This is a genomic window from Flavobacterium granuli (assembly GCF_031456055.1).
Taxonomy (GTDB): domain Bacteria; phylum Bacteroidota; class Bacteroidia; order Flavobacteriales; family Flavobacteriaceae; genus Flavobacterium; species Flavobacterium granuli_A.
Genome location: NZ_JAVDTX010000005.1, coordinates 403,700 through 461,370, shown reverse-complemented (window position 1 = coordinate 461,370; position 57,671 = coordinate 403,700). Strand labels below are relative to the sequence as shown.

52 protein-coding genes and 1 pseudogene (2 of these 53 running past the window's edge) are annotated in these 57,671 nt (G+C 33.4%); 26 read left to right on the top strand and 27 right to left on the bottom strand.

The window, feature by feature from the left end:
- From J2W95_RS12980 to J2W95_RS12960, 5 genes and pseudogenes are all read left to right on the top strand, one after another.
- A protein-coding gene (locus J2W95_RS12980) for a tail fiber domain-containing protein (protein WP_310007658.1) crosses the window boundary here: on the top strand, positions 1–1,705 show its end. It extends 3,209 nt beyond the left edge of the window; only the last 1,705 of its 4,914 coding nucleotides appear in the window; the start codon falls outside the window, past its left edge; the stop codon is at positions 1,703–1,705.
- 56 nt (positions 1,706–1,761) lie between these two features.
- Positions 1,762–2,997 carry a T9SS type B sorting domain-containing protein gene (locus J2W95_RS12975; protein ID WP_310007656.1) on the top strand — a complete coding sequence of 412 codons (1,236 nt, stop codon included), beginning with the start codon at positions 1,762–1,764 and terminating at the stop codon, positions 2,995–2,997.
- A 182-nt stretch (positions 2,998–3,179) separates the two neighbouring features.
- Positions 3,180–3,283 (top strand): annotated as a pseudogene (locus J2W95_RS12970) (IS1595 family transposase); the annotation flags it as partial.
- A gap of 45 nt (positions 3,284–3,328) precedes the next feature.
- On the top strand, positions 3,329–3,679 hold the full coding sequence (locus J2W95_RS12965; protein ID WP_310007654.1) for a hypothetical protein: 351 nt from the start codon (positions 3,329–3,331) through the stop codon (positions 3,677–3,679).
- 262 nt (positions 3,680–3,941) lie between these two features.
- Positions 3,942–5,144 carry an NAD(P)-dependent oxidoreductase gene (locus J2W95_RS12960; protein ID WP_310007652.1) on the top strand — a complete coding sequence of 401 codons (1,203 nt, stop codon included), beginning with the start codon at positions 3,942–3,944 and terminating at the stop codon, positions 5,142–5,144.
- A 76-nt stretch (positions 5,145–5,220) separates the two neighbouring features.
- Here J2W95_RS12960 and fumC read toward each other — a convergent pair whose 3' ends face one another.
- Together fumC and J2W95_RS12950 are read right to left on the bottom strand one after the other, a co-directional pair.
- Positions 5,221–6,606: a class II fumarate hydratase gene (fumC, locus tag J2W95_RS12955; protein ID WP_310007649.1), complete on the bottom strand. Its 1,386-nt coding sequence runs from the start codon at positions 6,604–6,606 to the stop codon at positions 5,221–5,223.
- Positions 6,607–6,807: 201 nt separating this feature from the next.
- The gene (locus J2W95_RS12950) at positions 6,808–9,519 is read right to left on the bottom strand and encodes a M16 family metallopeptidase (protein WP_310007647.1); all 2,712 of its coding nucleotides are present in this window, start codon (positions 9,517–9,519) and stop codon (positions 6,808–6,810) included.
- A gap of 199 nt (positions 9,520–9,718) precedes the next feature.
- Here J2W95_RS12950 and J2W95_RS12945 point away from each other — a divergent pair, with 199 nt between their 5' ends.
- The 4 genes from J2W95_RS12945 to J2W95_RS12930 all read left to right on the top strand — a co-directional run bounded on the left by J2W95_RS12945 (position 9,719) and on the right by J2W95_RS12930 (position 13,235).
- Positions 9,719–10,408 (top strand): aspartate/glutamate racemase family protein, encoded by a 690-nt coding sequence (locus tag J2W95_RS12945; protein ID WP_310007646.1) that lies wholly within the window; start codon positions 9,719–9,721, stop codon positions 10,406–10,408.
- Between the two features lie 307 nt (positions 10,409–10,715).
- Positions 10,716–11,498, top strand: a complete 783-nt coding sequence (locus J2W95_RS12940; RefSeq protein WP_310007644.1) for an MlaE family ABC transporter permease — start codon at positions 10,716–10,718, stop codon at positions 11,496–11,498.
- Complete coding sequence (locus tag J2W95_RS12935; protein ID WP_310007642.1) at positions 11,491–12,255, top strand: ABC transporter ATP-binding protein; 765 nt, start codon at positions 11,491–11,493, stop codon at positions 12,253–12,255. Before J2W95_RS12940 ends, J2W95_RS12935 begins: the two co-directional genes overlap by 8 nt.
- An 8-nt stretch (positions 12,256–12,263) precedes the next feature.
- Entirely contained in the window at positions 12,264–13,235 is a 972-nt protein-coding gene (locus J2W95_RS12930) for an MlaD family protein (RefSeq protein WP_310007640.1), read from the top strand.
- Position 13,236: 1 nt separating this feature from the next.
- On the opposite strand, the gene J2W95_RS12925 is transcribed toward J2W95_RS12930, so the two are convergent.
- Complete coding sequence (locus J2W95_RS12925) at positions 13,237–14,358, bottom strand: cysteine desulfurase family protein (RefSeq protein WP_310007638.1); 1,122 nt, start codon at positions 14,356–14,358, stop codon at positions 13,237–13,239.
- 2 nt (positions 14,359–14,360) lie between these two features.
- The gene (locus J2W95_RS12920) at positions 14,361–15,284 is read right to left on the bottom strand and encodes an EamA family transporter (protein ID WP_310007636.1); all 924 of its coding nucleotides are present in this window, start codon (positions 15,282–15,284) and stop codon (positions 14,361–14,363) included.
- Between the two features lie 239 nt (positions 15,285–15,523).
- Between J2W95_RS12920 and J2W95_RS12915 the strand changes: the two genes are divergently transcribed.
- Positions 15,524–16,474, top strand: a complete 951-nt coding sequence (locus J2W95_RS12915; RefSeq protein WP_310007634.1) for a hypothetical protein — start codon at positions 15,524–15,526, stop codon at positions 16,472–16,474.
- Between the two features lie 74 nt (positions 16,475–16,548).
- On the opposite strand, the gene J2W95_RS12910 is transcribed toward J2W95_RS12915, so the two are convergent.
- The 6 genes from J2W95_RS12910 to J2W95_RS12885 form a co-directional block, all read right to left on the bottom strand.
- Positions 16,549–17,100, bottom strand: coding sequence for a Smr/MutS family protein (locus J2W95_RS12910; RefSeq protein ID WP_310007632.1), 552 nt, complete (start codon positions 17,098–17,100; stop codon positions 16,549–16,551).
- Complete coding sequence (locus J2W95_RS12905; protein ID WP_310007630.1) at positions 17,093–17,275, bottom strand: hypothetical protein; 183 nt, start codon at positions 17,273–17,275, stop codon at positions 17,093–17,095. The genes J2W95_RS12910 and J2W95_RS12905 overlap by 8 nt, the downstream gene beginning before the upstream one ends.
- Before the next feature lie 791 nt (positions 17,276–18,066).
- The gene (creD, locus tag J2W95_RS12900) at positions 18,067–19,437 is read right to left on the bottom strand and encodes a cell envelope integrity protein CreD (protein ID WP_310007628.1); all 1,371 of its coding nucleotides are present in this window, start codon (positions 19,435–19,437) and stop codon (positions 18,067–18,069) included.
- A gap of 76 nt (positions 19,438–19,513) precedes the next feature.
- Positions 19,514–19,810 (bottom strand): winged helix-turn-helix domain-containing protein, encoded by a 297-nt coding sequence (locus J2W95_RS12895; protein ID WP_310007626.1) that lies wholly within the window; start codon positions 19,808–19,810, stop codon positions 19,514–19,516.
- A 3-nt stretch (positions 19,811–19,813) separates the two neighbouring features.
- Positions 19,814–20,485, bottom strand: coding sequence for a YiiX family permuted papain-like enzyme (locus J2W95_RS12890; RefSeq protein WP_310007624.1), 672 nt, complete (start codon positions 20,483–20,485; stop codon positions 19,814–19,816).
- 87 nt (positions 20,486–20,572) lie between these two features.
- Positions 20,573–21,202, bottom strand: a complete 630-nt coding sequence (locus J2W95_RS12885; RefSeq protein WP_310007622.1) for a hypothetical protein — start codon at positions 21,200–21,202, stop codon at positions 20,573–20,575.
- Between the two features lie 73 nt (positions 21,203–21,275).
- Between J2W95_RS12885 and J2W95_RS12880 the strand changes: the two genes are divergently transcribed.
- A complete protein-coding gene (locus tag J2W95_RS12880; protein WP_310007621.1) occupies positions 21,276–21,626 on the top strand; it encodes a DUF1801 domain-containing protein in 351 nt (116 codons plus the stop codon).
- A gap of 43 nt (positions 21,627–21,669) precedes the next feature.
- Here the strand turns inward: J2W95_RS12880 and J2W95_RS12875 are convergent, their stop codons facing one another.
- The 4 genes from J2W95_RS12875 to J2W95_RS12860 all read right to left on the bottom strand — a co-directional run bounded on the left by J2W95_RS12875 (position 21,670) and on the right by J2W95_RS12860 (position 24,964).
- A complete protein-coding gene (locus J2W95_RS12875; protein WP_310007619.1) occupies positions 21,670–22,530 on the bottom strand; it encodes a hypothetical protein in 861 nt (286 codons plus the stop codon).
- Between the two features lie 57 nt (positions 22,531–22,587).
- Positions 22,588–23,445, bottom strand: a complete 858-nt coding sequence (locus J2W95_RS12870) for a hypothetical protein (protein WP_310007617.1) — start codon at positions 23,443–23,445, stop codon at positions 22,588–22,590.
- Between the two features lie 22 nt (positions 23,446–23,467).
- Complete coding sequence (kdsA, locus tag J2W95_RS12865; protein ID WP_310007614.1) at positions 23,468–24,286, bottom strand: 3-deoxy-8-phosphooctulonate synthase; 819 nt, start codon at positions 24,284–24,286, stop codon at positions 23,468–23,470.
- Between the two features lie 225 nt (positions 24,287–24,511).
- Positions 24,512–24,964, bottom strand: a complete 453-nt coding sequence (locus tag J2W95_RS12860; protein WP_310007611.1) for a 2-dehydro-3-deoxyphosphooctonate aldolase — start codon at positions 24,962–24,964, stop codon at positions 24,512–24,514.
- Positions 24,965–25,092: 128 nt separating this feature from the next.
- On the opposite strand from J2W95_RS12860, the gene J2W95_RS12855 reads away from it, so the two are divergent.
- Together J2W95_RS12855 and J2W95_RS12850 are read left to right on the top strand one after the other, a co-directional pair.
- Positions 25,093–25,650 carry a YeeE/YedE family protein gene (locus J2W95_RS12855; RefSeq protein ID WP_310007609.1) on the top strand — a complete coding sequence of 186 codons (558 nt, stop codon included), beginning with the start codon at positions 25,093–25,095 and terminating at the stop codon, positions 25,648–25,650.
- 3 nt (positions 25,651–25,653) lie between these two features.
- Positions 25,654–26,067 (top strand): DUF6691 family protein, encoded by a 414-nt coding sequence (locus J2W95_RS12850; RefSeq protein ID WP_310007607.1) that lies wholly within the window; start codon positions 25,654–25,656, stop codon positions 26,065–26,067.
- A gap of 103 nt (positions 26,068–26,170) precedes the next feature.
- Here J2W95_RS12850 and J2W95_RS12845 read toward each other — a convergent pair whose 3' ends face one another.
- The 4 genes from J2W95_RS12845 to prmA form a co-directional block, all read right to left on the bottom strand.
- Positions 26,171–26,842, bottom strand: a complete 672-nt coding sequence (locus tag J2W95_RS12845) for a lysoplasmalogenase (protein ID WP_310007605.1) — start codon at positions 26,840–26,842, stop codon at positions 26,171–26,173.
- A gap of 9 nt (positions 26,843–26,851) precedes the next feature.
- Positions 26,852–28,123 carry a sterol desaturase family protein gene (locus J2W95_RS12840; RefSeq protein ID WP_310007603.1) on the bottom strand — a complete coding sequence of 424 codons (1,272 nt, stop codon included), beginning with the start codon at positions 28,121–28,123 and terminating at the stop codon, positions 26,852–26,854.
- A gap of 243 nt (positions 28,124–28,366) precedes the next feature.
- Entirely contained in the window at positions 28,367–28,642 is a 276-nt protein-coding gene (locus J2W95_RS12835) for an ATP-dependent Clp protease adaptor ClpS (RefSeq protein WP_310007601.1), read from the bottom strand.
- A 44-nt stretch (positions 28,643–28,686) separates the two neighbouring features.
- Positions 28,687–29,520 carry a 50S ribosomal protein L11 methyltransferase gene (gene prmA, locus J2W95_RS12830; protein ID WP_310007599.1) on the bottom strand — a complete coding sequence of 278 codons (834 nt, stop codon included), beginning with the start codon at positions 29,518–29,520 and terminating at the stop codon, positions 28,687–28,689.
- A gap of 457 nt (positions 29,521–29,977) precedes the next feature.
- Between prmA and J2W95_RS12825 the strand changes: the two genes are divergently transcribed.
- The gene (locus tag J2W95_RS12825) at positions 29,978–31,639 is read left to right on the top strand and encodes a tetratricopeptide repeat protein (protein WP_310007598.1); all 1,662 of its coding nucleotides are present in this window, start codon (positions 29,978–29,980) and stop codon (positions 31,637–31,639) included.
- Positions 31,640–32,062: 423 nt separating this feature from the next.
- Here the strand turns inward: J2W95_RS12825 and J2W95_RS12820 are convergent, their stop codons facing one another.
- From J2W95_RS12820 to J2W95_RS12800, 5 genes are all read right to left on the bottom strand, one after another.
- Positions 32,063–32,860, bottom strand: coding sequence for a hypothetical protein (locus J2W95_RS12820; RefSeq protein WP_310007596.1), 798 nt, complete (start codon positions 32,858–32,860; stop codon positions 32,063–32,065).
- 190 nt (positions 32,861–33,050) lie between these two features.
- Positions 33,051–33,803 (bottom strand): triose-phosphate isomerase, encoded by a 753-nt coding sequence (tpiA, locus tag J2W95_RS12815; protein ID WP_310007594.1) that lies wholly within the window; start codon positions 33,801–33,803, stop codon positions 33,051–33,053.
- A 72-nt stretch (positions 33,804–33,875) separates the two neighbouring features.
- Positions 33,876–34,388 (bottom strand): TlpA family protein disulfide reductase, encoded by a 513-nt coding sequence (locus tag J2W95_RS12810; RefSeq protein WP_310007592.1) that lies wholly within the window; start codon positions 34,386–34,388, stop codon positions 33,876–33,878.
- Positions 34,389–34,695: 307 nt separating this feature from the next.
- Positions 34,696–35,796 (bottom strand): BT_3928 family protein, encoded by a 1,101-nt coding sequence (locus tag J2W95_RS12805; protein ID WP_310007590.1) that lies wholly within the window; start codon positions 35,794–35,796, stop codon positions 34,696–34,698.
- Between the two features lie 59 nt (positions 35,797–35,855).
- Entirely contained in the window at positions 35,856–36,395 is a 540-nt protein-coding gene (locus J2W95_RS12800; RefSeq protein ID WP_116797824.1) for a DUF1599 domain-containing protein, read from the bottom strand.
- Positions 36,396–36,482: 87 nt separating this feature from the next.
- Between J2W95_RS12800 and folP the strand changes: the two genes are divergently transcribed.
- Positions 36,483–37,304 (top strand): dihydropteroate synthase, encoded by an 822-nt coding sequence (gene folP / locus J2W95_RS12795; RefSeq protein ID WP_310007586.1) that lies wholly within the window; start codon positions 36,483–36,485, stop codon positions 37,302–37,304.
- Positions 37,304–37,927, top strand: coding sequence for a hypothetical protein (locus J2W95_RS12790; RefSeq protein ID WP_310007584.1), 624 nt, complete (start codon positions 37,304–37,306; stop codon positions 37,925–37,927). Before folP ends, J2W95_RS12790 begins: the two co-directional genes overlap by 1 nt.
- A gap of 67 nt (positions 37,928–37,994) precedes the next feature.
- Here J2W95_RS12790 and J2W95_RS12785 read toward each other — a convergent pair whose 3' ends face one another.
- The 4 genes from J2W95_RS12785 to J2W95_RS12770 all read right to left on the bottom strand — a co-directional run bounded on the left by J2W95_RS12785 (position 37,995) and on the right by J2W95_RS12770 (position 40,985).
- Positions 37,995–38,468: a CHRD domain-containing protein gene (locus J2W95_RS12785; protein WP_310007582.1), complete on the bottom strand. Its 474-nt coding sequence runs from the start codon at positions 38,466–38,468 to the stop codon at positions 37,995–37,997.
- A gap of 264 nt (positions 38,469–38,732) precedes the next feature.
- Positions 38,733–39,206 carry a 23S rRNA (pseudouridine(1915)-N(3))-methyltransferase RlmH gene (gene rlmH / locus J2W95_RS12780; protein WP_310007580.1) on the bottom strand — a complete coding sequence of 158 codons (474 nt, stop codon included), beginning with the start codon at positions 39,204–39,206 and terminating at the stop codon, positions 38,733–38,735.
- 538 nt (positions 39,207–39,744) lie between these two features.
- The gene (locus J2W95_RS12775; RefSeq protein WP_310007579.1) at positions 39,745–40,203 is read right to left on the bottom strand and encodes an outer membrane beta-barrel protein; all 459 of its coding nucleotides are present in this window, start codon (positions 40,201–40,203) and stop codon (positions 39,745–39,747) included.
- Between the two features lie 98 nt (positions 40,204–40,301).
- Positions 40,302–40,985: a 2'-5' RNA ligase family protein gene (locus J2W95_RS12770; protein ID WP_310007578.1), complete on the bottom strand. Its 684-nt coding sequence runs from the start codon at positions 40,983–40,985 to the stop codon at positions 40,302–40,304.
- A 416-nt stretch (positions 40,986–41,401) separates the two neighbouring features.
- Between J2W95_RS12770 and dnaK the strand changes: the two genes are divergently transcribed.
- From dnaK to J2W95_RS12720, 10 genes are all read left to right on the top strand, one after another.
- Positions 41,402–43,285 (top strand): molecular chaperone DnaK, encoded by a 1,884-nt coding sequence (gene dnaK, locus J2W95_RS12765; RefSeq protein WP_310007577.1) that lies wholly within the window; start codon positions 41,402–41,404, stop codon positions 43,283–43,285.
- Positions 43,286–43,466: 181 nt separating this feature from the next.
- The gene (locus J2W95_RS12760; RefSeq protein WP_310007576.1) at positions 43,467–43,997 is read left to right on the top strand and encodes a DUF6252 domain-containing protein; all 531 of its coding nucleotides are present in this window, start codon (positions 43,467–43,469) and stop codon (positions 43,995–43,997) included.
- 106 nt (positions 43,998–44,103) lie between these two features.
- Entirely contained in the window at positions 44,104–45,174 is a 1,071-nt protein-coding gene (corA, locus tag J2W95_RS12755; protein ID WP_310007575.1) for a magnesium/cobalt transporter CorA, read from the top strand.
- A gap of 109 nt (positions 45,175–45,283) precedes the next feature.
- Positions 45,284–47,377 (top strand): phosphate acetyltransferase, encoded by a 2,094-nt coding sequence (gene pta, locus J2W95_RS12750; RefSeq protein WP_310007574.1) that lies wholly within the window; start codon positions 45,284–45,286, stop codon positions 47,375–47,377.
- A gap of 85 nt (positions 47,378–47,462) precedes the next feature.
- A complete protein-coding gene (locus J2W95_RS12745) occupies positions 47,463–48,662 on the top strand; it encodes an acetate/propionate family kinase (protein WP_310007572.1) in 1,200 nt (399 codons plus the stop codon).
- A gap of 105 nt (positions 48,663–48,767) precedes the next feature.
- On the top strand, positions 48,768–51,512 hold the full coding sequence (locus J2W95_RS12740; RefSeq protein WP_310007570.1) for a helix-turn-helix and ligand-binding sensor domain-containing protein: 2,745 nt from the start codon (positions 48,768–48,770) through the stop codon (positions 51,510–51,512).
- A 241-nt stretch (positions 51,513–51,753) separates the two neighbouring features.
- The gene (locus tag J2W95_RS12735; protein WP_310007568.1) at positions 51,754–54,741 is read left to right on the top strand and encodes a SusC/RagA family TonB-linked outer membrane protein; all 2,988 of its coding nucleotides are present in this window, start codon (positions 51,754–51,756) and stop codon (positions 54,739–54,741) included.
- Positions 54,742–54,759: 18 nt separating this feature from the next.
- Entirely contained in the window at positions 54,760–56,229 is a 1,470-nt protein-coding gene (locus tag J2W95_RS12730) for a RagB/SusD family nutrient uptake outer membrane protein (protein ID WP_310007566.1), read from the top strand.
- Positions 56,230–56,267: 38 nt separating this feature from the next.
- Positions 56,268–57,098 carry a LamG domain-containing protein gene (locus J2W95_RS12725; protein WP_310007564.1) on the top strand — a complete coding sequence of 277 codons (831 nt, stop codon included), beginning with the start codon at positions 56,268–56,270 and terminating at the stop codon, positions 57,096–57,098.
- 62 nt (positions 57,099–57,160) lie between these two features.
- A protein-coding gene (locus J2W95_RS12720; protein ID WP_310007562.1) for a glucoamylase family protein crosses the window boundary here: on the top strand, positions 57,161–57,671 show its 5' end (the start). 860 nt of this gene lie beyond the right edge of the window; 511 of the gene's 1,371 nt are visible here — the first part of the coding sequence; the start codon lies at positions 57,161–57,163; the stop codon falls past the right edge of the window.

Below are 57,671 nucleotides of genomic sequence, written 5' to 3'. Positions count from 1 at the left end.
CACTTCAAACCCAACAAAATTGCGGATAAATACAACCAGTGAGGTGTCTAAAAATGATGCTTTTAAGATAATTACAAATGATTCAGACCCTCTCATTATGGCCTTTCAAGCTTTTGGTGCAGGGACGGGTCCCCATTATTTTGATATAAGTGCTTTTACACAAAGCAATATTCCTGCAAATATTTCGATGCTTTCCGAAGGAGGGATACTTAGTGTGGGGAAAGATGATTTTACCGGTTTAAGTGAAAAAGTGGAAGTAAATGGAAACGTAAGAGCGACCGGTTTTAAAATTCCAAGCGGGACTTCCAGTCAGTTTCTTATGGCTGATGGTACCACATCTATAGGTTCATTTTCAAACCAATGGTCTCTTAATGGAAATATATTAACCACTGGGAATTTTATTGGATCTACTAACAATTTTGATATCATTTTTAAAACCAATGATAGGGAACGTTGGCGTATGGGATCTGATACTGGAAGATTTTATATTGGGGACGTTGCCGATCCGAATAGCGGGGGATCGTTGTATATAGTGCCAGAAGGAGGAACCACTAATAGTGTTCCTCTAACTATAAAAACAGCTGATTTGGAGAATCCTCTGACTATGGAATTTCAAACTAAGCTTAAAGACGGTTCTAAGTATTTTGATATAAGAACTTATATTGGAGATAATACTCTCTTTACTCCCGCAAATCTTTCCTTACTCTCAGAAGGAGGTATACTTAATCTCGGATTTATAAATTTTGATAATTTGACACAAAAGGTGGAGGTAAACGGCTATGTTAGGGCGACCGGTTTTAAAACCCCAGGAGGGACAGCAAGCCAATTCTTGATGGCTGATGGCAGTGTATCTTCCGGCGGTGGCGGTGCGAGTAGCGGCCTTGTCATAGAAGGTGGAGTTGATAATACATTGAAACCCATAAAAGATGCTTCTAACAATGTCAATACAGGTTTGTATGTGAGTTCTAAATCTGTTACTTCTTATGGAAGTGCAAATGCAAACAACACAGCTTTTGGGCAACATGCACTTGCACAGGCGGCACAAGGCAGATTTAATACCGCTGTAGGATACAATACGCTTTATAATATTACAAGCGGCGAAAATAATACCGCAATAGGGTATTCAGCTGGATCGGGTAGTAATGTTTCGAATTCTATTTATATAGGGGCATTTGCCACATCAAGTGTTCCTGGAGCATTAAATGAAATTGTTATAGGAGCTAGAGCTAATGGGAACGGGACCAATACGACAACTATTGGCGATTCAAATACGACCACTACTTATCTGAGAGGTACCGTTTATTCAAATGGAGCTTTTGCCAGTACATCAGATGAACGTCTTAAAACGAACATAACAAAAGTAGAAAATGGTCTTGCTGATGTGATGAAATTACATCCTGTTTTATATGATAAAAAGAAAACGCTCGCAAGTAACAGCTATGATTTACACGAAATAGGTTTTATCGCCCAGGATTTACAAAAAATATTTTCAAAAGGAGTCGTGTTTGAAGGTACAGACAAGGACAAAATACTTTCTGTTAATTATGCTGCTTTGATTCCAGTTTTAACTAAAGCAATCCAAGAACAGCAAAAAACAATTGAACAGGAAAAAGCCAAAAATGATAAACAACAAAAAGAAATTGATGAGCTTAAAGAAATGGTGAAACAGTTAATAGAGAAAAAAAGTTTAAGGGCTAGTAATTAGGATTTTTTTAAAGTAAAGATTGACTTTAAACCTTTGGTTTAACTAAAAATATAAAAATGAAAAATAAGTTTATAATTGGTATTTTTCTGTTTTTGACATCATTTATTGAGGCACAAAGCTATCTTGCTAGTGGCACTGAAATTGGAATTTTTGGACCAGTTTCTTTTGGAACAAGTGTTCCTTGGGTTACCGCCAGAACAGCCATACCAGGTTATTTCTCATGGACAATAGGAAGCGGGAATTATACAAATACCGATGACAATCACCACGTAAATGGTTATGTGAAAAAATACGGGCCTGAACCCTTTGTGTTTCCTGTGGGTTCCGGAACCGATTTACGTACCCTGTCAATTTCTGCTCCCTCAGACCCTTCTGATGTTTATGCTGTAGCTTGGATATCAGGGGATCCCACTTCCACTGCCGACCCAACTAATGACAACGCACTTCATCCGGTAACTGCGGTTACGGGGCAAGTTTTGGCAGTCAGTACAGTTGGACAATGGGATTGGCAGGCAATTCGCGGGACGGGAGAGGGGCTGACCATAACAGTTTCTATGCCGCTACTTTCGGGAGGTGACTTTAGTGATGAAAGGGTATTGCGGCTTGTAGGTTGGAACGGTACGGCTTGGGAAAATCTTGGGAATGGTGGTGCTGTTGCCATTACCGAAAATACCTCACTTAGCGGAAGAATGAAAGCAGGAATTCAGGCACTTGGCATTGGAGTTATTAAAGATACAAGTGGGCCTGGACTTATTGATAGCGATAACGATGGTTTGCTTGATAGTGCCGAAGGATTGACTTCTGATACAGATAATGATGGTATACCCAATTATTTGGATTCAGACGATGATGGTGATGAAATCCCTACCAAGGATGAAAACGCAGATCCGAATAGAAACGGAATCCCAGATGATGCCCTAGATAGCGATAAAAACGGCGTTCCTGATTATCTGCAACCTAACGATTCTAGTTCAAGTGATGATTTAATCGTCTACAATGCAGTGGCTCCTGATGGTGGTAATCCTTTGAACGCTGTTTTGACGATTGAAAATATTGAAAATTATCCAGATAATACAGTTATGGTTTTTGATCGTTGGGGAAATAAAGTCTACGAAACCTATGGCTACAATCAAAACGGGAATGTATTCAGTGGTGAGACTTCTGGAAATACAAGATATGGAAATGGAGTTAGGCTGAATCAAGACACTTATTTTTATACTATTCAATACAGAAAAAACACAACCGAATCCTATAGAAAACTTGCTGGTTATTTGTACCTAAAAAGGGGATAATGGTTTAGTTAGATAGTTTTTTTGCTAAAAAAAAAGTGACTAATTTATTCAGTTTTATGGCAAATTTCGATAGTAAATAAGATTACATACTTCATTTTAAGGACGGAAGAGATAAAATCAATGTTGTGCATAAGTGTGGAAGTAAAGATTATTTTTTGGATAAAAGCATTGTTTATACAGACTATCTCCAATTACATCTGAAAGAGTTTGTTTATGAGTTTATTAGATAATATTTGAAAAAAAATTATTCGACAGACTAGTAATAGCAGGCATTACCGGATTATGAATAATAAAGAAAAATCAAATTGAAATTAATTAAAAACTCAAAATTATGAAAATTGCAATCATTTATTTAATCATTATTTCTTTTCTGTTCCAAAGCTGTTATTCTTATAAAACAATAGATTTAAAAGACTCTTCTCTTGTAGTTGGAAAAAATTACAAAATACGTCAGGACACAAAATTTGTTAAATCAAAACTGGAATTAGTTAATGATAGTACAATAACTGTAAAGGAAGGCAAAATCCGAAAAGATGTTTCAATCTCCAAAATAAAAGAAATTAAAGAATCTAAATTTTCCACTTTAAAAACTGTAGGATTAGTGCTTGGAATAGGATTAGTTATAGTTGGTGTAATTGGAGTATCAGTGGTGGATAGTTATGATGAAAATTTTCAAATGTGAAACTCCGCTTGCGTTTTTGAAATAATTATTTTAATTTCTAATTTAAATAGTGTTAGTTCAGATACACTACAAAAAAAGTTAAACCTCACATTAACGCCAAAGATTCTGTGACTTATTTGGTTTCCAACTTTGCCCAAGCGGTTTGTTTAGACTACTTTTATTGACTTTTAGAAATAGTTTTGTAAATAGGGATTATTTTGAAAATAATTGTTATGTTTGTAACAATTAACATCGATAAAGTTATATTTTTAAAATATTCAAAATGAAGTTCGGAATTATAAAAGAAAGAAAAAATCCACCAGATAGAAGAGTCGTTTTCTCACCAAATGAATTGGCCAAAATAAAGCAACTTTATCATGATTGTACAGTAAAAGTAGAAAGTTCGGATATTCGTATTTTTCCCGATGTTCAATACCAAAGTATGGGAATTGAAGTTGTCAATGATGTAAGTGATTGTGACGTTCTTTTTGGAGTGAAAGAAGTACCGGTTGACAACTTGATTCCTAATAAATCCTATTTCTTTTTTTCTCATACAATTAAAAAACAACCGTATAACAAAAAGTTACTGCAAGCTATTTTAGAAAAAAATATTGACCTGTATGACCACGAAACGATTATAGATTCTCACAATCGAAGATTAATTGGTTTTGGCCGTTATGCCGGAATTGTTGGTACTTACAATGCTTTTCGTGCTTTTGGTTTAAAATTTGAATTGTTTAAGATGCCAAAAGCCGAAACACTTTCTGGAAAAGATGTATTGATTACACATTTGAGAAGATTGGTTTTGCCTCCTTTGAAAATTGTGTTAACAGGAACTGGAAAAGTAGGGAATGGTGCCAAAGAAATTTTGGATGCTATGAAAATCAAGGAAGTTACTCCAGACAATTATTTGACTAAAAATTATACCCAAGCTGTCTACACTCAAATAGATGTTTTGGATTATAATAAAAGAAAAGACGGTCAAGTACTTGATTATACTGATTTTCATGATAATCCATCAGAGTATGTTTCCGATTTTGAACGATTTACCAAAGTTTCAGATATTTATATTGCAGGACATTTTTATGGCAATGGAGCTCCTGTAATTTTAAGTCAAGAAATGCTTCAGGCCAATGATTGTAAGATAAAAATTGTGGCTGATATTTCCTGTGACGTCAACGGACCAGTAGCCTGTACGTTGCGTTCTTCGACAATTGCAGAACCTTTGTACGGTTATTTACCTAGCGAAAATAAAGAAGTAGATGTTTTTCATCCCGCAGCAATTGTAGTAATGGCTGTTGATAATTTACCTTGCGAATTGCCAAAAGATGCTAGTGAAGGTTTTGGCGAAATGTTCTCAGAACACGTTATCCCTGCCTTTTTTAACGGAGATAAAGACGGTATCCTTAAACGAGCAAAAATGACTGAAAAAGGAAAACTAACTGAGCGTTTTAGTTATTTACAGGACTACGTGGACGGAAAATAATTATTAATGGTTAATTGTGAGTTTGTTGGATTTGAATAAATTTCAAACCATCAGCCATTAACAATTAACCATTATTTTAAACCATATCTTCGGGTTTTACCCAATCATCAAATTCTTCTGGAGTTACATAGCCCAATCTTACAGCTTCTTCTTTAAGGGTAGTGCCATTTTTGTGTGCGGTTTGGGCAATTTCTGCCGATTTATAATAACCAATTTTGGTATTCAGAGCTGTAACCAACATTAATGAATTATTAACCAATTCCTGAATGCGTTTGTAGTTGGGTTCAATTCCTTGGGCGCAATGTATGTCGAATGAATGACAAGCATCTCCAAGTAATTCTGCAGATTGCAAAAAGTTGGCTGCCATCATTGGTTTAAAAACATTCAATTCGTATTGGCCTTGCATTCCCCCAACGGTAATCGCCATGTCATTCCCTATCACTTGAGCGCAAACCATAGTCAGTGCTTCGCATTGTGTAGGGTTTACTTTTCCAGGCATGATAGATGAGCCTGGTTCGTTTTCGGGAATGAGGATTTCACCAATTCCGGAGCGTGGTCCCGAAGCCAACATTCGAATATCATTGGCTATTTTATTCAAAGAAACAGCCAATTGTTTGAGTGCACCGTGGGTTTCTACAATCGCATCGTGTGCCGCTAGAGCTTCAAACTTATTTGGTGCAGTGACAAAAGGATGTCCAGTAAATTTTGAAATATATTCGGCAACTTTTGTGTCATAACCTTTTGGAGTATTCAATCCTGTACCTACTGCAGTTCCTCCCAACGCGATTTGGGATAAGTGTTCCAAAGTGTTTTTAACTGCTTTTAAACCGTAATCTAATTGTGCCGCATAACCCGAAATTTCTTGACCTAAAGTTAGGGGAGTGGCATCCATCAAATGGGTACGACCAATTTTGACAATCGATTGAAATTTGGCTGCCATTTTTTCAAGAGTATCTTTTAATTTTTCGACATTAGGAATGGTGTTTTCCACTACCGTTTTATAGGCAGCGATATGCATTGCAGTTGGAAAAGTATCATTTGATGATTGTGATTTATTAACATCATCATTGGCTTTAATAAAAGGTTCATCTTCTGTAATGCTGAGTCTTTTTAGAACTTGGGCACGATTTGCAATGACTTCATTGACATTCATATTACTTTGTGTACCAGAACCCGTTTGCCAAATCACAAGTGGAAACTCTTCGGAAAGTCGTCCCGCGAGAATTTCATCACATACTAAAGCAATGTAATCCCGCTTCTCGACGTGTAAAACACCCAATTCACAATTGGTATATGCTGCTGCTTTTTTGAGATAGGCAAAACCTTCAATTATAGCTTTAGGCATGGATGCCGGAGAGCCAATCTTGAAATTATTTCGGGAGCGTTCGGTTTGTGCTCCCCAGTATCTGTCAGCAGGCACTTGCACTTCACCCATAGTGTCTTTTTCTATTCTAAAGTCCATATTTTGTATTTTAAGTATTTGAAAAAGAATGTTTTTATCGTTTCTTCTATAATAAAGTTACTTCTTTTTTTATTTATAAAATCAGTTCGAATCATAAAAAAAGGTATTGACTGCTCAATACCTTTTGTGATAATTTGGATCTTATTTAATAAGCTAAAGTTTGTTTTTATTTTAGACTTTAGTTCTTGGTAACTTCTAAATTTATTTTTTTACAAAATCTCCAGCTTGAACAATCACTAGTTTCTTTGGATCAAAATATTTTGTCATAGCAGTATTTACTTTTTGAACATCTAAGTTTTTAACTTTAGTTTCAAAATCCTCGTAATCTTTGAATGTTTTGCCTGAATCCATATTTTCTCTTAGTTCACGAACCAAGAACTCATCAACTCCAATCATCGTTTGTCTGTTTTGTAACCAAGATTTTATGGAACTGTCAAATTCTTCTTTGGTGAAACCTTTGCTAATTGCTTTTTGGATTTCTTCATTAAGGGCAGTTGTCAATTTATCCTTCATTGTTGGATTATAAATGGCATAAACTCCCCAATCTGATGTAGGGTCAATTGCATTTGCCTGAAAAAAAGAAGCGGCACCATAACTTAATCCTTCTGTTTCACGCAAACGTTGCGGAATTCTAGAGGACATGAAAGTTCCTCCACCCAATAACTCGTTAGCAATTTCTAAAGCAGGATAATCTGGACTTTTTTCACCTATATTCAAATTTATTTTACCAATTAAAAAGGCATTTGTTTTATCATTTATTTGAATAGTTTTATCACTTGATTTTACATCAAAATATTGAGTTGGAATTCTTTTATAAGTAATTTTTGAATTCCAGTTGTCAAAAGTACTGCTCAAGAATTTTTTAATGGTATCCTTATCAATTCCTCCAACAAATGAGGATATACTGTTAGACCCACCATAAAAGGTTGCATAATAATTTTTAACATCTTCAAGAGTTATCTTATTCAAAGTCGCTAAACTCTCATCTGTAGTTTCTGAATAATACGGATGTGTTTTTGGATACATCGAAGTCAGCTTTGTTAATTCTTCACTGGCAACAGCTTGAGGTTCATTTCTGTTGGCTTCCAATCCATTTTTGGTTTCCAGTTTAAGTTTTTCAAATTCGGCAGCATCAAAAGAAGGATTTCTTAAAATATCTTGTACCAAGTTTAAGGTATTGCTTAAATTAGCTTTGTCTGTACTGATTCTGACATATAAACCATTGACAGAACCTTGAATACTTAAGTTTATTTTATATTGGTCAAGCTGATCGTTAATATCTTTTTTGCTTCTGGTTTTAGTACCTAATTTTAGCATACTTGCCGTTAAACTCGCAATCATTGATTTTTGGCTCAATGATTTTTCATCTCCCATTCTTAATAATAATCGGCCTTCAATTTTATTCCCTTTGGCTGGTTTTTCAAGTAAAGCATATTTTCCTCCCGATGCTAATTTTCCTTCTTCAGTAGACTTTATAATATTAGAAACTGAGGCTTCAAAGGTATCGGTATTGGCCTCCATTGCTTTTCCTTTGTATCCATTTACAAGAGCTGTTATATCTTTGGTGTCGCTTACTTTGGTTCTTTCGCTAGTTGCTTCCGGAATGAAACGTCCCCAAGTTCTATTGCTTTGCAAATAGTATTTTTTGGCTGCGTTTTGAATATCGGTAATTGTCAAGGCTTCTATATTGTCTCGGTTTATAAAAAACAACCGCCAATCACCAGCTCCTATGAATTCTGTCATGGCAACTGATAAGTTAAGGGTTTTATTATAAGTGTTTTCAAACTGTTTCAGCAATTCATTTTTGGCACGTTTAAGATCATCTTCCGTAAAAGTCATTTTAGGAACATTATTCATGGTTTCCAAAAAGGCTTTTTGAACCGTGTTGATGTCTTTGTCTTTGGCAATTTCACAGGCAAAATAACTGTATGAAGGATCTTTTAAAGCTTGAGCAGAGCCATAGACTCCTGTAGATAATTTGGTTTCTACCAATGTTTTATACAAAATGCCTGAAGGGTTGTTGGTCAATATTGAAATCAATGCATCATTGGCAGCAAACTCTTTGTCTGAAAAACTTGGAGTGTGATAGGCTATTCCAATGTATTGAAGATCTCCGTTTCTTTTAAGTTCGACAAATCGTTCCCCGTCTTGAACTGGTTCTACGGTATAAGTTTTTTCGATTTCGGTTTTTGATTTTGGAATTGAGGCAAAGTATTCTTTAATCCAGGAAAGTGTTTTTTTCTCATCAAATTTTCCGCCTATAATGAGGGTTGCATTATTGGGTTGGTAATACTTTTGATAAAATACTTTAAGACGACTTGCAGGAACTCGCTCGATATCGTCTTTGCTACCGATTGGTGATTTTCCATAATTATGCCATAAATAGGCAGTGGAAAGAATTCGTTCATTTAGTACTCCTGAAGGGTCATTTTCTCCCATTTCAAACTCATTTCGGACAACACTGAATTCTGTATCCAAATCTGATTGAAGTATGCCAGAAGTCACCATTCTATCCGATTCCATTTCTAGAGCCCATTTCAGATTTTCATCTGTGGCCGGCAGAACTTCATAATAGTTGGTGCGGTCATATGAGGTTGTACCATTGGCTTGTGCACCTTTATCGGCAATCGTTTTTTTGATGTCAGTAAATTTTGCGGAGCGTTTGAATAACATATGTTCCAGCAAATGTGCCATACCCGATTCTCCATATCCTTCGTGACGAGAACCAACACCATAAACAATATTTACAATCACATTTGATTGTGCGGCGTCTGGAATTAACAAAATTTTCAATCCATTAGGTAAGCTATATTCTTTTATACCTTCCACCGAAGTGACAAAAGTAGCTTCTTGGGAAAATGAATTTGTAATACTAAAGGCAACAAATAAAATAGCAAGAATTAATTTTTTCATTTTTTGTGTTTGTTGTAAGTTTATATTGTAAAAATATATTTTTTTATGAAAGAATAATCATTTGTTTTGATAATTTTAAGAAAGCTTTTATTGTATTTACTGTATTTTAATATTATTTTTTAATTTTATAAAGTGTTTACCATGATAAATTTAGGAATTAATTATAATTATCCCACGGGTTTGAATAAAATAAAAAGACATGAAAAAATTAGGTCTCATAGGTGGTATCAGTTGGGTGTCAACAGCGGATTATTATAAGTTTATTAATGAGGGAATCAATAAAGAGTTAGGCGGAGTTAATTTTGCAGAATGCATGATTTATTCTTTCAACTATAATGATATCAAAAGAAATAATGAAAACAACGACTGGGAAACGACATTCAATATGTTGTCAAAAGCCTGCCAGAACTTAAAAAATTGCGGAGCAGAAGCAATAGTTCTTTGTGCTAATACTATGCATCTTATCGCCGATAGAATTCAAGAAAGCGTTGATTTACCTTTAATACACATTGCCACCGAAACCGCCAAAGTAGTCCAAAAAAAGAACATCAAAAAAGTGGGTCTTCTTGGAACAAAGTTTACGATGGAATTGGATTTTTTCAAAGACAAATTATCAGCTCTTGATATTGAAGCCATAATACCGGAAGATGACGATAGAGATTTTATACACGATACTATTTTTAATGAATTGGGAAAAGGATTAATTCTGGAAAGTACCAAGGCACGATACCTTTCTATTATCGAAAAACTCATCGATAATGGAGCCGAAGGAATTATCCTAGGCTGCACAGAAATCCCATTATTAGTAAAACAAGAAATGGTGAAGGTTCCAATTTTTGATACCACTTTGATTCATTCTAATGCTGCAGTTGCATTTGCCTTGAGTTAATGTTTACATATTAGAATATCATTTTAAAAGCCTAAATTCAGGGCTTTTTTTATTTGTGTAAATTGCTGTTGTGTTGTTGATTATATGGTTGAATCTGTGAAAAATGCTTAAATTCGATAGTGAAATATTCATTTTTTATAAAGGATTGAATTGGATTTATTTTTTAATTGAATCTAAAATTATGCGACCAATAAAAAGTAAATAAATTCCACGCATAATTCATTTTGTAACTTATAATCCATAGAAAATCAATGTAATATTCGTATATTTGAGTACGATTCGTGTTAAAAATTAATTCATAAACCAAATGAATAATGTTTTTAGAATTATAGAAGTATTCAAAGATTTTCTTATACAAATTGGCGAGCTGTCTGATTTTGCGGGTCGTTTTTTCAAAGAAGTATTCAAACGTCCATTAGAATTCAAAGAATTTCTTAGACAATGCTATAATATGGGGAATCGTTCCCTGCTTCTTGTTGGGGTTACGGGATTTATTATAGGACTGGTATTTACACTACAATCAAGACCTACTTTACAACAATTTGGGGCTGTTTCTTGGATTCCTGCCATGGTAAGTGTTTCTATTATTAGAGAAATTGGTCCTATCATAACCGCTTTGATTTGCGCAGGACGAATAGGTTCTGGGATTGGTGCCGAATTGGGTTCTATGCGTGTGACTGAGCAGATTGATGCCATGGAAGTTTCCGGAACAAATCCCTTCAAATATTTAGTGGTTACCCGAATATTAGCTACAACTTTGATGTTACCAATATTGGTTTTTATAGGAGATGCAGTAGCACTTGTGGGCTCTTTTTTAGTCGAAAATTTAAAGGGGGAGGTTTCGCTATTATTGTATTTCACCCAGGTTTTTAATCATCTCGAATTTTTTGATGTTATACCTTCAACGATTAAGTCTTTTTTCTTCGGCTTTGCCATCGGATTAGTAGGCTGTTTTAAAGGGTATTATTGTAAAAAAGGGACGGCAGGAGTAGGACTGGCGGCAAATTCGGCTGTAGTTTTGTCCTCTATGTTGCTTTTTATTATCGATTTCATGGCTGTTTTTGTTTCTAATGTTTTTTACGATGTCTAGCACTATGGAGCCAAATGAAAAAAATAAGAAAGCCATTGTGATCATCAAAGATTTGAAAAAGAGTTTTGGGAAGAACATTGTTTTGGATGGATTTAATTTAGAACTATTTCCAGGAGAAAATTTGGTGGTCATGGGAAAATCTGGATCAGGTAAGTCTGTGATGATTAAATGTCTAATTGGATTGGAAGAACCAGACGAAGGCAGTATTGAGGTGATGGAACAGGATATCAAACAGCTTTCTCGTCAAGCTTTGGATGAACTTCGAACCGAGGTTGGTTTTCTTTTTCAGGGGAGCGCTTTGTATGACTCGATGTCGGTTCGTGAAAATTTGGAATTTCCTTTGCGGCGACACACCCAAAAATTCGGAAACATTCAAGACACAACCCCATTGGTTATGGAAGCATTAGAAAGCGTGGGTTTGGCCAATACAATAAACCTTATGCCTAATGAACTTTCGGGGGGGATGAAACGTAGAATTGCCTTAGCTAGAACTTTGATTTTGAAACCAAAAATTATCCTGTATGACGAGCCCACAACGGGATTAGATCCAATTACCTCAAAGGAAATTCTGATGCTCATGATGTCTGTTCAAAAAAAATACAATACGTCATCCATAATTATAACGCACGATGTCGATTGTGCCAGAATGATTTCTAACCGAATGATTTTATTAATTGACGGAATAAATTATGCTGAGGGGAATTTTGAGAGTTTGTCAACATCCAAAGATCCCAAAGTGCAAGCTTTCTTTAAATAAGTATAGAAATGGAAAAAACGGATTCAGAAAAAATAAAATTAGGAATTTTTGTCATAACGGGATTGGCACTCTTCATTCTTGTTGTTTATTTTATTGGTAATAAGCAAAAAATGTTTGGAACTACGGATCACCTAACAGCTGTTTTTAGCAATGTAAATGGATTGCAATTAGGGAATAATGTTCGGTATTCAGGTATCAATATTGGGACGGTTAGAGGAATTGAGATGGTTAATGATACGACTATTAATGTTGACATGATTATCGATAAATCAATGTTCCCGCATATCAAAAAAGATGCTTTGGCTAGTATTGGTTCAGATGGATTGGTGGGAAGTATGGTAATCAATATTGCTCCAGGAAAAGGAAACCAATCTCAAATTGAGCCAGGAGACATAATACAGTCCGTGAATCGTATACGGACTGATGATTTGTTGAGTACGCTAAGTGTTACGAATAAAAATGCAGCTTTACTCACAGCCGATCTGCTTAGAATTACCAAAGAAATTACTCAAGGAAAAGGTTCATTAGGAACCTTGTTGAATGACACTATTATGGCATCCGATTTGAAGCAAACCATGAATTACTTAAAAATAACAAGTAAAGGGACAACTGAAATCGTAGAAAATCTTAATAAAACGGTTATGGCTTTGGGAGACAAAAATAGCGTAATAGGAGTATTGAATGATCCAGTCATTGCACAAAAAATAAGAACTATCGTAACCAACTTGGATCAATCAAGCCAAGAGATAAATAAAGTTGTGACCAACTTAAACGCCACAGTTTTGAATATTAAAAACGGAAATGGAGCTATTAATTACTTGTCCAATGATCCAAATTTGGTCAAAAAAATAGATTCCACCATGACAAACTTAAATAAAGCGACTATCCTCCTAAATGAAGATCTTGAAGCAATGAAACATAGTTTTTTATTGCGTGGCTATTTCAAAAAACAGGAAAAGGCGAAACAGAAAGCCAATTAATTTAGATACTTTTCAATCCTTCCATCAATAAATCAATATCTTCTTTGGTATTAAAATGACTGAAAGAAATTCGGATGCTTGGTTTTTTTAAATCTTCAGTCGATAACATCTCTGCTAACACGTGTGAAGGTCTAATACTTCCTGATTGACAGGCACTGCCTCTGGAAACAGCAATACCTTTCATGTCTAAATGAAATAAAAGCATAGAAATTTTACTTTCTTCAAAAGGTAAAAGAACATTTAGCAAATTATAAAACGTATTTTCTCCATTGATTTTAAATCCTGGAAAATCTGTTTTTAGTCTTTCGATAGCATAGTTTTTTAATGATGCAATGTATTGGCTTTCGGTTTCAAGATTTTGATAAGAAAGTTCCAAGGCTTTTGACATTCCTGCAACTTGATGTATTGCTTCGGTTCCGGGACGCTGTCCTTTTTCTTGTTCTCCACCAAAAAACAAAGGTTGTAGTCCTGCATTTTTTCGAACAAAAGCAAAACCAACTCCTTTTGGGCCGTGAAATTTATGAGCACTTGCCACAATAAAATCGACAGGGGTATGTTGTAAATCAATTTTGGTTTTTCCAATGGATTGTACTGTGTCCGAATGGAATAAAGCATGATGTTCATGACAAATTTGACTTACTCTGTCAAGATCCAAAATAGTTCCCGTTTCATTATTGACATGCATTAAGGAAACCAAAGTCTTTTTTTCTTCGGATAATAATTCAACTAAATGAGTTAAATCTACTTCGCCATTGGGTTTTACTTTTACATAGTCTACTTGAATTGCATATTCATTTTGTAGAGCAATGGCAGTATGCAATACTGCGTGATGCTCTATTTTGCTTGTGATAATGCGAGTAACTTTCAAATCTTTTACAGCCGAACGCATAATCCAGTTATTAGCTTCGGTGCCACAGGAAGTAAAAATGATTTCGGCTGCGGTAGCGTTTATTTGCTTTGCGATTGATTTTCTAGAAAGTTCAAGAATGCTTTTGGCATTGCGACCCAAACTATGCGTAGAGGAAGGATTGCCATAATCTTCGGTTAATATTTTGGTCATTTCCAATATCACCTCGGGATGAAGTGGAGTAGTGGAAGCGTTATCAAGATATACTTTTTTCATTTTTAAATAGATTTTGAACCCTCGGCAATTACTTGGGATTTGTGTTTTTTGCCAAAAATTATGTTCTTATTGAAAACAATGATGGATATCAAAATTAAAGAATAAGAAAACATTTGTAGCAAAGTAACTTGCTCTCTAAAGTAAAAAATAGCCAAGGTAAAATTGATTATCGGATTGATGTACATCAGAATACCTACAGTCGATGAGTTGATGCCTTTTAAAGCATACAAATTTAAGAAAAGTGGAACAATCGTAAAAAATACAACAATGCAAAATAAACAAGTATAAAACAATGGTTCTGTTGGAATTGCACCACTGTATTTTGGATAGAAAGGCAAGATTATAAAAGCAATAAAAAGCAACTGTATATTCAAAACCAGAAACTTGTCAAGCTCACTATTCTTACGTTGACTGACTAAATACAATGCGTAAGTTGCCGCTACTATCAAACTATAAAAAATGTCCTGAAAATGATTTAGAGACAATAAAACACAGCTTACAACACTTATGGAAACCGCTAGCCATTGCCATTTACTCAATTTTTCGTGAAGCAAAAAGAATGCAAAAACAGTTGTCAAAATTGGGCAAATCAAGTAAGCAAGAGACCCTGCTTTTACACTCACATGATTGACAACATAAATGAAAATAAACCAATTGGAAGCCAAAATCATAGCTCCAACCAAGGTTAAAGTAATAATATTTCTTTTCTTTTTTGAAGGCATTGCTGAGAAATCATTCCAATTTTTGCGAATATTTTTTTGCCTAAAAACAAGATTTATTACGGTCATCGTCAGTACACTGAAAAATACGCGATAGAATAAAATATCCAAAGAAGGATAACTAGAAATAGGTTTTAGAGCTAGACTAAAGAAGCCCCAGATAAAAAATGCTGAAAAAGCTGCGAAATAGTATTTGTATTTTTTCATCGAAAAGTAAAATTCGTCACAAAGATAAGGATTTCTGTAGTGAATTGTTGTCTTTAATAAGTTGCTAAGAATCTGAAAAATGAAGATAATTGGTTTATTTGATGTTTTAGGAACAGACTAACTTAGTCTATTAGATACTTTGCTTCTCAGCAACTCTTTTTCTAGAAAACAATACGTTTTTAGCTACTAAAGTTTAAGAAACAAATTAAAAATTCTATTTTTGTTCAAAATAAAAAATAATGAAACGATTTTTAGGAATTTTGATTTGTGTATTCACTTTTATGGGCTGTGATGATGGTGATTTGGTAGTGGATACTATTGATTTTGCTGATGTTGCGACAAGTAGCTGTTCAGAGAATGATCTTCTTTTTAAACTTAAAGAAGGCGAAGCCTTAATTTTGAATATTCCGGAAGAAACTTTTGCTAATGATCCAACTGATGTGAATGACCCAATAAAAATAAATGTTGATGCAACAAATCAGGTGGTATATAATTTTTATAATGGTAAAGTTTCTATTGGAAATATATGTGATTTAATTCCACCAGCGACTCCTACTATAAATAAGCAATGGAATGCTTCATCAGGAGTTGTCGAAATTACTACGACTGCTGTTAAAAAGTTGGATGAAACCAATAACAGTACCCGAATAACTGGCTACAATAATAACATTGTTTTAAAAAACATCACTTTCAAAAAAGAAGATGGAACAACACAGTTTTATGAAACCTTGGTTTTTGGTGACTACTTGAAAACAGTTGATCCATTGCCTTTTGGTTTTAATGGACTTTTACAAATCTGCTCTAATAATGGCCAAGTATATGATTTTAGTGATAGTGAATCTTTTACCCTAAACATTGATCCAGCATTAATTGCAAATGAAGTTACACCAGTTAATTCACCAAGAACAGGAGCGGTAGGAGTTGTTAAAAATAAATTGGTTTATCGTTTATTTAATGGTGTTGTACCACCATCTTATTTTTGCCAAACTACAGATCCATTATTGCCTACTGTTAATCAAACATGGTTAGGGAAAGAAGGAGGTGTCATAGAGGTTACAACTACAACAAGTGGTCCAAACACTTTTAAGCATGTTATAGTTCTTAAAAATGTAACTCTCGAAAAAGACAATAATAATTTTCAATTGGGAACCAGTTATAAATACGGTGAATTGCAAACCATAAAACCATAAAAGATTACTGAAATAAAAAAACGTCAATGCTTAAATTATAGCATTGACGTTTTTTTATGGAGTTAAAAAGATTCTTATTTATTGTTCTGCTTAAAATATACTTCGGTTGCTCCCGCACCGTATTTTTGATAATTGGCATCTTGAAAAACAATATTGTCATAGCGTCCAAATAGAAAATCCAATTCGGCTTTCAAGACGCCTTCACCCACACCGTGAATGAAAACAATTTTTGGAATCCGATTGCGAATTGCAAATTCAATATGGCGCTTGGCAGTTTCGGACTGCAAAGTCAAAATATCATAATTTGACATTCCACGTTTGTTGGGTACCAATTTTTCGATATGTAAATCAAACTCTGGAACAGGCAATTCGTGTTTGTCTTTTTTTTCTTTTACAAAACTTCTTGGTTTGGGAATTTCTTTTTCTTTTGTAACTTCATTGATATTAAAGCCTTTTATGGCCTCCATCAAGTTGGCAGATTCTCCAATCTTAATAAGTTCATTGGCATTAAAATTCATAACAAAACCATCCGCCGTTTCAATAGTAACCACTTTGTCTTTGACTGACATAACTACACCATCAACAGCTTCATCCAGCACTGAAACTTTATCTCCTTTATTAAACATTCTCGTCTTCTTTATCTTGATTTTTACTTGGAGTCTTACTGCTTAATTTCATCATTCCCATCATAAAAATGACTATGGCAACAACCATCACATAGACATTTTTCTCGGCATTCGTCTGCTCATACAACGCAATTCCAATGGCTAAAACCATCAGCAAAATCGTAAATTTTTTCATAGCTACATTTTCAGTTTTCAAAAATACTAAACTTTTTGACTTATTGAGGCGAAAAAAAAGTGTTGTGATGGCTAGAGATTAAAAATTTGTAATAAAATCTACAATCAGATTGCTATTTAAGCATAAGTAAGTTTTTGATAAAAAAATACTTTAAGTTATTTCTTAATGTCATTTTGTATAATGTAAGAAAAGAGAATTGATTAAAATAGATGTCTTAATGGTTTGTATTTATCATAAGATTAATCTGTGTATTTATACAGAAAAGATGTATTTCGTCGATAATATTTTGATATAAACTGTTTTTTTTTAACTTTGAAGTATTGGTTCATTTGTGTTAGTTATGAGTTTTTTTAGAATTTAAAAATCTATTCTTTTTACTTTCACAAATGCTAATAAAAATTTGAAAGTCTAACTTAAAAATGACCCCCAATGCATTTAATATTACAATTAGGTATCGTTGCAGGAATCTTACTTTTGATACTGCTAATCTCCTTTGCAAATAAAATAAATCAAAATCACGAGAGAAAAAATCATGATTAAAATGAGGAAGAATTGAATAGTGTTAAATTCAGTTTGTCGTCAGCTTTGCAAAGTACAATTCAAAAGGATTCCTTAGACTGAGCCACACAGAAGATGGAATCACAACACAAAAAAATAAAAAGCCACAAATAATAATCAATTATTTTGTGGCTTTTAGTGTTTTAAAAGATGCAGACAAGAGATTTTGATGAATAATAAAAAGCTCTTATTAAAGCGAACTGAGGAAGTAAATAGCTCCTAATTACTTTACTTTATTTATTCCAATCAATTTTTCTTGAAAAGTACATTACCGCTGCAAGGATAACAAACAAACCAATGCTTCCCACTAATAAGGCGTAGTTTTCCAATTGTATGATGACATAGATAAAGGTGTACAATCCAGTGAGTGATGCTGCGATAAACAAGGGGAATTTGTTACCTTTTAGTATTGAAACTGAGTAGAGCGATATCAATACAATGACTGCTGTTGCTGCGATGAGATAGGCTTTTGTGAAGCTGCTATGTTCGGTGATGGAAATGAGCAGAGTGTAAAATAAAATCAGGGCCAGCCCGATCATCGTGTACTGAAAGATATGAATCTTGATTTTACTGATGGATTGGATTAAAAAGAAAACCAGAAACGTCAATCCAATTACAAGAAAACCATATTTTGCTGCTCTTTCATTCTGTTGATACTGGTTAACTGGAATCACAAAGTCAACGCCAAAAGCATAGGTACCCAAGTCGGGTAAAACCTCGAAGAATTGCTGAGAAAAGGCTCTATTGATATGGAGGATTTTCCAATTGGCCACAAAACCTTTATTGTCAATTTTCTTTGTTTTGTCATCTGGAAGGAAATTCCCTGTAAAGCTAGGTGAAGCCCAGTTGGACTGCATGCTTAGCTGCGTGGTTTTACCAATAGGAACCATTTTTATTTGTTTGCTTCCGTTGTAGGTGATGTTGAAGCCAAAGTTGGTTTTGTCACTTTTTAAAACATTTTTTAAGTCTATAAAACCAGTTTCCAAAGCTTGTGTCGAATCGTTTAAGTTATTGCTGTAAACAGGTTCAAATGTCCATTTATTGCCGCCAAGATTGATTTTTACTTCGTCTTTGATACTTTTTAAATTGGTGGTTTTTATCAAAATGGTGGCTTTGTTCCATTGAATATTTTCTGTTGGAATATTTTTACTGCTAAAATCAGGTTGAATATAGTTTCCTTCAAAATTCATTTTTGAACTGTACACCACCGACTCGTAGTTGTTTCTATTGAGCAATTTGGTGGTGACATTGGATTTGGCTTTCAAATCTTCGGGGAAGAAATAGGCGTATTTGGTAATTGCTTTTTGTTGTTTTACTGTCTCATTAGTCTTTTGGTTAATGGACAGTGTTTCTTCAAAAATGATGTAAGGAACTTTTAGTATTGGGCCATAAAAATAGACACTTTCGCCCCATTTGTCATTGATTTCAGAGATGACTTCTTCTTGACGAATTGAACGTTCTTGAATCAAACTTTTGACAAATTCCAAGGGTATTAGTAAAATAAGAGTCAAGAATCCTACCATTAACATTTTCGCAGTAGTGGATTGAAAAATAGATTGGAAAAAGGTGATAGGGGCAGGGTTTTGATTTTCTTGAGTTTCCATGTTTTTTGTTGATTAAAGTTATTTCGATTTAATTATAAAGTACTTTGTATTTCAAAGTTGTAATGCAAAAAAAATATTATCGTTTCTGTATTAATTTTTCGAGTGCATCAATATGACTTTGGAATGCTTTGCGACCATCTTTTGTGGTCCTGTAGCTTGTATTAGGTTTTTTTCCTATGAATTGCTTTTCAATGGCGATGTAATTTTCCAGCTCTAAGGCTTTGGTATGACTTGCCAAATTACCGTCGGTAACACCTAATAATTCCTTGAGTGTACTGAAATCTGCCGATTCATTGACCATCAAAACCGACATGATTCCAAGTCGTATGCGGTGGTCAAATGCTTTATTTATATTTTGGATAATGTTTTTCAAGTCTTAGTAAGTGTCAATTATGGTTGTTACTATTTTGGATTTTTCCAGATTTGATGGAGCTATTACGCTCTCATCAAGCGGTATTTTATTTCCGTACCTTTCGGCTAATATAGCTTTTACTCGAGTATCTTTTAGATTAAAATCTTTTAATTTCTGAAGAGGACATAATTCAATTCCTGCTCCATTCTTATATATTTTCCAAATCAATTCTGAACAATATATTTTATCATCAGACCATTCAAAATAAAGGTCGTAGTCTTTGTTATTGAATCTTTTTGCATAGTTTTTCATCTTTTGTAAAGTTTCAATATTTAAAAGTGTCGATGCATTTTTTATTCTGGTGACCACAAATTGATTCTCTTTTCCATGTCTAATCCAAGTTTCAAGTGGTGTATATTTTACGGGTTGTACCGCTTCAAAAACATATTTTTCACCTTTTTCAATAAATACAATACCACAATGGGAAAATTTGGAATTTGTTGCTATTCTTATCGCTTCACATTGTTTAGATTGGGACGTTTGAAAAATCATGTCACCTTCTTTAATTTTATCTAAAATAGAAACTGGTCGAGAACCAAAAAGTATATTCCCAAACATTGAATTAGCAATGAATAAAGCACATCCAAAACTCATAAGAAAGGTAATTATGGCAAAAATATATTTTGTTTTTTTCATATACGCTCTTTTTGGTTCCATACTATTCTTTGCTAATCTAAAAATTTGCAATCTAATTTCTGCAAACTGCAATCTTAATTCAGTTTTCTAATTCCTATCGTACTTAAAATACATCATACTTCCATATACGATATGACATAAGCCGAAACCTAATGCCCAGAATTCTAGTGCATATCCAGAGAATTCTGTTGCCAATAAGCCAATAATCACAATCGTTATACCTAGATAGCGCACGTCCCGAAGAGTATATTTACTTGCGTTCACACAAGACAAGCCATAGAAAATCAAAGTGACAGGCGCAATCAATCCATAGCTTCCGTTTCGTAATAATAACAAGCTAAAAATTCCTCCAGTTACCAAGGGAATCAAAAAGTTGGTCAACAATCTTTTTGAAGTGCTATTCCATACTGTTTCGCCTTCTCTTTTCGCTTTATTGTAAGTAAGTAATATTGCAGTGACGATTGAAAAAAATAACACGCCAAGAGCAATAAAAATAATTGACCTGAAGAGCGTACTTTGTAAAGTAATGATATCGTCATAGTTACCATTAACATTATAAGTGTTGCATTTTTCAATCATTCCATGGGCTATATAAGCTCCTATCATGGCATATATTCCAGCCATTATTCCGCCCAAACCGCTCAAAGAAATAAACTGAGAGGATTTGTTCATCATGTTTTTGATGTCACTAATGTCTTGTAAATATTTTTCGTCCATATAAAAAGTACTTTGAATCACAAAGTAAATAATAAAATTCAAGAAAAACAATACTTTTTATTATTTTTATTTAATGAAAATTACTGATGAATATATCTACCGTCAGCCCGAAAAGTTCAGGTCAATTGTCTTGCATTTAATAAGTGTGTTTGAACGTGAAATCCCCGAGTTGGTGCTATATTTCAAATGGGGAATTCCTTATTTCTATTATAAGAAAAAGCCATTTTGCTATTTAGCTCCCAATCACAAAAAGGGATTTGTGGATGCTGGTTTTACAAGAGGATTTCAATTAAGGAGAAACCAAGACTATCTAGTCGGTGAAAAAAGAAACACCGTAAAATCACTTCGTTATTATAATTTAGTGGATATTGATAATGCAGTTTTGGTTGATGTGATAAAGGAAGCTAGTAAATTATATGCATAAAAAAATCTCCCGATGGAGATTTTATGGATATTTCGATATTGTATTAAAGTCTAAATATAGCTCCAAAAGAAACGATTGTTCCTCCGTACCAAAAATGATGTTGAGCATGATCATCAGTATAAGTAGTCCTTACATCGGTCATGTTAACATAACCACCTTTTAATTCGGTTAGTATGTAATAATGTTTGAAGAAAGTAAAATTCAAACCAGCATCTGCCGAGAATCCATAACCAGAAATATGAAATTCATCATATCTTTCTTTTCCTAAAACAGTAGCATCGGTTCTTGGAACCAATAATCCCATTCCTAATCCTTGGGTGAAATTTAGTTGAAATATATCGGTATTTGTAATTCCAAAAATTGAAGAGATATCTGTGTAATAAGCAGCTTCAGTAAAAACATAATTTAATCCATTTGTATGTTCAAATTTTAAAAATTTACCATCGGTCAAATCTATTGGTTCGTTGTTGTAGGTTCCGTTAAATTGAGAACCTGCTTCAGTCGAAGGTAAATTAATAGTCCCATTAATCATTGCAGTTTGATTTTGAGTCATCACATATTTCATGTGATCAACCCCAATGGAAACATTGAATTTGTCGTGGAAAAAATAACCAGCTTTCCAATTAGTCTGGGAATTTGTTAGTTTTCCTGGAGTGATATAATCAATATGCCAGCCTTTGGGTACATCATGAGATTGTGCATTTTCTACAGTAAAATTGTATCCATCTCCTTCAAAATGTAAATCAGAAGTGGTGTAATAAGTTCTATTTCCTCCCATGTGTCCAAAGAATTTTCCTTTATTGTGGGCGGTATATAGCTCTTTTTTTATAGTATCATTTTGTGCAAACATATTGATTGCAAAAAAAAGAATTAAAAAAGCAGTGTGTGAGAATTTAGTTTTCAATGTGTTAATTATTTTAAAAAAATCTCCAAAAGAGGAGATTTTAGTATGTAATAAAAATTATAATCTGAAGATACCTCCAAACGCTATTATGGTTTCTGCAAAGAAAAACTCTTGTGATGCGCTATCGGCCGAACTTTTTGTTGTACGAATATCAGGCATATTGATATAACCTCCTTTTAGCGAACCTTCAATTGTAAAGTACTTAAAAAATACAAGATTGATTCCTGCTCTTAAAGAGCTTCCAAAACCTGAAATATGAAAGGCATCATGTCTTTCCTGTCCCATAAGAGTCGTGTTAGTTTTTGGATATAAAACTCCAATTCCTACTCCCTCATTAATATTTACTTGGAATTTATCAGTATTTTTAATTCCAAACCAGCTAGAAATATCATCTTGTCTTGTAAATTCGGTATTAACATAATTTAATCCATCAGTATGTTCAAACATCAAGAAATCTTCTGTCATTACAGTCGGATCTCCGTTGTAAACACCATTAAATTGCGAACTTGGGTGAGTAAGTGGATAATCAATTACACCAGACATATTTGCTGTTTGGTTCTGTGTCATTACATATTTCATGTGGTCCACTCCAATAGAAATCATGTATTTGTCTGTGATATAATACCCTAGTTTAAAATTAGTTTGTGGTATTGTCATTCTTGCCGGGTTAACGTAATCGATATGCCATCCCTTTGGTTTATCGTGAGCTGTGGCATTATCAACGGTAAAATTATAATCATTCCCTTTGAAAGTTATGTCAGAATCGGTAAAATGATCCCTGTTTCCTCCCCACGAAATTGTGAATTTTCCTTTGTTGTGAGCAGTATATCTTTCCTTTTTTATAGTGTCATTCTGCGCGAATGAATTAATTGAAATAAATAGAATTAATATAATAGTGTATAAAAATGTTTTCAATGTATTGGTATTCTATGTTAAATTAAAATTGATTGATGGTTTTTCTAATGGCAACCAATTTAGTCATCAAAGGCTCGAAGTAATCCAAGTGCAACATATTAGCACCGTCACTTTTAGCATTAGCTGGGTCAAAATGAGTTTCAATAAAAATTCCATCAACACCAACCGCAATTCCTGCTTTAGCAACAGTTTCAATCATATCAGGTCTTCCTCCAGTTACTCCTGCAGTTTGATTTGGTTGTTGTAATGAATGGGTAACATCCAAAACAATTGTAGCATATTGTTGCATAGTAGGAATACCTCTGTAATCTACAATCATGTCTTGGTAGCCAAACATAGTACCACGATCTGTCACCATCACGTTTTGGTTATTACAGTCCAATACTTTTTGAACCGCATGTTTCATGCTTTCTGGGCTCATGAATTGCCCTTTTTTCAGGTTCACAATTTTTCCAGTATTGGCAGCAGCGACAACTAAATCAGTTTGACGGACAAGGAAAGCTGGAATTTGTAATACATCTACGTATTCAGCAGCCATTGCAGCATCTTCATTGGTGTGGATATCTGTAACAGTAGGTACACCAAAAGTTTTGGATACTTTTTCTAGTATTTTAAGAGCTTTTTCGTCTCCAATTCCAGAGAAACTATCTATTCTAGAACGATTTGCTTTCTTGAAAGATCCCTTGAAAACATAAGGAATTTGTAATTTATCTGTTATGCCTACTAATTTTTCTGCAATTCTCATTGCCATTTCTTCACCTTCAATAGCGCATGGACCAGCCAATAAAAAGAAGTTACCGCTCTCAGTATGTTTGATTTGTGGAATATGTTGTATGTTCATATTGTATATTTTTTGAAAGTGCAAAGGTAGTTCGATTTTGCGATTTCCTAATTAGATTTCAAATTTATTTTTAGAAGGATCATAGTGGTAGTTTGGAGCTATTTCCCGCTATCCGCTTGTATCCACGCCCAAAAGCGTGGGATACCGCTTCAAACGTAGTTCACTGAACTCCAATTAAAATAAAGTTAAGTGAAGTAATCGGGGCTAGGGCAGTAGCATTTTTAATTATATTTTCTTCAAACTAAGACCTAGCGGAACCATCAATTGACCTCTTTCGTAGATATTCAAATACAAGATGATTGGTTTTTTCAAACCTTCCCAAGTCAATTCGTACACATCAAGAAATCCAGCACCCATATCGCTAGTTTTGGTTGGAAATGGGCAGCAGTTTTCCAATTTTTTATAAGTTATTTTTTCTCCTTTTGGTCCTGCCAAGGCGTTCAAGAAATATTTTTGGTTGATGGTGTCATTTTTGGTGCCTTTGTAAAAAATATTGATAGGATAGTCTTTATCATAACCGTATTTTTTGTCTTTGCTGTATTGAGTAATTATAAAGGCATTGTTTTTGCCCACAACAGGGACAGGGGCGTTATTGTCTACGTTTTTCAAAGATGATTTGATACTTCCGCAAGAAATCATAGCAAGAAGTATAGTGATAAGAAGAACCGTTTTTTTCATGTTTTTAGAATTAGATCTGATTCAAAATTTAAGGTTAAACTACAATGAAGATTGTTTTTAATACAAATGTAACATTTCTCACATTAGAATTGCTTTCCCCTTTTTATCTTTGCTAAAAAAGTAACGATATGAATATTATTTTTCAAACATGGCCTTGGTATGTTTCGGGGTTTTTAATCGGAGCAGTTATGCTTTCTCTGATTTATTTCGGAAAGAATTTTGGTATGTCGACTAATCTTCAGTCTTTATGTTCTATGACTGGATTAGGAAAGCGTATTGAGTATTTTAATTTTGACTGGAAAGCGAATCGTTGGAATTTTGTAGTGGTTTTGGGTGCTATGGTAGGAGGTTTTGTAGCTGTTCATTTTATGAGCGACCCTACTAATGTTGCTATTAACCCAACAACAATTGCACAACTTTCTCAAATGGGAATTGATGCTCCCAATGGTCAGTTAATGCCACAAGCTTTATTTGGAGAACAAATTTGGCAATCACCCAAAAGTATTTTGATACTTCTTGGTGGTGGTATTTTGATAGGTTTTGGAACGCGTTATGCCGGAGGATGTACATCAGGACATGCAATTTCGGGATTGAGTAATTTACAATTGCCTTCGTTGAAAGCAGTTATAGGTTTCTTTATTGGCGGACTGATTATGGCTCACTTTTTATTACCCTTACTTTTTTAGATTATGAAATTATTAAAATATTTTCTCGTTGGATTCCTTTTTGGAATCGTGCTTACCAAGTCGGAAGCGGTTTCTTGGTACCGTATTTATGAAATGTTTCAATTTCAATCCTTTCACATGTATGGAATAATTGGGGTTGCTGTAGCAACAGGAGTTGTTGGTGTTCAGATTATCAAAAGAAATAATATCAAGGACATCGACGGTTTACCAATTGTAATCAAGGATAAAGATAAAGGAAATGCCAGATATTTTATTGGAGGGATTTCTTTTGGATTGGGTTGGGCATTGGTAGGTTCTTGTCCGGGACCAATTTTTATACTGATAGGAGCAGGATTTATGCCTGTAGTAATCGTACTTGTTGGAGCATTAATTGGGACAATTATTTATGGTGCTTTAAAAAGTAAATTGCCACATTAATTATTAAAACTCATTCTAAAAAAAAAGCATTTTCTAAATTAGAAAATGCTTTTTTTTTTGGAACGAATATCTTGTTTTCTGTTGGCACGGCCTAAATATTATTTTATGTTTTGGAATTCAACTTCAAAATCCCCGCGACTATTAAATATTGTGCCAAGCAATAGGTTGCCATAATGTAAAATGAAGCGTGTGCAATTGGAGCGTAAAACTTGTTGAAAGCCAAAATACTATCAGAACTTACAAATACAATAGCACCAATAAGAATGTAATTATTTGCTGGAATCGCCCATTTTAAATTGCCTTTGAAAGCAAAGAAAAGCATAGTCGTAATCACGAGTGCATAGACCAAAACCGGAATTTTTAAAGGTCCTAGTTTAGGGAATAAAGTACCTATCATTAAAACAAAATAGGCAATTATGGCTAGTGCACCAATCCAGAATATGGTTTTGTTTTCGATGGTTCTAGTGTTTTTTTGTTTGCTAAAAAGGGCAATATAAACCAAATGCGATATTAGAAAAGCTACTAATCCTAAGATGAAATAGAGTTCTCCTCTATCTGTTAAAAGCAAAATAATATCGCCTATCCAGGAAAAAGTCAATGCGGTTAGAAGGATATTTTTGGTTGGAAAACCTTCCGAAACTATAACTGCTCCCATTAAAAGAGGAAGTAAAACAGGTTTCATATAGAAGTCAAAACCTTCTAAGTTGAGAAAGAGAATACTTAGGTAAATAATTGTAAAACCGATGTAGGTTTTAAGAAGTAAAGATGATTGCATAGATTTTTTTTAAGAAGTTGCTATAATTGATTTTTCTCCATCAAAATTGGTGTTTACAAAATAAAATGTGACCAATAATGATAAAACGAGATACCCAATTATGATGGTAGAGGCAAAAGGGAAAAGTATATTCATACCAAACCAATCACCGAGATAGGTGATGATTGCGATTCCTATTAAAAATCGGATTCCTTCCCATAACAATGAAATTTTTCGAGTATCCATCAATTCGGTGTAGCTGTAAACGCTTAGGAATATAAAAGCACCGTAAATAAATACGTTTGGTAAACCAATAATTGCAATCGAATTGTACATATAAGTGATGAGTAACAAAGTGAATATGGCTTGAAATAATGACCAATACATTAATTTATTGGAATGTTGCGTTCCGTATTTTTCAAAGGCATAGACGTCGGTGATTTTATTGACAGGGTATTTCTCTTCGAAGTTTTCTGGTCGCCAACCTGTGGGTTTGAACCAAATAGTGAGTTTGTCCATCCATTTTTCGGCACGCCAAGCATCGGTAATCAATAACCATAAATGCTGGAAGTTAATGCGAAAGGGATTCCAAGTTTGTGCCGGTCTCGTAATACCAAAAACTGGGGGGGCTGAATCTAATTCTTCCTGAAAAGTACCAAAAATTTTATCCCAAATAATGAATATTTGCGAATGATTTTTGTCCATATAAATAGGGTTGATCGCATGATGAACTCGGTGATGTGAAGGTGTAACGAGTATTTGTTCTAGAAAACCCATTTTTTTGATGTGTTTGGTATGGTACCAAAACTGTAAAAACAAATGTATAGGCAGTATTATCGCAATTACTCTTGGTGGTACTCCCAATAGTGCCGCTGGAATCAATAGAAATGTAAATAGATTTACAAAACTCGAAACTGTTTGGCGTAAAGCACAAGCTAAATTAAATTCTTCACTACTATGATGAATTGCGTGTTTGTTCCATAAAAAATTAATTTGGTGAGACAGGCGATGGCTCCAATACCCGTAAAAATCAATGACAATAAATCCAATGATATATGCCCAAACATTAGCCTCCAAATGAATTATGGAAAATTTGGTTTCAAACCATTCATAAGTGACCAATGTAATGCTAAGTCCTAGTACATCTTTGACAGAATTAACCATTCCTGAACTGATACTGGAAACCGAATCCATGTTTGGAACAGTGTCTTCTCCTTTATAATGGCCGTATATTTTTTCTATTATAATTAAAGTCAAAAAAACAGGCATAACAAAAACTAGTATTTTACCGTATTCTTCCATTTGAGGGGGATTTTTTTTCAAATATAGAATAATTGTTTATAAATTTAAATTTTTTGCTATTTTTTTATAAGTAGTTTTAAATATTCAATAATGAAGATTTGAAGTGTAATGGAGTATTTGGAAAGAATTTTGAGGTCTAAAATTAGTTCTAGTACTGAGAAAGCATAAAAAAACCTACTTGAGATTGTACTTTCTCAAATAGGTTTCATCAATAACTAATTTTTGGAAATAGTATTGTATAGTTTAGATTATTTCGGCAGTTAAACCAGCTTCAAGTAATCTAGAGCATTGAACTCTTAATTTATCATATTCTCCCGTTTTTACGGTGCATTTCCCTTTGTAATGTACAATCAATGAACATTGTTCTGCTTGAATAGGAGTGTGCCCACAAACACGAACTAAAGTGTCAATAACATGATCAAATGTGTTTACATCATCATTGTAAACTATTATTTCATTGTTCTTGGTTGTTGCTTCCTTTTCTCGGGTTCTTTCTTTTACTTTCTCTATTGTACTCATTCTTTTAGGTTTTTGTACTTTGTTGATTTATAAAATAGGAAATACTAATTTACGTATTTTATTGATACCCAGTTGTTTCTTTGAAACTTTTTTACATAAGTTAATCCTTTTTCAGTGCAAGATGCATCAATATAAGGGATGTCCTCTTCGTAGAAACCGCTAAATAATATGGTTCCGCCTGCGTTTAAACAGTCAACATAACTTTGCATATCGTTTAACAAAATGTTTCTGTTGATGTTGGCTATAATTAAATCGTATTTTTTGTCTTTTAATAAAGCAGCATCTCCTTCGTAAACTGTTATGTGTTTACAATTGTTGCGTTCGGCATTTTCAATGGAGTTTAGGTAACACCAGTTGTCAATATCAATAGCATCTATAGGTTGAGCTCCTTTCATTTCGGCAAGAATGGCAAGAATTGCTGTACCACAACCCATGTCCAATGTTTTCATGCCAGTAACATCCATTTCCAATAAATGCTGAATCATCATGTGTGTGGTTTCATGATGTCCCGTTCCAAAGCTCATTTTAGGTTCGATTACAATATCAAATTCTGCATCCGTTTTTGGGTGGAATGGTGCACGTACATGACAATTTCCTTCTACATCGATAGGTTCAAAATTCTTTTCCCATTCTTCATTCCAATTTACTTGTTCGATTTCTTCAAAAGTATAATTGATTTTGAATTCTTCCGATTGTAATATTTGAATGTCTTCTAATATCGTTTCGTCCCAAAGGTCTTTTTGTACAAAAGCAGATATTCCAGTTTCGGTTTCGGTAAAACTTTCAAAAGCTTTTTCACCCAATTCGGCAATTAATATTTCTGACCCTAACTCCTTTGGTTCAATTGAAAAATGATACCCTATATAAATATTTGACATGTTTGTTTTTTTTGCAAAGGTAACAATAGGATGCAATCCTTTTTTGAATTTTAAAAATATTTTGATAGAATGTCTTTTAGCCTAGTTTTTCTGAAGTATTTGAGGAAAAAAAAGCAAAAAGAACTTCACTTTGCATTAAGATTACTTCTCATTTATTTACATCGATATAGAATGGCAAGGTTTTTGTAAATTAATTAAAAATGAAAGGTTAAGTTTTTTATTAAGTATCTAACAAGCATCGCTTTACAATTTTTTTTATTCAATTATTACATGGTTATACTTTTTTTTGAGATATAAAAAAATGATTTTTATCATGTTTTAAAAATATAACTAATTGATTTTTAGATATTTATAAGTTTAATTATGCTGAATTTATTTAATATTTTTTTATATTTGTACAACTGTTTTAATTCAATTTAACGCACTACTTTTTAATATTTTAATTAATAAATCTATCATGAAAAAAGTTTTTATTTATGCCGTTGCAACACTATTTTCTGTTTTTATTGGTCATGCTCAGGATATAAAACAAGCAAAAAATGCTATCGATGCTGAACAGTACGAAGTAGCAAAAAACACTTTGGAAGCCATAACAGCCTCAAAACCTACAGATGGTTATGCTAAATTTCTTTTGGGCAATGTTTATCTATTGAAAGGAGATTATGAAGCTGCCCAAAAACATTTTGATGCTGGAATTGCATGTTCTAGCAAAGGAAATTTTAATTATATAGGATTGGGCTATATCGCTCTGGACAAAGGGAATACTGCAGAAGCAGAAAGCAATTTTGCATTAGCTACAAAAAATAGCAGCAAAAAAGATTTGGAAGAAACTGTTTATATTGGTAAAGCCTATACCTATTCAGAAAATCCGAATTACAAAAAAGCAGTTGAGATTTTAAGTAAATCCAGATTGATTGACCCAAAGAATACAGATGTGCTATTGGCTTTGGGTGATGCCTATAAATTTAATAAAAAACAAAACGAAGCTTATGATTGCTACCGTGAAGCTTTTAGGTTAGACGATTCTCTTCTTAGAGCCAAAATGGGATTGGGGACTTTAATCAAGAATGCTCATAATTTTAAAGTTGCATTAACTGCGTTTGACGAAGTAATTGCATTAAATGCTAATTACGGACCTGTGTATCGTGAGCTTGCCGAGACTCAATATCTTTGGGCTTTAAATGATGCAGGAAAGTACAACGATCACATCTCAAAAGGATTGGCTTTTTATGAAAAATATATGTCCTTAACGGATTATTCATTGGAATCTCGTATGCGTCATGCCGATTTTCTTATTCTTGCAAAAGATTACAAAGCACTTGAGACAGAGGCTAATGAAATGAGTAAACTAGATAAAGTAAATCCAAGAATCTATCGTTATTTGGGCTACTCTGCATATCATAATGATAATTTTGATACGGCTATAAGCTCGTTAAATTCATTTGTTTCCACTCCTACTAATAGGGTAATTGGAAGAGATTATTATTATTTGGGAGCTTCAAAATTGAACAAAGCATTGTCATTGACTCCAATTGATAACTCGCTTATTGATAATGGAATTTTAGATTTGAAGAAATCATTTGAGATGAGTCCTGCCATTGCCGGTGAACTTTCGGATTTTGGAAAAAAATTGTACGAGAAAAAATTATATGTTCAAAGTGCTTCGGTTTATGAAATTGCAATTGCTAACCCAGAAATAAAATCATATTTATTGGATAATTTCTATTTTGCTTCTGCAATATATTGGTCTTGCAATGGTCTTGAAAATTTGAGTCCACTACAAATAGAACAATTAAATAAAGCCGATGGTGCATTAGGTAAAATTATCGCAGCTTCGCCAACTACACAAGATGCTTATCTTTTTAAAGCAAGAATTCAAGTTTTGCTTAAAAATAGTACACTGGTAGCGAAGAATTATGAAGATTTCATCACAACAGCTAATAAAAGGGATTCTGAAGAGCTTAAAAAAATGAAATCTAAATTAGTGGAAGCCTATAATAATTTGGGTATTATTTATGCCGATACAGATAAGGTTAAAGCGAAAGATAATTTTGATAAAACGCTTATTATTGATCCTACTAATCAATATGCGGCTGAACAATTAAAAGCATTGAGATAACACATTGAAATAAATATTTAATCGCCAAAAAAACCAATGACTAAGTCATTGGTTTTTTTTATGGATTTTAATTAATTCCTATAAACAAAAAAAAGGAAACATTGTTTCCTTTTTTGTTTTCGATTTGGGGCAAATCGGGCTTAATTAATTTCGATGTAAAGTTTCTTGAAGCCTTTTGGATATAAAGATTTTACTTTATAGAGCAAACAAAAAAACATTCTTAATTATTATGGTTTTTAATAAGACCGAGTAATAAACTTCCTTTTACAAATTCCCGTTTGCATTGATTATTACCCAGTCTGTAACTTTAAACCTTTTGTGTTTAGTACTTTTCAATAATGATGCCAAACTATTTTTATTGGTAAAAAAAAACGGTACAAATGATTTTGAACCGCTTTTAGGTATTGATTTTTTGAATTTGTTCTATAACTTTTTGAACACGTTTATGAGGTCATGAATAGGTTTCAATGAAATTTCAGTTCCGCTTTCCCCATTTTCGGCATAGTCAAAAGGATTGTCAAGATCTTTTATTAATAAAAACATATAGGAGATCAAAAAGGTTACGAGTAAAGTGAAAAATAAGGCAACATAGAAAGGCTCAATTTTAATGATAATTAGTGATAACGCAATCAAAAATCCCATTGCTTCCAGAATTGCGTAAGCCGAACCGATAAAGTTAGTTTCTCTGATGGTGTCAATTCGTAATATCATTTTACGAATGTTGTTTTGCTCATTTTTTATTTTTATGAGATATCCTGGTTGTATGCCTTCGTTGTCTAATTCAATGATAAAATCATTCATTTGACTTATTTTATCCAATATGGATGCAGTGGTTTCTTTTTTGTAAAACCAGTCCATCAAAAAAGTAGTAAATGTTTTTTGAAACGCTATAAATTGAAATGCGTTTTGAGAATTCTTGCCTTTGTAAATGGTATAAGCATCATCATATAAGGATTTCATGGACGCCGAAAGTTCACTTGGTAGTTTTTCACTTTCCTTATAATCCGAAAGAACTCCGCTAATAAGAAAACCAATTAGGAAAATAGTTCCGGCGATTAAACTGGTAAAAAGAGCGTTTAATTCGAGAATTTCTAACTCAAAATAATGGGATAAAAATTTAAGTAATGCTACAAAAAGAAGTACTGGAATAATTCGGAAGGCAATGGACCATTTTTGCCATATTTTATTTGATTTTGTTTTAATTTTTTTTTGGATTCCCATTTGATTTTTCTAGGTTATTGTAAGTATTTGAGGGTGGCAAATTTCGAGGATTTATTCAAGAATTTCAAATTTATCTTTAAGTAAGATTATGAATAGATAAAAAAAAACCTGCTCATTTATTTGAACAGGTTTTTGTGATATTTAAAAAAGTGTTTCAACTCTTGGAAAGAGGAAACATATTTTCCAATTTTTAGATAGATGTTACAATAGTAATGAAATCTTTGGCATTTAGGGCAGCACCACCAATAAGTCCACCATCAACATCAGGTTTAGAGAAAATTTCTTTTGCATTGTCTGGTTTTACACTTCCTCCGTAAAGAATAGAAACATCTTCTGCGATATCGCTTCCGAAAGTTTTACGAACTGTTTCTCTAATGAATTCGTGCATATCTTGTGCTTGTTCTGGAGAAGCAGTTTCTCCTGTTCCAATAGCCCAAACTGGCTCATAAGCCAATACAATTTTTTCCCAATCTTTAGCTTCTATGTGGAATAAACCATCTTTCAATTGGTTTTCAACAATATTAAAGTGATTTCCAGATTGACGATCTTTTAATTCTTCACCAAAACAAAAAATTACAGTCATATCGTGTTTCAAAGCTGTATCTACTTTACTTGCAATTAAAGCGTCAGTTTCATGAAAAATAGCTCTACGCTCTGAGTGACCTAAAATTACTGTTTTTACACCTACACCTTTAAGCATATCTGCTGATATTTCGCCTGTAAAAGCACCACTTTCTGCTTGGTGTAAATTTTGTGCAGCAACTGCTATATTGGAATGTGTTAAGTTTTCTACTGCCGAAGCTAAGTTCACAAATGTTGGAGCAACAATTACATGTGCAGAAGTTTCAGCTGGAATTTGAGTTAATAATTCATTTAATAATTCTTTAGTTTGCGCTGCATTTTTATGCATTTTCCAGTTTCCTGCAACAATCTTCTTTCTCATTTTTGTCGTATTTATAGTTTTATTTTGTGATTAATTCATTTCTCAATTTGCCAATGTAATTTTTATTAAAAATTACTTCTGCAATTTTTTTAGTTCTTCGTTTATTTTATCAAAATCGGTTTCAATGGCGCGATAAAGGACAATTTTTCCTTTTTTGTCGATAATGATATATCTTGGAATCCAATCCAAGTCAATAGCACTTCCGAAAACACCTTTCATACCATCGTTAGCCATAAAATGAGAACCCTTTAATTCGTGTTTTTCGATACCTGCTTTCCATTTATCGGCAGTTTTATCCATCGAAAGAAATACATAGGAAACCTTTGGATTATTAGCTTGAAGTTCTTTTAATTTTGGCATTGCTTTTACACAATCTCCACACCAAGAAGCCCAAACTTCTATCAAAGTAATTTTTCCTTTTTGGTTTTTCAGGATATCTTCAAATTTTACTTGATTTCCGTCTGTTGCTAATAATGTTTGGGAGAGTGCTGTTTCGGAAAATGCATTTTTTGTGGATTCAGTTTTCTGAGCTTTAGTACAAGAAAATGTTGCAAAAGCAATAATTAAAAGGGCGGTTTTTTTCATATGAAGTTAATACTTGTTTTTTATTGAAATATGAAATCTCTATTCCTTGATTCCTTTTTGGTATTTTGGAATCATAGCAATTTCATTTAAAAATTAGTTATCACAAAGTTAACCAAAGAAATCTAAATTAGGTAAACTGATTTTGGAATTTTAATGAGAAAAACTTCAAAATATCCAACAATATCGTTATAGTTGATATTTTTTTATGATTTATTTTTTATTGATTTTCTTGCAAGGTCAAAAAAAAACCTTGCAGAAAAATGAAATTTCTGCAAGGTTGATTGATGTTTTGTTATTTTAACTAAAATTAAAAAGCTAAATCTTCAGTATCGTTGTAATGTACTTTTTGTTTTATAGTTCCTTTTTGAAGAATCACAAAACTTGGATTGGCTCTTTCAATAGTTTTTAATGGAATAGCATCACAGAAATAAAAATCGAAAGTGATACCGTATTGTTTTTTAATTTTTGAAATTTCTTCTGGTGTAGAAGCGGTCATTCCAATTGTTTTATATCCTTTTGCGGCGGCCTTTTTACTCATTTGCTCTATTTTGGCAAGCCCGTCTGTATTGGCAAGAGCCAAGTCATAAGCAACAACCATCAATAATTTAGGTTCCTGTAAAAGCTCTTCTTTATAATCGGATCCGTCTTTTTCCATTACAAAATCATGGATAGGAGGAACGTAGCCTTCTGTGATTACTTTATCTTTTCTGTCTACAAAAGTCGCTTCAGCTGGAATATTAGCTAAATCTTTCTCCGTAAATTCTTTATCAACGCCATTTACTTTGTAGATGAAAATCATTTCAACAACGGATTTTGGTGCACCTTCAGGAATTTCCATTCCTTTTTGGACATTGTTTCCTATTTTGTAAGCACGGAAATCTTTTAATGGCAAATGATTAATTACCCAATAGCCCATAAAAGAGCACAAAATTGCGGATAATATAACTAGACTATTTTGAATTTTATTTGCAAATAGAGGTTTTATCAATGTCATGTTTACAAACAGAATCAATATAAAGAACAATAAGACAATGTCTTTTGTAAATGATTGCCAAGGTGTAAGATGTAAGGCATCTCCAAAACAGCCACAGTCTTTTACCACATCAAAATAAGCAGAATAGAAAGTAAGGAAAGTGAATTTTATGATTAAAAGCAATAAAAGCCAAATCGTCAATTTTGATTTGTAACCAATGAGCAACATTACACCCAAAACTACTTCCAAGATAACTATAAATAAGGCTATAGCCAACGAAAAAGGAACAAAAACAGGCATGTTGAAAACCGGTTCGCTAAAATATTCCGCTAGTTTGTATGAGAAACCTACAGGATCATTTAGTTTAATTAATCCGGAGATTATGAATAGGATTCCAACAAATATTCTGGAAAATTGTGTAATAATGTTTTTCATTTTTGGGGTATGTTTTTGATAGTATTCCTTTAGAAATGTTATGTGAAATTTCGTGAAAGTTATTTTTTGTTCATCAAAATCAATGCGAAAATAGAATAATTAATCATATCCTGATAATTGGCATCAATTCCTTCTGAGACGATAGTTTTTCCTTTATTGTCTTCAATTTGTTTGACACGTAGCAGTTTTTGCAAAATCAAATCAGTAAGTGAACTTACGCGCATATCACGCCATGCTTCTCCATAATCATGGTTTTTGTTTTCCATCAATTCTTTGGTCAAAGCTACTTTGGCATCATACAATTGGGTTGCTCTTTCGGTTTCCAAATCGGGTTGGTCCACCACACCCAATTCCAGTTGAATCAAGGCCATAATTGAATAATTAATAATACCGATGAATTCTCCGGTTTCGTCTTCATCGACTTTTCGAATTTCATTTTCTTGTAAGCTTCTTATTCTTTGGGCTTTTATGAAGATTTGATCAGTTAGGGAAGGAAGTCTCAAAATGCGCCAAGCACTACCGTAATCTTTCATTTTATTGATAAAAAGTGTGCGGCAAATGGCAATTACCTTGTCGTATTCTTGTGAAGTATTCTTCATTATTGGTGTATATTTGTATAAAATTGCACCAAAAATAAGAATAATTTTTTTGAATGCAGAACTTTAAGTTTTTAAAACCAAATTGGAATGACTATAAATTGTAAAGGACAACTTATTGACCTGTCCACGCCAAAAGTGATGGGGATTTTGAATATAACTCCCAATTCTTTTTTCGATGGTGGGAAGTATAAAAATGAAAAAGAACTTCTAGAAAGAGTTGAAAAAATGTTCAGAGAAGGAGCCAATTTTATTGATGTTGGAGCGTATTCAAGCAAGCCCAATGCCGAGTTTGTTTCTGAAGAAGAGGAAATATCGAGAATTATTCCTGTTGTGAATTTACTTCAAAAACATTTTCCGGAGATTATATTGTCAATCGATACTTTTCGGGCAGGAGTTGCAAAGATTTGTATCGAAAACGGAGCTGCAATTATCAATGATATTTCAGCAGGTAAATTGGATGATAAAATGCTGGAAATCATTGCAAAGTTTCAGGTTCCTTATATCATGATGCACATGAAAGGAACGCCACAAACAATGCAAACACTAACTCAATATGAAGATATAATTAAGGAAGTGCTGTTCTATTTTTCGGAACGGATTGCGGCTGCAAGAGCACTTGGTATAAACGATTTGATTGTGGATCCCGGTTTTGGTTTCGCTAAAACACTGGAGCAAAATTATGCTGTGATGCAAAATATAGAGTTGTTTCAAATGTTAGAATTACCTTTGTTAGTTGGGATTTCTAGGAAATCAATGATTTACAAAACATTGGAAACAAACGCTGAAATGGCACTAAACGGCACTACAGTTTTGAACACCATTGCGTTGACCAAAGGAGCAAAAATACTTAGAGTTCATGATGTGAAAGAAGCGGTTGAATGCGTTCGATTATTTAATAAATTGAATTAATGATGAAATATTTATTTGGGATTGCGTTATTATTTTGTTTTTCCTGCGGTAATAAAGAAGATATTTTATTGCCAAAGGCTGATCGAACTATTGTAAAAGAAGTTGTGGATTTATCTCCTATTTACATTTTTTTTAGAGTAAAAGGAAAAGATACCTTGGCAGAAGTAAACAGAAAAAACAGTATTGGTACAACCAATTGGGTTTTGAATATTGACAAGCGTTTGCCTTTGCGTTTGGTTGTTCCAGAAGTGATAAAATTGCAAGACAAAAAGCGGGGAGATACTGCTCATAAGAATGAAGCTGCCCAAAATTATTATTCATATGCAGATTCGATTGGCAAAAATCTGGCCTTTATTCCCTTCACTAATGTGTATTATAAAATGGGAAAACCAAAAAATGGAATAATTATTTATTTTGCTAAGGAAGGAACAATCAAACTCAATAATGAATTGGTTTTAAAAAATGATTTGAAAAAGCATATCAATAATTTAGAGGACAAATCAGATCAAATAAGATTTTGTTTTGATAGGAACAGCAGTTATGGGAATTATGTACAACAAAAAGTTTTTGTGGATGCAATACTGAAAAAAAATGCTGTTTTGGAAGAAGAATTTATTTATTGATTTTGTTTTAAAAAAAAAGCCTTTCTATTTTTACTAGAAAGGCTTTACTTTTCTTGAAGAGAAGATGTTAGTAACCACCACCACCACCTCCGCCAGAAGTGCCAGTTTTACTAAGTGTTCCGCTTATTTCTCCATTAGGAAAGGCTTCGGTATGTAAGTTTACATAATAATGATTTGCCATAAGTTCAACTATTTGGGCGTCGTTTATTGCAAAAGACAGAGTAAATGGAGTGGTTGCAACAGTTGCATCAGAAAATGGGAATACTATTGCTCCATCGGCTGCATGGATATGACCGTGTGTAGGCATTATTCCTGTATAGGTTACCGTAATTTCAAATGTTTTGGCAGTTTGGTTAAATTTGAGTGTTGCTTTTCCAGATGCCATTGAACCTGTGCCAGCTACTGGAGTCAACGTAGCTTCAAAAGTCACAATTACTGGAGTGGGTGTAGGAGTAGGTGCCGGATCGTCATCACTATTGGAACAAGAAAGTCCAATAAAGAACAAGAACAAAATTGCTAAAAAACTAAGTAAAGATTTCATGATTATGTATTTTTTAGAGTTAACAAAAGATTAAAAAAATACATTTATTAAATTTTATTGAGATTTAATAAAATCATATTAAATTTACGATTTTATTTTTAATTTAGTTTCTTTTTGAGGTATAAAATACTGAAGAATAATGTTTTACATGTATCTTTAATAGTGTTGTTAATTTGATATTTTATACCTGAAAGTTGGAGTTTAAATTCGGATTTGAAGCGGTGTATTTAATAAAATAGTAAAATAGAATTCAGCCTGCAAGTTCTACTGATGGTGATAAGGCTCATTTCTTAAAATGGTAAACCCGCGATACAATTGTTCTATAAAAAACAAACGCACCATTTGATGTGAAAATGTCATTAACGAGAGTGAAATTTTGCCATTCGCTTTGGCATAAACAGTTTCCGAAAATCCGTAAGGACCACCAATTACGAAGACCAATGTTTTTACGCCTGAGTTCATCTTCTTTTGTAATTCTGTTGAGAAGGCAACGCTGGAAAAGTTTTTTCCGTTTTCATCCAATAAAATGAGTTGATCTGTTGGAGTGATTTTAGATAAAATAAGTTCACCTTCTTTTTCTTTTTGCTGACTTTCAGATAGGTTTTTTACGTTTTTGATATCAGGAATAATTTCCAAATCAAATTTGATATAAAAAGACAATCGTTTGGTGTAATCGTCAATTAAGGTTTGTAATGCTTTATTGTCGGTTTTGCCGATTGCGATAAGTTTGATGTTCATCTTGGTTTTATTTCAATGTGACAAAGTTACAAAAGGACTTTGTTTTTTCATCGTTTAAAATAGCGGTTAGTAATACAATTATTATTGAGGTTTGGAATTCCGCCATCCCCTGTAGTTGGTACTGATTTATTGTATGCAGCCATTGCCAAATCTGGATGTGTTTATGTTCATTACAAGAAAAAAAATATTAATTGGTTATTATCGGCTGGTTAACTTTGGGCAGTGTGCCAGCGGCTTTGTTGATTTTATGGATTCTTCATAATTTTAAAACAAATCTTGAAGTTTTGAATATGGTTATAAAATATTGGTTTGGATTGTCTTTTTTTATTTTTAATATCAAAGGGAGGTTTTATTATTACAGTAATTCTAAATCCTGTGAAGATTAAATTTTTTATCAATGCTCTTAGCCTTTATTTTTTTAATTCTTTCCTTTTAGTTTATATGATTAATATTGATTATCAATTTTTTGTAATGATATAATACAAAAAATGCTTGAGAAAAATCTCAAGCATTTTTTGATATACCAAGGTTGTAATTATTATAACTTCATTGTAAGTCCTATTTGAGGAGTAAAATCAGTATGGCTTCCGTAAGATCCTTCTACATAAACTCCCCATTTATCATTCCAAAACCAACGTACTCCAAATTGACCTCCAATGTCGAAATCATCATCGTGTTTGTCATCATTTCCCGCGCCGTTATCATGGTCGTCCCCAATCCAAAAAGCGTATCCAGCATTTGCTCCACCGTATACATCCCAGGCAGCATTTGAAATTCCAAATAAATTATCGAAATAATAATTGGCCTTAACTCCTACAGTTAAAAAATCGATACTTGAATTGGTACTTGCTCCCGGAGCAATTGTAATATCCTTATGAATAGGAATTTCATAATTAATTCCTATATAACCAAAGTTTAGTTCTTTTCTGGCTTGTGCAAATACACTTGCAAAACTAAACGATAAGGCAAAAACGAATAATAAAGTCATTTTTCTCATAATGTTCTATGTTTAAAAGGTTTAAAACAAATATAAGTAAATTTTTTATTAATTCTATTAAGATAATTCGCTTATTTTTATTCACTTTGAATAATGATTTATTTCAACACAAATGAGTGTAATTGTTGGGCGAAATGATATCGTTGGTACCAATCATTATACACGAGTTCTATATTTTCGACTTTGAATTTGTCAAAATCAAAAGTTCTATATTCTTCTAAAGTTATTAATAGGGATTCTTTGTCTATGATTTTTTCTCTAAATCTCATTACTGTAGAATGAGCGGTTTGAATAGCATAACGACTGTCAATACTTTGTTGAAGCCCAGAATTCTTAAAATTTATCCTTAGATTATTCCTCAATTGGTTCAGAGAATCATTACTCATAAATCCTTGAATCATTATGGCAGAGTTGGATGCTGTGATTCCTTCAAAATGAATTTCTAAATCCTTTATGTCTTCGATACTTTTTTGAATGATTTTTTGATACTCAGGAATTGAAATAGTTTTCAAATCAAATCCGTCGTGACATGATATAATGGATAGAACCGTAACGTGAATGTCTGAATTAGGGTAGTAATATTGATTTGGATTATTTTTTTTAAGTTCGTCTAGAAAATCTTGAATTTTATTTTTAATATCAACTGAAGGTCTGATTAATACCGTAATTCCAAATCGATTATCGGAAGAAGAATCAATAAGATTGTCTATTGAATAATAATCGTTTTTTATCTTTTCTATAGAATCGGCGTAAAGACGATCGTAATGCTCCTTCAGATTCATGTTGGTTTTTCTAATTTGACTATTTGATTAATTGCTGGTAGTATTTGGATATAAAGGTATGTCAAATTTGAATTTCTGGCACAGATTAATGATGTTAGGATTGCAAGAGGGATTACTTCACTATGTTTTTATTTTCATCGGAGTTCAGTGAACTTCGTTTGAAGCAAGCTACCGAAGTAGCGCGGATAGCCCGACCACATTAGGGAAAGGGGCAGAATATGCGTGTGCTGAATTTGGCACCTTTTTCTAATGTGGTCTTGCCCAAATGATTTTCAAAATGTCAGTTTGTCATATGATTTTATGTCAGTTGTTTTATAAACTGACAATTTACTTTGTTTTTTATATTGGCATAAAGATTGCTTTAGTGTCTTCGAGCCGTTAAAATAAGTATACAATAAAAATTAAATATATTAAAAATGGGTAAAATAATCGGAATTGATTTAGGTACAACAAACTCTTGTGTTTCTGTAATGGAAGGTAATGAAGCAGTAGTAATCCCTAATGCTGAAGGAAAAAGAACAACACCATCTATCATCGCTTTTGTTGAAGGTGGAGAAATTAAAGTGGGTGATCCTGCAAAAAGACAAGCAGTAACTAACCCAACTAAGACTATTGCTTCTATCAAACGTTTTATGGGACATTCTTTTGCTGAAATCACTGAAGAAGCAAAAAGAGTTCCTTATTCTGTAGTTAAAGGTGACAACAATACTCCACGTGTGGATATTGACGGTCGTTTATACACTGCACAAGAATTGTCAGCTATGACACTTCAAAAAATGAAAAAAACTGCTGAAGACTATTTAGGTCAAACAGTTACTGAAGCAGTTATTACTGTTCCTGCTTACTTTAATGATGCACAACGTCAAGCTACAAAAGAAGCTGGTGAAATTGCAGGTCTTAAAGTTATGCGTATCATCAATGAGCCAACTGCAGCTGCACTTGCTTATGGATTAGATAAAAAAGGAACTGATCAAAAAATTGCTGTTTACGATTTAGGAGGAGGTACTTTTGATATCTCTGTTCTTGAATTAGGAGACGGAGTTTTCGAAGTATTGTCTACTGATGGAGACACTCACTTAGGAGGAGATGATTTTGACCATACAATTATTGACTGGTTAGCTGACGAATTTAAAGCTGAAGAAGGTATCGATTTACGTCTTGACCCAATGTCATTACAACGTATCAAAGAAGCTGCTGAGAAAGCTAAAATTGAATTATCATCTTCTGCAGAAACTGAAATTAACTTACCATACGTAACTGCTACAGCTTCAGGACCAAAACACTTAGTTAAAAAAATAACTAGAGCTCAATTTGAAAAATTAACTGACTCATTAGTAAAACGTTCTATGGCACCAGTTGCTAAAGCGTTGAAAAATGCAGGTTTATCTGTTTCTGATATTGACGAAGTTATCTTGGTAGGAGGTTCTACTCGTATCCCAAGAATCGTTGAAGAAGTTGAAAAATTCTTCGGTAAAAAAGCGTCTAAAGGAGTTAACCCTGATGAAGTTGTTGCAATTGGAGCAGCTATTCAAGGTGGAGTTCTTTCTGGAGATGTAAAAGATGTATTGTTACTTGACGTTACACCTTTATCTTTAGGTATCGAAACTATGGGTGGTGTTATGACTATATTAATTGAGGCTAACACAACTATCCCAACTAAAAAAGCTCAAGTATTCTCTACTGCTTCTGATTCTCAACCATCTGTTGAGCTTCACGTATTGCAAGGAGCTAGAGCAATGGCTGTTGATAACAAAACTATCGGTCGTTTCCACTTAGATGGTATTCCACCAGCACCAAGAGGAGTTCCACAAATCGAAGTTGCTTTTGACATCGATGCTAATGGTATCATCAAAGTAACTGCTACTGACAAAGGAACTGGAAAATCTCATGACATTCGTATCGAAGCTTCTTCTGGATTGACTTCTGAAGAAATCGAAAGAATGAAACAAGATGCTGAAGCTAACGCTGAGTCTGATAAAGTTTTAAGAGCTAAAGCTGAGAAAATTAATGAGGCTGACTCAATGATTTTCCAAACTGAAACTCAATTGAAAGAACTTGGAGCTAAATTAGCTGATGATCATAAAGTTGCTGTAGAATATGCATTAACTGAATTGAGAATGGCTCACCAATCTCAAGACGTTCCTGCAATTCAAACTGCTCTTGACAACATCAACGCAGCTTGGAAAACAGCTACTGAAGCTATGTACGCTCAAGGAGAACAAGGTCAAGCTGCTGCAGAGCCGCAAGCTCAAGCACAAGGAGACAATGTTGAAGACGTTGAATTCGAAGAAGTAAAATAATTATTTCTCTTAGAGAAGTATCACAATGCTTTTTTGCAACATAATAAATGGGGAACCGAGCTAGTAATAGCTCGGTTTTTTTGTTTGGATGATTGAATATTAGTACGTTATTAATTATGTATTTTTTCTTGGTTTTTTAAAATAATAGTTTTTTATTTGTTAAAATAAATGTAAAATTATTATGAAGAAAATCATTGGAATTGGATTATTAGTTATGTCTTTAGTTTTTGTTGGATGTAGTAAAGACGAAGATTCAGAAAGCGCGACAACAGGTTCAATAACTGCTACAATTAATGGAACGCCGTGGATAGGAACAAAAATTATTAATGTTTCATTAATACAATCAGCAAGTTTAGAGGAACAACGATTTGATATAAGTGCCCAAGATGGAAAACAAATGTTAGCATTGGCGATTTCAAGTGATTTAACAACAATAAAGGGAATGCCTGTTCATCCTTATTCATTTGAACTGGGTAATGCTTTATTTCTAAATTCTTATATAGATGGTGCCAATACTTATACTGAGCATTTGCCGGTAAGTGGTCAACTCACAATTACCGCTATTGATACAGATAAGAAAACTATCTCGGGAACATTTAGTTTTCAAAATGAAAAAGGAGGAATGATACAAACAATAATTGTGACTCCAGATGTTGTTAATGTTACTAACGGTGTTTTTACAAATTTGACTTATACAGTTATAACTGAATAGTAAAAAAAAAATATTAATAGAAACCGAGCTAGCAATAGCTCGGTTTTTTATGCTTTAAAGTCAAATACATTATTTTTTTTTGTAATATTACTATACAAATTATTTTATGAGAAAGATTAAATATAAGAAAGGTAAACGATTACAACCATATACGCTAGAATATACAGGTTTACACAAAAATAAAGAGGTTGAGATGCAATTGTTTGTTTATGACGATTGTACTGTAGAAGAATATGAGAATGCGCCTATTAGTTTTTTGGAAAAGCACATTAATTTCACTAAGATAAATTGGTTAAATGTTCACGGATTGACCAATATTGATTTACTTAAGGAAATTGCAGATCATTTCAATATAGATGATTTTATGTTGGCTGATATTTTGAATACAACCAAAAGAACGAAACTTGAGGAAGAGAAAGATGTTTTGTTTTTTAACATAAAGTCATTGTTACCATTGGAAGACTCTGATGAAATAAAGGCAGAACAAATTAGTTTTTTGCTAAAAAAAGGAATCTTGATTTCATTTCAAGAAAAAAGAAGTGATTTTTTTACACACATCCGGGAACGTATTCGAACCAATTCTGGAATTGTGCGCTCGAAAAAAGCGGACTACCTATTGTTTATTTTGTTGGATGCCATTATTGGAAATTTTTATATAACGCTTGAGAATGAAGAAGACAAAGTAGAAGATTTAATTGATTTCACAAAAAATAGTGCTGACCCTATTATTTTGGAGAAAATTGAAAAGCATAGGGATAATTTTAATTTCTTGAAACGTTCCATTATTCCGCTTAGGGATTCTTTGTATGAAATCAAAAGCATTCAGGAGGATGATGTATTTAATGAGATTGAAACTGATAATTTTAGTTTTTTTAGTCGTTTACACCAAAAATGTTTGGAACTTTTGGAACAAATAGAGTCTGATATGGGGGCTTTGGAAAGCGCGTCTAACTTCTTTTTTGCAGCACAAGCTCATAAGATGAATGAGATTATGAAAACACTGACCGTTATTTCGGTGATATTCATTCCGCTTACGTTCATTGTAGGGGTTTATGGTATGAATTTTGATAATATGCCCGAATTGAGAAACCACTATGGTTACTATTATGTTGTGGGTTTTATGTTCTTGGTGGTAAGTGGAATGATTTTTTATTTTAAAAGACGAAGATGGTTTTGATTTTATTGAGCAAATAGTAGTTTATTATTTAAAGCTGATTTTGGTCATATTTGGAAGAAAATTAAATATATAATTTTGTATAAAGCGTTTAAATTTTAAAAGTATGAATATGAAAAAAGCTATATATATCGCAACGATTGAGGAGAATTGTGGTAAGACAATAATTACCTTGGGGTTATTGAGGATGTTGTTGGGAAAGACTGCCAAAGTAGGTTATTTCAGGCCTGTGATTGAAGATTATGAACAGGGAAAAAAGGATACTCACATCGAGATGGTTATATCTTATTTTGATTTAGATATTCAATATGAAGATGCTTATGCGATTACTAAAAGTAAATTAATCAAGAAAAAAAACAATGGAAAATTAGGAGACGTTGTTGATTTGATTATTGAAAAATATAAAAAACTGGAAGACCGTTTTGATTTTATTTTGGTCGAAGGAACCAGTTTTACAGGAGAAGGCACCGTTATAGAGCTGGATATGAATGTTCTGATTGCCAAAAACCTTGGAATACCTACTATCATTGTTGGTTCTGGAGAAGGGAAAACCTTGGAGGAATTAATTGATAATTTGAATTTAGCCCATAATTCATTTAAGGTAAAAGAAGTCGAAGTATTAGCGGTAATTGCAAATAAAGTGCAACCTGAAAATCTTGAATTGGTAACTACAGGATTGCAGAAAAATTTGCCTGAATCTGTTCTTATCAATTCGATTCCTTTAATCGGTAGTTTGAATAATCCGACTATGCAAGAAATTGTAGAAGTATTGGATGCCAAAATTTTGTTTGGTCAGGAATATTTAAATAATCAAGTGAATAGTTATAGCATTGGTGCGATGCAATTGTGTAATTATTTATTACACCTAAAAGAAAATAATCTTATCATCACTCCGGGAGACAGAGCTGATATTATTTTAGGAGCATTGCAGGCAAATGAGTCTGCTAATTATCCTACCGTTTCTGGTATTGTTTTAACTGGAAATATAATTCCAGAAGACAGTATTTTGAAATTAATTGAAGGTTTATCATCAGTAGTTCCAATCATTACTGTGGAAGGAGGAACTTATCATATTGCCAATCAAATTGGAAATATTAAACCAAAAATTTATGCCAAAAACATTCAAAAAATTGAAACTTCAATAAATACGTTTGACAAATATGTTGATTTGGATTCGTTGATTGATAAGTTTAATGCTTTTGAAGCAGAAGGAATGACTCCTAAGATGTTTCAATATAATATGGTGAAAAGAGCCAAAGCGCATAGAAAGCATATTGTTTTGCCGGAAGGAAGCGATGAAAGGATTATTATTGCTGCTTCTCGTTTATTGGCGATGGATGTAGTAGATATTTCTATTATTGGAAACAAAAAGCAAATAGAAAGTAAAGTGGCCGAATTAGGCTTGGACTTTGATTTTAATAAAGTGCCAATCATCAATCCGATTGAGTCTGAAAATTATGAAGATTATGTAAATACATATTATGAGTTGCGTAAAGCCAAAAATGTAACTCTTGGAATGGCTAAGGATTTAATGGAAGATGTTTCTTATTTTGGTACGATGATGGTGTACAAAGGTCATGCAGACGGAATGGTTTCTGGTGCTGCTCATACGACACAGCATACTATTTTACCAGCGTTACAGTTCATTAAAACTAAACCAAACTCTTCGGTAGTGTCATCCGTATTCTTTATGTGTTTGGAAGATCGTGTTTCTGTTTTTGGAGATTGTGCTATCAATCCGAATCCTACTGCAGAACAATTGGCTGAAATAGCAATTTCATCTGCTGATTCAAGTATTTCTTTTGGAATTGAACCAAAGATTGCCATGTTGTCTTACTCATCAGGTTCATCTGGAAAAGGGGATGAAGTGGAAAAAGTACGAACAGCAACCGAAATTGTAAAACAAAAACGTCCTGACCTTAAAATCGAAGGACCAATACAATATGATGCAGCTGTTGACTTAGAAGTAGGACAAAGTAAAATGCCAAATTCCGAAGTGGCCGGTCGTGCCAGCGTATTGATTTTTCCTGATTTGAACACTGGAAACAATACATACAAAGCAGTTCAAAGAGAGACGGGAGCATTGGCAATTGGTCCAATGTTGCAAGGGTTGAACAAACCTGTAAATGACTTAAGCCGTGGTTGTACCATTGATGATATTATTAATACAGTAGTGATTACAGCCATTCAGGCACAGGAAATGTAACTTTTTAATTTAAAGATTGAAATATCTAATAATTTAAAATTAATCTTTAATTTTTCAATCTTTATAATCATTAAATAAATTTTAAATGAAAATAATAATTATAAATTCAGGAAGTTCGTCTATTAAATATCAACTGATTGATATGCCTGCTAATGAAGTAATTTGTAGTGGGATGATAGACAGAATAGGTTTGGAATCTTCAAATTTTAGTTATGTAACCGATACAGTCAAAGTAGAAGAGACCTTACCAATTGCAAATCATAAAATAGGATTGAAGAAGATTTCTCAATTGCTAATGGATGAAAAGGTTGGAGTTATCAAAAGTACGTCTGAGATTGAAGCGGTTGGTCACCGAGTGGTACATGGAGGAAGCAATTTTTCGAATACAGTTACAATCACAACTGAAGTAAAGGAAAAGATAAGACAACTTTCTGATTTAGCTCCTTTGCATAATCCTGCCAATTTAGAAGGGATAATTGTTGCCGAAGAAATTTTCAGCGATGCAAAACAAGTTGCTGTTTTTGATACTGCTTTTCATCAAACAATTCCGGTTGTCGCTCATAAGTATGCAGTGCCAAATTATCTTTTGACAGAAAATAAGATACGTGTTTATGGTTTTCACGGAACAAGTCATAAATATGTTTCAGAAAAGGCAATTGGTTATTTAAATGAAAATAATTCAGGGAAATCATCAAAAATTATTACGGTACATTTAGGAAATGGCTGCAGTATGACTGCGATAAAAGATGGTAAAAGTATTGACACCACGCTTGGTTTTGCTCCAATGAATGGTTTGATTATGGGAACACGAAGCGGTGATGTAGATCCATCAATAATTTTCCATATGGTTAATTCATTAGGGTATTCATTGGATGCAGTGAATAATTTGCTTCAAAAACAAAGCGGAATGCTTGGTCTTACTGGATTTAGTGACTTAAGGGATATTGAGTCAAATGCGGCAAAAGGAAATTTGGATTGCCAATTGGCTTTGGATATGAATGCTTATAGAATTAAGAAGTTTATAGGCTCATATGCAGCTGTTTTGAATGGTTTGGATGCTATTATTTTTACCGCAGGTATTGGAGAGAATTCATCGCATATGCGAAAATTGGTGTGTACCGATATGGATTATTATGGATTGCAACTTGATGATGCCAAAAATGAGATTCGTTCCAAAGAAATCAGAGAAATCAATACTTCAGGTTCAAAAACAAAAATTTTAGTAATCCCAACTAATGAAGAAATAGAAATAGCAAATCAAGTTTATGACTTGCTGTTAAATTAAAATAAAAATTTTTCATCAAAAAGCTTCTGATTTCAGAGGCTTTTTTTTATGTTTTTTATTGGAGAAATCTAATTATATTTATATCAGATAAAAAAACATAAAGGTTTGAAAGCAAGACTACTTCACATATTCTTTTTCGGTTTTATAGCATTGCAGTTAAATGCCCAAGAGTTGCTTCCTTTTGTTGAAAATTACAGTAAATCAAATTATCAAGGAGATAATCAGATTTGGAATGTGGTTCAAGGAAAAGATAATGCCATGTATTTTGCTAATAATAATTATTTGTTACGATATGATGGCGTAAAATGGGAAAAATATATGTTGCCCAACAAAACTGTTATCCGTTCCATTATGATAGACGGGGACCGGATTTACTCTGGTTCGTATCAAGAATTTGGTTATTGGTTTCGTAAAAATGCTAAGATGCATTATGTTTCTCTTACAAAAGGCAAGAGAAAATTTGGCACCAATAATAATGAAGAAATTTGGAAGATTTTTAAGTTTAATAACAAAATTTACTTCCAATCTTTTAATGGTTTTTTTGCCTTTGATGGTAAAGTGATTAAGGAAACAAAGCTTCCTTTTTTGATTTCCTATTGTTTTGTTGTCGATAATCAGTTATTGATTGCTTCTGTTGAGAAAGGGATTTTTAAATGGATTAATGATAAAGTAGAAAAAGCGGATAATCTGTCTCTTTTGGAGAATAAGGTAATTCATGGTATTCAAAAACACCAAAATAGAATTTATTTTTTCACGCAAAAAAGTGGCGTTTTTGTTTTTGAGAATAATGTTTTGAGTGTTTGGGAAAATGATTTGAATGATATATTAAAATCAGCCAATATCAATGTTGCACAATTCATCAAAAACAATAAAATGATAATAGGAACGGCTAACAAAGGCGTTTATATCTTTGATTTGAATGATGGATCTTATAAAAATATAAACCGCAATAATGTCTTGATGAACAATTCGATTTTGAGTGTTTTTCAAGATAAAGAGAATGATTTATGGTTGGGCCTTGATAATGGAATTGCTCATATCGAAATCAACTCTCCAATCTCAATATTTTATGATAGTTCAGGAATTTTAGGATCCGTATATTCTGTGGCTAGTACTCAAAATGGGTATTTGATGGCATCGAATCACGGAGTTTTCAAATATGAAGAAAAACAACTTTCATTAATTCCAAATACACAAGGTCAGGCTTGGAATATCAGCAAAATGAATGATCAATATCTAATTGGCCACAACGAGGGAACTTATATTTTTAAAAACGGATTGTTGAGTAAATTGAGTAATATTAACGGAGGATGGAATTTGGTTAAAAGCAGTATTAATAATTCGTATTTGCAAGCTACATACAGCGGAATTATTATTTACAATGACATCAATGATTTAAGTAAAAATAATGCCATAAAAGAAGTATTAAAGCCTATTAAATATCTTGCGCAAAACAGGAAAAACGAAATCTGGGCAGCGGATAATAATAGAGGTCTGTACCGCATTTTGTATAATGATGATTATGTAACTACCAAAGTTGATAATGTGACCCTGCGCAATAAAATCAGTAATGACTTTGGGGTTAAAATATTTGAGTTTCGAAATGAAATTCTTTTTCTCATAGATAATTCTTGGTACACATACAATTCCATTACCAACCAATTGGAAAATAATGAGTTGTTTAACTCTAATTTTAGAAACGTTTCTGATATCGTAGCTATTGATGAAAATCATTTTATGGTACTACAGGACGGAATTTTGTACAGCGTATTTGTTCAAGGAACAAAATTCATCAGAAACAGTATTCAGGAGAAATATTACAAAGGAAAAATAATCAATGACAATTTAAAAGTGTTTAAGGATAATAATAATTATCTGTTGAATATGGATGATGGCTTTATTTCACTTGATTTAAAAAAGGAAGAGAAAGAGAAAGTAAAAATAAAGATAGAAGCTTTCAATGATGATATTTTGGTTGAAAATAATTCTAAAATCAGCCTCAATTCAGAGCTTAGGATAAATGTAATATGTGGGATTTACGGTGCTGAAAAACCTGATTTATTTTATAAAATTAATGAGTCAAAAGGATATTCTCCAATAAAAGAAGGATTAATTCTTCTAAATAACCTGAACAGCGGTTCTCAAGATGTAGGTATTTATAGTAATGATGGCTCAAATTATAATAAAATTGCAAATTTTCAATTTGTTGTGGCCAAAGCGTGGTATTTTTCATCTTGGATGATTTTTGTTTATCTGATTTTGATTGGGCTTATTCTTTACCTTTATTATATGTGGAATAAGTTAAAATACATTCAGAAACTTAATTTGCAAAAGGAAGAGTTAAAACATCAGAAGGAAATTTTGGAAATGGAGCTGAAGGCTGAAAATGAGTTGAATAGACAAGAGTATGAGAAGCATATTCTGCAATTGGAACTACAATCAAAATCATTGGAAGTTGCTGGAAAATCACTTTCTATTGCTAAGCAAAGCGAAATGATTGAAAATATCCAAAATATTTTGGATACAGAATTAGATTTCAATAAATTAAAGAGTGAAATTAAAAAATCGATAAGAATTAACGCAGTTAATAAACACGAATGGGAGGTTTTTGAAACTAATCTTAATCAAATCAATAATGAATTCATTATTGCTCTTTCAAAAAGATATCCAAATTTGACACCAAAGGATATTAAGCTTTGTGTATACTTAAAAATGAATCTTTCCTCCAAAGAAATTGCTCCAATGATGAATATTTCCTTTAGAGGAGTAGAACTACATCGTTATCGTTTAAGGAAAAAAATGGGGCTTTCTCAGGAAGAATCGCTTTCTATGTTTTTATTATCGTTATAATAATTCACAATTCTTTGGCAATAATATGCAAATTTTATAACTACTTTACCTTATTCTACTACATCAACACTACATCAATGGTGCTAAATGTAGTACTTCAAATATTTTGTAAAGTCTTGTAAAATAGCGGGTTCGTCTTTCAGTTCTGTTTTTTGATGTATTTGTGTAGTAGGGGGTTTTTATTACTAAAACGCTGTATTTGTTTAACTTAGCTAGACTAACTTAAATGTGTAACAAACCTATGAGAAATTTTATCATTAGCTTTTTAGCACTCATTCTGCTTCCAGCGTATATGACTGGTCAAGAAATCAAAGGAAAAGTATTGGATCCGACTGGACTAGGAATACCTGGAGCATTTGTTGTTGCAGGAAATGCCTCGGCTGAAACCGATATTGACGGTAATTTTAGTATTAAGGCCAAAGAAGGTGATATATTAAAAATAAGTTTAGTCGGTTTTGAAGCTGTATCAATTCCGGCAACTTTGACAGCGATGACTGTTACGCTGAAAGAATCTGAAGACACCGCATTAAAAGAAGTGGTAGTTATTGGATACGGTTCAGCAAAGAAAAGAGATTTAACTGGGTCTATTGTTAAAGTACAAGCAAAAGAAATTGCAGATAAACCAAATCCAAACCCGATTGTTTCCGTACAAGGAAAAGTGGCAGGTTTGTCAATTGTAAACTCAGGAAAACCTGGTGAAGATCCAGATGTTAGAATTAGAGGAACAGTGAGTAGATACCAAACAAAACCTTTGTATGTTGTTGATGGTATTTTTGCTGATGATATTAAATTTATGAATGCATCAGATATCGAATCTATGGAAGTATTGAAAGATGCGTCTTCATTGGCTATCTTCGGTGTTCGTGGTGCAAATGGGGTAATCATTGTTACATCTAAAAAAGCGAAAGAGGGAAAAAGCACTGTTAATTTTAATAGTTCTGTTGGTTTTAAGACTTTAGTCGATATTCCTTCGCTCACTAATGGTGCGCAATTTAAGGCCTTATATGATGAACAAAGAGCCAATCAAGGACTAGCTCCTTATGCTCATTATGACAAATTTAATGCCGATACTGATTGGATTGAAGAAATCAGCAACGACAATGCTTTAGTCATAACTAATAACCTAAGTTTCTCAAACGGCACAGATAAAAATAAGTTCTATTTTGGTCTGGGTCATGTTGAGGATGATGGATTGATTGAGAATGAGAAATATAAAAAATTCACTTTCAATGTCAATAATCAGACACAAATAACAGAGTCGATAAAAATAGGGGTATCCATGAATGGATACAATTCATCCCTACCACAGTTGCGTAACTTTGAAAGCTCATTGAGAGCTACACCAATTGTTTCACCTATTAACGCAAATGGGATGTACAATCAATTGCCTTTGGAGATTGGTGCTGCGCAAATCGGAAATCCGCTTGCAGAAGTTGAAGCGAAACGATTCACACAATTGAATGAAGAATCAAAATATATCATTAATGCTTTTGCTGAAATTGAAATCATTGATGGATTAAAATTTAAGGGCTCTTATCAAACAGAAACAAGTTATAGTAAGGGTAGAGGATACACTCCTGTTTTTGATGTTTATGTAAGTGAAACTGATGAAGTAACTCAATACGGAGGTAATACGTTGACAAATGTCAATCAATTCAAAAATGATTTCAACAAGAAACAACAGGACTATAATTTTACTTACAACAAAGATTTTGGAAACCATGATTTTACCCTTTTGGCTGGTTACACTCGTTTAGAAGAAAATTTTGAAGGTGTGAGCGGAACCGTTTCCCAATATGTTGGTGGAGAGCAAATTCCTAATAACAAAAGGTGGTGGTATCTAAACGTTTATCCTTATGGGGATCCAACAACTCGTTTTGCTAGTTCAGATCAATGGGATAGATCCACCGTTTCTTATTTGGCTCGTCTGTTGTATAACTATGATGGTAAATATATTATAAATGGTTCTTTCCGTCGTGATGGCTCATCGGAACTTAGCGAGTCCAACCGTTGGCAAAACTTCTGGTCTTTAGGAGCTGCTTGGGAAATAACCAAAGAGGACTTCATGCAAGATCAAAAGTTTTTTGATTTATTGAAAATTAAAGGTTCTTACGGTATTTTAGGTAACCAATATTCATCGATACATTATCCAGCTTATCCAGCTTATACTACAGGTAGTTCAGCCGTTTTTGGAGAATCTATTGTCCCTGCTTATGTGTTGGCCTATCGTAACAATCCAGACTTGCAGTGGGAGACAGTGACTAGTTATGAAGGAGGGATAGAGATGAAACTTTTTGAAAGCCGAATGAATTTTGAATTCGCATATTTCAATAAAACTACTAAAGATTTATTGACTTTTGTTGATCTTGGAAGCGAAAAATTTTATACCAATGCAGGTGAGATTGAGAATCAAGGATTTGAATTTTCTGCTTCTTGGAATGATGATATAAATGAAAATTTTAGCTATTCCATCAGTGGTAATGCTACCACATTGAAGAACGAGGTGATTTCAGTTTATGAGCCAGGATTCCAAGTTTTTGAAGGCCCATCGATTCTTACTGCTGGCGCGCCAATCGGTTCATTTTATGGATATGTTGTAGAGGGGCTTTATCAGTCTTATGCAGATATCTTAGCTTCTCCACCAAGCTCATTAGGGGATTATGCGCCTGGGGATTTTAAATACAGTGACATAAATGGTGATGGAAAAATTACCACAGATGACAGAACGATAATTGGTAACCCAACACCAGACGTTTCGTATGGTTTTTCTTTGAGTGCAACCTATAAACATGTTACATTGTCATTTGATTTTCAAGGTGTTTATGGGAATGAAATATACAGAGATTGGGGGAATGGTTCAACATTTGCCGTATTTAATTATAGAACTGAAAGATTGGACAGATGGGCTGGAGCTGGTACTTCAAATTGGGAGCCAAGACTAAATGACGGTTCAGGTTATAATAAATTGCCATCAACTTACATGATTGAAGACGGAAGTTATTTGAGACTTAGAAACATTCAGTTAGCTTATGACTTTGACAAAGAGTTTTTGGATAAAACATTTCTTCAAAGTCTAAGAATTTATCTAAATGCTCAAAACCCATTTACTTGGGCTTATAATTCAGGATTCACTCCAGAAGCGGGCGGTACACCAATTTCATTCGGAAAAGACACAGGAGGGTATCCTCTGCCTGCGATTACATCTTTTGGTTTGAATCTGACTTTTTAACATTAAAAACTGAAAAAAATGAGAAATTTTAAATCTAAACTATATATATCGCTACTTGCCGTAGTTTCATTGACAATCTTAAATTCATGTAATGATGATGAATTCTTGGATAGAAAACCATTAGGAACAGCAGCAGAAGGAGATTTACCAGCAGGAGGTTTTGAAGAAAAAGCTTTTGGTTTATATGGTAAAATGAGAACACAGGCGGGAGTTTCCGATTGGGACAGATACTGGTTTCAAAATATTCGTTCCGATGATGCCATGAAAGGGAGTGACCCTGGAGATGCAGCAAACTTAGGTAACATAATGGACGGATTTGCTTATTCTCCAACTGAATTTGCAACAAATTGGAATGGTCATTTTAGCTTGATTTATGCTTGTAATGATTTGATTTATGATGTTGAAAATTCTGGAAAATCGGACTCTGGTACTTTGACAAACAAAGCCGAAGCTACGGCTATAAGAGGGTTTTCTTATTTTGAATTGCGCAGAGATTTTGGTGAAGTGCCTATTGTTTTGAATAAAATTGTCACTCCAAGTGATGCTATTAAGGCAAAATCTTCTATCGCGGAAGTTGATGCTCAAATTATTGAGGATTTAGAATTTGCAGCTCAAAATTTACCGCTTAGCTGGCCTGCTTATCCTGGAAGAGCTACTAGTGGTTTCGCTAATTCTATATTGGCGAAATTATATTTGTATCAAGGTAACTGGGCAAAAGCACTAGAGAAAGCCGAACTGGTAATCAACTCAGGACAATATACACTTTTTAATTCGTATGAAATTTTGTTTAAAGAACAAGGAGACAATTGTAGCGAAGCTATTTTTGAAGTACAATTTCTTAGACAGGATGGTGTTAATTATTCAAATAATTATTTTGAATCACAAGGTGTTCGTGGTTCTGGAGTTTGGGATTTAGGATGGGGATTCAATGTACCTTCACCAAATTTAGTTAATGCTTATGAAGCAGGAGACCCGCGTAAGAACTCCACGATTCTTTTCACTGGACAAGATGACGGATACGGTAATACTGTTCCTTTAACAGGATCAGGACAACCATATTGGAACAAAAAGGCTTATTCTACACCAAGTTACAGAGCCGATCAAGGCACAGGGAAAAATCAATGGTTTAATGTTAAAATTATTCGTTATGCGGATGTTATTTTAATGGCGGCTGAATCTGCATACAGATTAGGAAACACTACTAAAGCCGCAGATTATGTTAATCAAATTCGGGCAAGAGCAAGAGGAAATAATGCTGGAGTGCTTCCTAATGTTCCGGCAGATGCCAACCTTGGAAATGCAATCAAACATGAAAGGAGAATCGAATTGGCAATGGAAGGAGAAAGATTCTACGACTTAGTTCGTTGGGGAGATGCATCATCGATATTGGGGCCTTTAGGATACCAAGACAAAAATAAACATTATCCTATTCCTCAAACAGCCATTGATCAATCTAATGGAGTTTTGGTACAGAATCCTAATTATTAATTAATGATTTGATTTATTAAATATTAAAAATGATACAAATGAAAATCAATATATCAATTATAAAGAAAGCTTTCGGAATACTATTTATTTTGATGATGGTATTTGGATGTCAGGATATGGACACACCTCCCTTGGGTGATTATCCAGAAGATGAAAACCCTGTTGGAGGACCTTTGAAGTTTTATGTCCCTTTTGATGATAATACTACAGATCCATTGAAATTTGCTGTGGACAATATTCGAGCTAAATTTCCTAGCGACAATCCGCTTACCCCAACCGAGGGTATTAAGGGAAAAGGAGTACAGGGTGGTGAACCCAAAAAATTTATAGCCTATTCATCTGCAAATGATTTTGCGGCAACGGCAGGAAGCCTTACAGTTGCATTTTGGGCAAAACACGCAGTTCCAACTCAAACAGAATTTGTATTTGCCTTGACAAGTGATAACTGGGCGAAAGCGTCAATGTTTGCAATGGTGGAAGGGACTGTTGAAAAACCTGTTCTTAAATTTTTTGTTGATGAACAACCAAGTACAGGTGGATCTGATAAATGGTTCGAATGGGTAAATGATAAATCGGTGCCGGGTATATTTGATGATCAATGGCATCATTATGCATTTGTTTATGATGCAACAATTTCAAAAATGTTGCTTTATAGAGATGGAGTGGCATATGAACCTCTTGGTCAATGGACAGATCATGGGAACATAAAATTTAATACTTCAAAAGTGGGTAGTTTCAGAATAGGAGGATCAGGTAATCCTGAAGAAGGATGGATGAATTCCTGGACTGGAGGATTGGATCAATTTAGACTGTATGCTTCAGCATTGACTGCAACAGAAGTAAATGCATTATTTACAGGAAAAGAATAATTTTAAGTTAAATAGTGTTTGCCAAAGTAATTTTACTTTGGCAAATTTTTATACAACGAAGTATGAAGAAAATTAAACTTTTACTAGTCCCTACTTTTGTATTTCTTTTATGTTGTAGTAATACCAGTAATACAAAGGTTAATAAGTCGATAAAGGAATCTGTTCAATTGACGGATGATCAAGCAATGGATCAAGTTCAAAAAGATGCAATAAAATATTTTTGGGATTATGCTGAACCCAACTCAAAATTAGGAAGGGAACGTTATCACACTGACAATCCTGACTATGAAGCTAACAAAGTTACCACAGGAGGTTCTGGGTTTGGGCTAATGTCTTTGATTGTTGGAGTAGAAAGAGGTTTTATTCCAAGAGTTGAAGCTGTTACTCGAATGACCACAGCAATGGATTTTCTTGAAAAAGCAGATCGCTTTCACGGAGCTTGGGCACATTGGATGGATGGAACGACAGGTAAAGCCATTTTTTTTGGAAATAAAAAAGATAACGGTGGTGATATAGTCGAGACCGCTTTTTTAAGCCAAGGACTGATTGTCGTGCGAGAATATTTCAAAAATG

Excerpts from the sequence above, each read along its gene's own strand:
- J2W95_RS12975 (WP_310007656.1), top strand. The coding sequence starts at position 1,762 with ATGAAAAATAAGTTTATAATTGGTATTTTTCTGTTTTTGACATCATTT.
- J2W95_RS12965 (WP_310007654.1), top strand. The coding sequence starts at position 3,329 with ATGAAAATTGCAATCATTTATTTAATCATTATTTCTTTTCTGTTCCAA.
- J2W95_RS12960 (WP_310007652.1), top strand. The coding sequence starts at position 3,942 with ATGAAGTTCGGAATTATAAAAGAAAGAAAAAATCCACCAGATAGAAGA.
- fumC (WP_310007649.1), bottom strand. The coding sequence starts at position 6,606 with ATGGACTTTAGAATAGAAAAAGACACTATGGGTGAAGTGCAAGTGCCT.
- J2W95_RS12950 (WP_310007647.1), bottom strand. The coding sequence starts at position 9,519 with ATGAAAAAATTAATTCTTGCTATTTTATTTGTTGCCTTTAGTATTACA.
- J2W95_RS12945 (WP_310007646.1), top strand. The coding sequence starts at position 9,719 with ATGAAAAAATTAGGTCTCATAGGTGGTATCAGTTGGGTGTCAACAGCG.
- J2W95_RS12940 (WP_310007644.1), top strand. The coding sequence starts at position 10,716 with ATGAATAATGTTTTTAGAATTATAGAAGTATTCAAAGATTTTCTTATA.
- J2W95_RS12935 (WP_310007642.1), top strand. The coding sequence starts at position 11,491 with ATGTCTAGCACTATGGAGCCAAATGAAAAAAATAAGAAAGCCATTGTG.
- J2W95_RS12930 (WP_310007640.1), top strand. The coding sequence starts at position 12,264 with ATGGAAAAAACGGATTCAGAAAAAATAAAATTAGGAATTTTTGTCATA.
- J2W95_RS12925 (WP_310007638.1), bottom strand. The coding sequence starts at position 14,358 with ATGAAAAAAGTATATCTTGATAACGCTTCCACTACTCCACTTCATCCC.
- J2W95_RS12920 (WP_310007636.1), bottom strand. The coding sequence starts at position 15,284 with ATGAAAAAATACAAATACTATTTCGCAGCTTTTTCAGCATTTTTTATC.
- J2W95_RS12915 (WP_310007634.1), top strand. The coding sequence starts at position 15,524 with ATGAAACGATTTTTAGGAATTTTGATTTGTGTATTCACTTTTATGGGC.
- J2W95_RS12910 (WP_310007632.1), bottom strand. The coding sequence starts at position 17,100 with ATGTTTAATAAAGGAGATAAAGTTTCAGTGCTGGATGAAGCTGTTGAT.
- J2W95_RS12905 (WP_310007630.1), bottom strand. The coding sequence starts at position 17,275 with ATGAAAAAATTTACGATTTTGCTGATGGTTTTAGCCATTGGAATTGCG.
- creD (WP_310007628.1), bottom strand. The coding sequence starts at position 19,437 with ATGGAAACTCAAGAAAATCAAAACCCTGCCCCTATCACCTTTTTCCAA.
- J2W95_RS12890 (WP_310007624.1), bottom strand. The coding sequence starts at position 20,485 with ATGAAAAAAACAAAATATATTTTTGCCATAATTACCTTTCTTATGAGT.
- J2W95_RS12885 (WP_310007622.1), bottom strand. The coding sequence starts at position 21,202 with ATGGACGAAAAATATTTACAAGACATTAGTGACATCAAAAACATGATG.
- J2W95_RS12880 (WP_310007621.1), top strand. The coding sequence starts at position 21,276 with ATGAAAATTACTGATGAATATATCTACCGTCAGCCCGAAAAGTTCAGG.
- kdsA (WP_310007614.1), bottom strand. The coding sequence starts at position 24,286 with ATGAACATACAACATATTCCACAAATCAAACATACTGAGAGCGGTAAC.
- J2W95_RS12860 (WP_310007611.1), bottom strand. The coding sequence starts at position 24,964 with ATGAAAAAAACGGTTCTTCTTATCACTATACTTCTTGCTATGATTTCT.
- J2W95_RS12855 (WP_310007609.1), top strand. The coding sequence starts at position 25,093 with ATGAATATTATTTTTCAAACATGGCCTTGGTATGTTTCGGGGTTTTTA.
- J2W95_RS12850 (WP_310007607.1), top strand. The coding sequence starts at position 25,654 with ATGAAATTATTAAAATATTTTCTCGTTGGATTCCTTTTTGGAATCGTG.
- J2W95_RS12845 (WP_310007605.1), bottom strand. The coding sequence starts at position 26,842 with ATGCAATCATCTTTACTTCTTAAAACCTACATCGGTTTTACAATTATT.
- J2W95_RS12840 (WP_310007603.1), bottom strand. The coding sequence starts at position 28,123 with ATGGAAGAATACGGTAAAATACTAGTTTTTGTTATGCCTGTTTTTTTG.
- J2W95_RS12835 (WP_310007601.1), bottom strand. The coding sequence starts at position 28,642 with ATGAGTACAATAGAGAAAGTAAAAGAAAGAACCCGAGAAAAGGAAGCA.
- prmA (WP_310007599.1), bottom strand. The coding sequence starts at position 29,520 with ATGTCAAATATTTATATAGGGTATCATTTTTCAATTGAACCAAAGGAG.
- J2W95_RS12825 (WP_310007598.1), top strand. The coding sequence starts at position 29,978 with ATGAAAAAAGTTTTTATTTATGCCGTTGCAACACTATTTTCTGTTTTT.
- J2W95_RS12820 (WP_310007596.1), bottom strand. The coding sequence starts at position 32,860 with ATGGGAATCCAAAAAAAAATTAAAACAAAATCAAATAAAATATGGCAA.
- tpiA (WP_310007594.1), bottom strand. The coding sequence starts at position 33,803 with ATGAGAAAGAAGATTGTTGCAGGAAACTGGAAAATGCATAAAAATGCA.
- J2W95_RS12810 (WP_310007592.1), bottom strand. The coding sequence starts at position 34,388 with ATGAAAAAAACCGCCCTTTTAATTATTGCTTTTGCAACATTTTCTTGT.
- J2W95_RS12805 (WP_310007590.1), bottom strand. The coding sequence starts at position 35,796 with ATGAAAAACATTATTACACAATTTTCCAGAATATTTGTTGGAATCCTA.
- J2W95_RS12800 (WP_116797824.1), bottom strand. The coding sequence starts at position 36,395 with ATGAAGAATACTTCACAAGAATACGACAAGGTAATTGCCATTTGCCGC.
- folP (WP_310007586.1), top strand. The coding sequence starts at position 36,483 with ATGACTATAAATTGTAAAGGACAACTTATTGACCTGTCCACGCCAAAA.
- J2W95_RS12790 (WP_310007584.1), top strand. The coding sequence starts at position 37,304 with ATGATGAAATATTTATTTGGGATTGCGTTATTATTTTGTTTTTCCTGC.
- J2W95_RS12785 (WP_310007582.1), bottom strand. The coding sequence starts at position 38,468 with ATGAAATCTTTACTTAGTTTTTTAGCAATTTTGTTCTTGTTCTTTATT.
- rlmH (WP_310007580.1), bottom strand. The coding sequence starts at position 39,206 with ATGAACATCAAACTTATCGCAATCGGCAAAACCGACAATAAAGCATTA.
- J2W95_RS12775 (WP_310007579.1), bottom strand. The coding sequence starts at position 40,203 with ATGAGAAAAATGACTTTATTATTCGTTTTTGCCTTATCGTTTAGTTTT.
- J2W95_RS12770 (WP_310007578.1), bottom strand. The coding sequence starts at position 40,985 with ATGAATCTGAAGGAGCATTACGATCGTCTTTACGCCGATTCTATAGAA.
- dnaK (WP_310007577.1), top strand. The coding sequence starts at position 41,402 with ATGGGTAAAATAATCGGAATTGATTTAGGTACAACAAACTCTTGTGTT.
- J2W95_RS12760 (WP_310007576.1), top strand. The coding sequence starts at position 43,467 with ATGAAGAAAATCATTGGAATTGGATTATTAGTTATGTCTTTAGTTTTT.
- corA (WP_310007575.1), top strand. The coding sequence starts at position 44,104 with ATGAGAAAGATTAAATATAAGAAAGGTAAACGATTACAACCATATACG.
- pta (WP_310007574.1), top strand. The coding sequence starts at position 45,284 with ATGAAAAAAGCTATATATATCGCAACGATTGAGGAGAATTGTGGTAAG.
- J2W95_RS12745 (WP_310007572.1), top strand. The coding sequence starts at position 47,463 with ATGAAAATAATAATTATAAATTCAGGAAGTTCGTCTATTAAATATCAA.
- J2W95_RS12735 (WP_310007568.1), top strand. The coding sequence starts at position 51,754 with ATGAGAAATTTTATCATTAGCTTTTTAGCACTCATTCTGCTTCCAGCG.
- J2W95_RS12730 (WP_310007566.1), top strand. The coding sequence starts at position 54,760 with ATGAGAAATTTTAAATCTAAACTATATATATCGCTACTTGCCGTAGTT.
- J2W95_RS12725 (WP_310007564.1), top strand. The coding sequence starts at position 56,268 with ATGAAAATCAATATATCAATTATAAAGAAAGCTTTCGGAATACTATTT.